Source organism: Lentzea californiensis (assembly GCF_024648825.1).
GTDB lineage: Bacteria > Actinomycetota > Actinomycetes > Mycobacteriales > Pseudonocardiaceae > Lentzea > Lentzea californiensis.
Genome location: NZ_JANBBE010000005.1, coordinates 229,284 through 285,614, shown reverse-complemented (window position 1 = coordinate 285,614; position 56,331 = coordinate 229,284). Strand labels below are relative to the sequence as shown.

Here is a 56,331-nt window from a genome sequence, read left to right as displayed (position 1 = left end):
CTACACGACCCGGTCCAGCATCTTCGCCCGTGGCGAGGGCGGGTTCGGCGGTGACCGGGGGCCGTCGGGCAAGGTGGAGGTGCCCGACCGCGAGCCGGACTTCGTGATCGAGACACCGACCCTGCCGCAGCAGGCCTACCTGTACCGGCTGTGCGGTGATCGCAATCCGCTGCACGCCGACCCCGAGTTCGCGCAACGGGCCGGGTTCGACGCCCCGATCCTGCACGGGCTGTGCACGTACGGCGTGGTGTGCCGGGCGGTGGTAGACGCCGTGCTGGACGGGCCGGAGCAGGTGGCGTCGTTCGGGGTGAAGTTCGCGGGCGTGGTGTTCCCCGGCGAGACGCTGACCACGCGGGTGTGGCGGGACGGTCCGCGGCTGGTGCTGACGACGTCCGCCGGGGACCGTCCCGTTCTCGCCGACGCGGTGTTAACCCTGGCCCAGGACTAGGCCGCTGGTCGGGACGCCGGTGCCGGCGGTGACCAGGACGTGCTCGACGCCGGCGACCTGGTTCACCGCGGTGCCGCGGATCTGGCGCACTCCCTCGGCGATGCCGTTCATGCCGTGCAGGTAGGCCTCGCCGAGCTGGCCGCCGTGCGGGTTGAGCGGGAGCGTTCCGTCCAGCTCGAGCGCACCGGACGCGACGAAGTCCTTGGCCTCACCCCGCCCGCAGAAGCCCAGCTCTTCGAGTTGGACCAGGACGAACGGCGTGAAGTGGTCGTAGAGCACGGCGACGTCCACATCGGACGGACCGATGCCCGACTTTTCCCACAGTCCCCTCGCCACCACGCCCATTTCGGGCAACCGGGTCAGGTCGTCGCGGTAGTAGCTGGTCATCGTGAACTGGTCCACCCCGCTGCCCTGCGTCGCCGCCCTGACGTGCGCGGGCCTGTTCGGCAGGTCGCGGGCTCGTTCCGCCGAAGTGACGACCAGCGCCACGCCGCCGTCGCTCTCCTGGCAGCAGTCCAGGAGCCGCAGCGGTTCGGCGATCCAGCGCGACGACTGGTGGTCGTCCAGGGTGATCGGCCGTTCGTGGAACCACGCGTGCGGGTTCGTGGCGGCGTGCTTGCGGTCGATCACCGCGATCCGGCCGAAGTCCTCGCTCGTGGCGCCGTACTCGTGCATGTACCGGCGGGCGAACATGGCGACCATGGCGGCCGGTGTGCCCAGGCCCATCGGGTACGACCAGCTGTTGTCGATGTTGGCCGCGGCCGCCGTCTGGACCTGCCCGAACCGGTGCCCGGAGCGTTCGTTGAACGCCCGGTAGCAGACGACGACCTTCGCCGCGCCGGTCTCGACGGCCATCGCGGCCTGCTGGACCGTCGCGCACGCCGCCCCGCCGCCATAATGCACGCGGCTGAAGAACGTCAGCTCCGGGATGCCCAGCTCGCGCGCGACGGCGATCTCGGCGTTGGTGTCCATGGTGAAGCTGACCAGGCCGTCCACATCGGACGGTTCGAGGCCGGCGTCGTCGAGGGCGGCCCTGACGGCCTCGACGGCGAGCTGGAGCTCGCTGCGGCCGGAGTCCTTGGAGAAGTCGGTCGCGCCGATGCCGACGATCGCGGCGTTCACGCGGGCACCTCGATCTTCACGGTTCCGGTGACGTGGTCGCCGTGCGCGGTCCGGCCGACGACCTCGATGGTCAGGTCCTGCTGCTCGCGTTCGACGATCTGGCCGAAGAACTTCAGCGTGTCGTAGGCGAAGCAGGGCGCGCCGAGCTTGATGTTCACCTGGCGCACCAACGCCTCCGGGCCCGCCCAGTCCGTGACGTAGCGCTGCACCAGACCGGTGGTGGTGAGGATGTTGATGAAGATGTCCTTCGACCCGCGCTGGACCGCCAGGTCGCGGTCGTGGTGCACGTCCTGGAAGTCGCGGGTGGCCAGCGCGGTGCTGATCACGAACGTCGGGGTGGCCTCGACGTGCCACTCGGGCAGGGAATCACCGATCCGCACGGGGCCTCCAGCTGGGCATCGTCAGCTCGTCGTCGACCTTGGTGAAGACGACCTCGACCGGGAGTCCGACGCTGGGCTCGCCGTCCAGTTCGCCCAGCATCCGCACGCCCTCGTCCAGTTCGACCAGGGCGATGACGAACGGGGTCTGCTTGCCCGGCACCTGCGGGTGGTGGTGCACGACGTAGCTGTAGACCACGCCGTAACCCTCCGACACGAGGTACTTCGGCTTGATGGCACCGCATTCCGGACACATCGGGCCTGGTGGGTGGCGCAGCAGGCCGCAGCCGCCACACCGTTGGATGCGCAGCTCGCCCAGCCGGGTGCCTTCCCAGAAGTACTCGGTGTCGCGGTTGACGGACGGCCGGATGGCCTGCGGCTTCGGAGTTTCCGGCTTCGGGTCGGGCTTCCGCGCGGGCTTGAACTTCAGCACCCGGAACCGCATCTCGGCGACGGCCTCGTCCCCGACCCACCAGGTGCTGCGGGTCGTCACGAACCAGCCTTCGCCCAGCCCGGTCCTCTTCGGCCCGGTCACATCTTCCAGGCTCGTCGTCACCGACAGGTGCTCGCCGACCTTGAGGTACCGATGATAGGTCTGGTCGCTGTTCGTGGCGACGACCGACGTGTAGCCGGCCTCGTCCAGGATGGTCATCATCGCGCCGAGCGGATCGTCGAGGGTGCGTTGGCCGTGCAGCCCGGCCATCGTCCACACCTGGACCATCGCGGGCGGCGCGACCTCGGTGTAGCCGGGGTGTTCGTCGCCGATGGCCTCCAGCCAGTTGTTGATCATCGGCAGGTTGACCGGGTCACGCGCCAGCCGCGGTGCGCTTTCGCCCTGTTCCGCGATGCGGGCCGCTTCCTTCTCGATGTCGATCATCGCACCACCCGCGGCAGACCGAGCCCGATGTTGGCGATCAGTTCGCGCTGGATCTCCTGCACTCCCCCGCCGAACGTCAGCACGAGGTTGCGCCGTGCCTGGACGTCCAGCCACTTCGTCAGTTCGGCTGGAGCGCCGTGCCGGCCGACCAGCTCGTCCAGCAACCGGCCGATGTGCTGGGTCCGGTCGGCGGCGAACACCTTCGTCGCCGAAGCGTCCGCGACCTCGACCTCACCGCTGGCGACCTGCCAGTTCAGCAGCTCGTTCACGCGGTGGACCGCCCGCGCCTCGGCCAGCGCCCGCCGCACGTCCGGTTCGTCGAGGAGCTGACGTTCCGACGCCCAGCCGTGGACCCGCTCGACCAGCGCGCCGAGCCGGCCGGACGGGCCGAGCATCACGCGTTCGTGGTTGAGCTGAGTGGTGATCAGCCGCCAGCCCTTGTTCTCCTCGCCGACCCGGCGGGACTCGGGCACGCGGACGTCGTTGTAGTAGGTGGCGTTGACGTGATGGGCACCGTCGCAGGTGATGATCGGCGTCCACGAGTAGCCGGGGTCGGTGGTGTCGACGATCAGGATCGTGATGCCCCTGTGCCGCGAGTCCGGAGCTCCGGTGCGGCAGGCCAGCCACACGTAGTCCGCGTCGTGGCCGCCGGTCGTGAACGTCTTCTGCCCGTTGACGACGTAGTGGTCGTCTTCGCGGACGGCCTTGGTGCGCAACGCGGCCAGGTCCGTGCCCGCGTCCGGCTCGGTGTAGCCGATGGCGAAGTGCAGGTCGCCGCTGAGGATCTTCGGGAGGAAGAAGTCCTTCTGCTCCTGGGTTCCGTACTTCTGCAGCGTCGGGCCGACGGTCTGCAGCGTCACGTACGGCAGCGGGACGTCCGCGCGGGCGGCCTCGTTGACGAAGATCTGCTGCTCGACCGGCCCGAACCCCAGGCCGCCGTACTCCTCCGGCCAGCCGACGCCGAGCCTGCCGTCACGGCCGAGTCTTCTGACCAGCTCGCGATAGGTCTCGCCGTGCCGTTCGGTGAGCATCGCCTCGCGTTCGGCGTCGGACATGACTGTCGCGAAGTACTCGCGGAGCTCGTCGCGCAGCTTGCGTTGCTCCGCGGTGAGGTCAATGAACATCGATGGCTCCCAAGCGGTGCTCCACTCCGCCGACGAACCGCGTCAGCTCCTTGGCCATGCCGTAGTAGCGGTGCATCGGGTAGGTGATGTCGAGCCCGAGACCGCCGTGCAGGTGGTGGCAGGTGTGCACGGCGGGCAGGGTTTCCGCCGCGAGCCAGTAGGCAGCCGTGTCGAGGTCGTGGTCGTCGAGGCTCCACGCGGCGGTCAGCGCGGCGAGGTGCAGGGTGCGCGAGGCGATGTAGACGTCCGCGACCAGCAACGCGGCGGCTTGGAAGGTGGCCAGTGGCTTGCCGAACTGGTGGCGGGTGCCGACGTGCTTCACCGTGAGGTCGAGGGCACCGGCCAGGACGCCGTCCGCCACCGCGCAGGCTCCGGCCAGCGCGAACCGGCGGATGCCGTCTGCCGCTCCCTCCAGCAGCTCACCGCGGGCGCCGTCGAGACGCACGGTTGCGTCCGATGTGGACACGCCGGGTTGTGCTGGATCGACGACGAAGACGCCGTTGTCCGTGCTGACCAGGATCCTGGAAGCCTCGGCCGCGTACGGCACGTTGATCTTGACGCCGAAGATGCCGTCCGGACCTGCTGTGGTGGCGGGTGCTGCCGGAAGGGGTCGCGACGGCTCGCTCAGTGCCGCCGTCAGCACGCCGTGCTGTTCGGTCACCAGCGGCAGCAACGCATCCTGCTGCGCCGGCGTTCCGTACCGCACGATCGGCAGCACGCCCAGTGCGAGCGTGGCCAGTGCCGGCACGTCGACCGCCCGGCGGCCGACCTCGGTGAGCAGCACGGCCGTCTCCAGCACGCCGAACCCGTCACCACCGAGCCGTTCCGGAACGGCCAGAGCCAGCAGTCCCGCCTCCCCCAGCGCCTTCCAGGGGGTGGCGCTCTCCCTGCCCAGCACGTCGGCCGCCAGTGCGGCGATCTCCCGCTGGGTCTCGTCGAGCTCGAAGTCCATCAAAGCTCCCTCGGTAGACCGAGAATGCGTTCACCAGCCAGGTTCATCAGCACTTGCGTCGTCCCGCCCGCGATGCTCAGGCACCGGGTCAGCAGGAACTCATGGATCAACTCGCTGTCCACGGCGGCGTCCGGGCCGAGCAGGTCGACCGCGAACTCGGCGACGTCCTGCCGCTGCCGCACCCCGGCGAGCTTGCGCACGCTGGACTCCGCGCCCGGCCCCTGCCCGCTCAACACCCGCAGGCTCGCCCGCAGGTCCAGCACCGACACCGCGAGTCCCTGCGCCACCAACGCTCCCAGCCGTTCCGCGTGGTCAGGAGCGGCCGGGGACTCGATAGCCCGTTCGAGAGGCTCACCGAGCGACGACCCCATCGCGACGCGTTCGTTCGCGAGGGTCGTGCGGGCGAGCCGCCAGCCGTCGTTCACCGCGCCGACCACGCAGTCGTCCGGCACGAACACGTCGTCGAGGAAGACCTCGTTGAACCGCGCGTCGCCGGTGATCTCCCGCAACGGCCGGACGTCGATGCCCTCAGACCGCATGTCGACCAGGAAGTACGTGATGCCCTTGTGCTTCGGCACGCTCGAATCCGTGCGGGCCAGGCAGATCGCCCAGTCGGCCTGGTGCGCGAGCGACGTCCAGACCTTCTGCCCGGTGAGCTTCCAGCCGCCGTCGGTCTTGAGAGCCTTGGTGCGCAACGACGCCAGGTCCGAGCCGGCCTCGGGTTCGCTGAACAGCTGGCACCAGGTCAGCTCGCCGCTCAGTGTGGGTGGCACGAACCGTTCCTGCTGCTCGGGCGTTCCGTGGCGGAGGATCGTCGGCCCCGCCCAGCCGCCGATGACCAGGTCCGGCCTGCGCACCCCGGCGCGGGCGAACTCGCTGTCGATCACCAGCTGCCGTGCCTGGCCGGCGTCCTGCCCGTACGGCCTCGGCCAGTGCGGCACCAGGAACCCGCTGCTCGCCAGCCGTTCCCGTTGAGCGGCGGGGTCCAGTCCGGCGATCTCCTCCGCGAACCCGCGCACGTCCGGATCGGACTCGACCTGGACGGCGAGCGACCGCCGTGCCCCGGCCAGCGCCAGTTCCGCGACACGCCGGCGCCACCGCGCGGCACCGCCCGCGAGCTGCTGCAGCGCCAAGGCCCGGCGCAGGTAGCGGTGCGCGTCGTGCTCCCAGGTGAACCCGATGCCGCCCAGCACCTGGATGCAGTCCTTGGCGTTGCGGACCGCCGCGTCGAACGCGACGGCACCCGCCACCGCGGCCGCCAGCGGGTGCTCGTCGTCACCGACCGACCGGGCGGCGTCCCAGGCGACCGACGACGCCTGCTCCGCGCGGCACAGCATCTCCACGCAGAGGTGCTTCACGGCCTGGAACGACCCGATGACACGCCCGAACTGCTGACGCTGCTTCGCGTACTCCACAGCGGTGTTCAGGCACCACGCGGCGACTCCGCTCGCCTCGGCGGCCATCAGCGTCACCGCGAGATCGGTCGGGTCGGCCACCGCCTCACCCGGCTCACCGACCACCACCGACCCGAGCGAACGTGAGTGGTCCACGGCTTCCAGCGGGGTGACGCTCACCTGGGCTGCGGGCACGAGCATCCAGTTGTCCGTTTTGAGCAACAGGTGCGTCGCTTCGGCGGCACCGACCACGTGGTGGGACGAGAACCCGAACCCGGCGACCCCCTCGAAGTCCGGGAACAGCACCGACACCAGCGCCGTGGGCAGCAACGGCCCCGGCACCAGGTTCTCGGCCGCCCGCTCCAGCATCACCGCGAGATCGGCGACCGTGCCGCCCTCCCGCGTCACCTCGAAGAACCCGACCTCGACGAGATCCGCCCACTCACCCTTGGCGGCGTCCACGCTGTCGCGCAGGGCGCGTTGTTCCCCGGTCGTGGCGATCGGCATGCGGCCTCCTCCAGTACGTGAAGAAGTTTATAGAACGTGTTCTATTTCCGGCAACAGATCATGGCCGCCAAACCGATCGAGTATGATGCGAACGCAGCTGCAACACGTTCCAGGAGGATCATCTCCGTGTCACCTTCGAAGTCGCGCACGGACGCGCTCATGGCGGGCGACGAGCTCAGCTCGGCGGCCCAGCGCGAGCGTCGCAAGCGGATCGTCGACGCGACCATCGCGCTGGCGTCCAAGGGCGGGTTCGACGCCGTCCAGATGCGCGCGGTGGCCGACCGGGCGGACGTCGCGCTGGGCACGTTGTACCGCTACTTCCCCTCGAAGGTCCACCTGCTCGTGTCGAGCCTCGCGGTGGAGCTCGAGCGCGCCCAGGAGAAGATGGACCGCACCACCGTTCCCGGCGATTCGCCGTACGAGCGCGTGCTGTTCGTGCTCGGCCGCATCACCAGGGGCCTGCAGCGCAACCCGCACCTCACCGAGGCGATGACGCGCGCGTTCACCTTCGCCGACGCCTCCGCGGGCGCCGAGATCGACCGGGTCTCGCTGCTCATGGAGAGCATGTTCACCAAGGCGATGAGCGACGACGCGCCGACCGAGGAGCAGAAGGCCATCGCCCGCGTGATCGGCGACGTGTGGCTGTCGAACCTGGTCGCCTGGGTCACGCGCCGCGCCACAGCCACGGACGTCGCGAACCGCCTCGAGCTCACGGTCCGCCTGCTGCTGAAGTGAGCGACCGTCTGTCCTATGAAGACGGTGTCCGCGACCGGGAAGCCCGGCGAGACGGTCAGCTGCGGTTCCGCAACCGGTACCTGATCACCGGTGGCACCACGATGATCGTGACAACCGCCATGACCACGTAGGTCCACGGCTTTTCGATCCCGAGCGAGGCCGTGGTGGCACCCACCACCAACCCGAGCACGATCAGACCGACCACGATCAGCGCCTGTTCCCCGCCTCGCGACACGAGAGCCGCCCCTTTCCCCAGCGCCGGCACCCCCAGGTACCGGCGATCCCCCTCCGGATCGGCCGGTCGCGGCCCTCGTCAAACCCAGGCTCAGTCGCGCGTTGTCGTCGTGGGCAGGGCGAAGTTGCCTGGGCAGGGTGACGTCAGGTGCGGCCAGCCGCGAAAAATAGTTGTCAGGTGTCCTGGACAGCGGCGGGCCCCGGGCAGGTGCGCACGGGACCCGCCGGTGGGTCAGACGTTGTCGGTGTGCGTGACGCCCGCGTTGCGGTAGTCCTGCACCGCGGTCTTCACCTGGGCCGGGCTCAGCACCTGGTCCTTGGCGAAGTACACGTAGTCGACCTCCTGCTGGTAGGCCCGCTCGGCACTGCCGCCCTGCAGGCCGCCCGAGATGAACCACAGGTTGAAGTTGATCGACATCGGCGTCTCCGGGTAGTACTTGTCGCCGTGGTCGGCGACCAGGTTGCCGTCGATGTAGTACTTCACCCGGCCGTTCGCGACCTGGAAGACGAGGTCGTGCCAGCCGTTGTAGCTCTGCCGCTGTACGTTGTGGATGTTGTCGGCGAGCCACGGTTCGTTCTGGTAGGTCTCCCAGGTGGTCTCGTACATCACGTTGGCCGACTCACCCCAGCCGCCGTTGGGCAGGTACTCGAAGTCGATCTCGCCGTAGTTCGGCGCCATCGGAGCGTCGAGCGGGGTGATGGTGAAGAACGTCTGCACGACGTGGTCGCCGTCCGGGCCGAAGACCGGCGCGTCGCTGAACTTCACCCTGGAGGCGTAGGTGCCCTCGAAGAACTTGCGCTGGTGGTACAGCTCGGTCTGCCTTGCGGCGGAGCCGTTGTTCCACGAGTCGAGCCGCATGACCTTCTGGCCGTCGACGGTCGGGAACGTGATGCGCGACGGGTCCCAGGTCGCGCCCGGCACACCGGGACCGCCACCGCCCGAGCGGACGGTCCAGCCGCGCTGGCCGATCCGCGAGTCGCTCGAGTTGTTGTAGGCGAAGTCGTCGAACAGCTTGGGGCCGTTGGGGTTAGGCGCCGTCGTGGTCGTCGTGGTGGTGGGCGGGCTGCCACCGGGCGGGGTGCCCCACAGCAGCGTGCTGCCGCGGTGGACCGTGACGTTGTTCCACGCCGAGTAGGAGCTCTGGTTGCGGAACGAGTAGTCGTCGGTCTGCGTGATGGGGCCCCAGTTGGTGCGGTAGAAGCGGAGTTGCAGGTCACCGGAGTCGCCGCCGGCGTTCAGCGTGCCCGCACCGGAGGTGAAACCGACCTCCAGGTAGCGGTCGGCCGGGCCGCCGGTCAGGGTGCCGAACTGGCCGGTCACGTTGCCGCAGCCGCGCACGGCCCACGAGCAGGCGAACCGGTAGCCGACGTCGGGGGTGTCGCTCTTGAAGTAGTAGCGGATCTTCAGGTCGGACAGCGGCACGCTCGTGCTGCCCGAGTTGACCAGCTTGAACCACGGTTCGGCCTGGTCGGTCGTCGCACCGGACGCGCTGGTCCGGTACTGGGCGGTGATCGCGTCGGCGGCGAACGCGTTCGGTGCGACGGCCAGCGCGGCCACCGCCAGCGCCGCGCAGGACGCGGCTAGGAGTGCTCGCAACGTTCTCTCCTCATTTCGGCAGGGACGGACAGGGCGGCGAGCCTGGACGAGTGGAGGCGCATCCGGGTGGTGAAGCCCTCCCACTCGGGGCGCTGGGACCAGAGGGTGTCGGCCAGCGCGGCAAGACGGGGAAATGCCAGGTATTCCAGGTGGTCACGGGAACGGACGTGCTCGGTCCACAGCTGGCACTGGGCGCCGAGCACGCCGTCGGGCAGCGGCACGTGGTAGACGTCGCGGTCCGTCACGACGAACCCGGGCTGGCCGGGCGGTTCGTGCGGGCCGTCCGACCGCGGGTAGTCGAGGTAGGTCGAGGTGTGCGGGGCCATCACGACGGGCTGGCCCTGGTCCAGTGCCTTGACGGCCTGGGTCTCGTCCTTCCACGGCATGAGGAGGGATCGGGGGTCCCCGGTCGGTTCCCACGCGGCCGGGACGCGGCCCCGGTCGAGCAGGTACCTGCTCGCCTGGCGGAGGAACTGGCCGTGCACGTCCTCCGGCAGCAGGCATTCGTCGCCGCCGACGTGGACGTGCTCGCCCGGGAACACCTCCAGCACCTCGGCCAGCACCTCCCGGACGAAGCCGATCGCGTGCATGCCGAACGCCGCGTCGCTGATGCCCCACCGGGTCCACACGGACAGCGGTTCCGGTGCGATGCCGAGGTCGGGATAGGCGGCGAGTGCGGCGCGGGCGTGGCCGGGCATCTCGATCTCCGGCATGATCCGGATGCCGCGTTCGGCGGCGTGCGCGACCAGCCCCTCGAGCTCGGCGCGGGTGTAGGTGCCGCCGTGCGGGACGCCGTCGCCGTTGGTCTCGGTGCGCCAGCCGCCGATCGAGGTCAGCAGCGGGTGCGCGGGCACCGGCATCCGCCAGCCCTGGTCGTCGGTCAGGTGCAGGTGCAGGAGGTTGAGCTTGTGGAACGCCATCAGGTCGATGAACCTGCGAACCACGTGCACCGGCTGGAAGTGCCTGGCCAAGTCGAGCATGAACCCGCGCCACGGCAACCTGGGCAGGTCGCGGATGTCGACGCCGGGCAGCGTCCACTCCACTTCGGACACCCTGCTCGACCGGAGTGCCTGTGCCGGCAGGAGCTGCCGGATGGACTGCACGCCGTGCGCCAGGCCGTTGGGCGTGCCCGCTCGCAGCAGGACGCCGTGCTCGGTGACCGTGAGCGCGTAGCCCTCCGCGCCGAGTCCGACGAGCTTGGCGTCCAGGGCGAGGAAGACCTGGCCCTGGTCGGCGATCGGCAACGGGAGTCCGGTCGCGGGTCTGAGGAGTGCGCGCAGGAGTCTCGCCGCGGGTTCGGCACCGGGTGTGACGCGCACGCTCGTGGCGTCGTCCAGCGTGAACCCCTTGCCGCGGCGCACGATCCTGGTCGGGAGTGGAACGATCACCCCTTCACCGCCCCTCCGACGATGCCGGTGGTGACCCGGCCCTGCAACACGATGAAGATCAGCAGCACGGGCAGCATGAACAACGTCGACGCGGCCATGGTGGCCCCCCAGTCGGTGCCGAAGGTGTTGTTGAACGAGGACAGCCAGACCGGCAGCGTGCGGTCGTCCTGGTCCTTGATGATCAGCACGTTGGCGAAGGCGAACTCGTTCCACGCGGTGATGAACCCGAACAGCGAGGTCGCCAGCAGACCGGGCGCGAGCAGCGGGAACACGACCTTGCGGAACGCCTGGCCGCGCGTGCAGCCGTCGACCTGCGCCGCCTCCTCCAGGTCGGCCGGAATGGCGGCGAGGAACCCGCGCAGCGTCACGATGGTGAACGGCAGCGTCATCATGAAGTAGACGAGCGTGAGGATCCAGAGCGTGTCGAGCATGCCGGTGTCCCTGGCGATCACGTAGATCGGGATGAGCAGCGCCTCCCACGGCGTCATCTGCGCGACGAACACCATCAGCACGAACGCCCTGCGGCCCTTCCACTGCAGCCGCGCGATCGCGAACGCCGCCAGCAGGGCGACCAGCAGGGCCAGGAGCACCGCCCCGCCCGCTACCAGGAGGCTGTTGCGCCAGAACGAGAAGAACCCCTTCGCGGCGATCGCCGTGCCGAAGTGGTCGAACGTGATCGGGAGGGGCAGGAACGTCGGTGTCGCGCTCTGGATGTCCTTGGTGGGCTTGAACGCGGTGAGCACCATCCAGTAGACGGGGAACACCGAGAGCACGAACACGACGAGCGCCGCCGTGGTGCGCGAGATCCGGCCGATCATGCTTCCCGCTCCTGCCGGTAGAGCTGGCGGAAGTACGCCAGCAGTGCGAGCACGAGCAGCACCACCATGAGCATCGACACGGCCGCGCCGAGGTCGTAGCGCTGCAACGACTGCGCGACCTGGAAGGCGTAGACCGGCAGCGTCGTCGTGGCCTGGCCGGGACCGCCCTGGCTGATCACCCAGATCTGCACGAACGCCTTGACGACCCAGATCACCTCCAGACACGTGATCAGCCCGAACATGGCGCGCAACATGGGGAAGGTGATGGTGGAGAACACCCGCCACGCGCCGGCGCCGTCCATGCGCGCGGCCTCGTACAGCTCCTGCGGCACGGTGATCATCGCCGCGTACAGCGACAGCGCGGCGAACGGGACGGACTGCCAGACGATCAGCGTCACGAGGATGCCGAACGTCGCCTCGCCGTCCGCGAACCACGTGTAGTCGCGGTACTCCTCGAAGCCCATCGCCACCAGCGCCCAGTTCACGACACCGAGCCGGGACTGGAAGAGCCACTGGAACACCGTGGTCGCCGCGATGATCGGCGTCGCCCAGGTGAGCACGAGCCCGCCCATCACGAGGAACCTGAGCCCCTTGCCGAGGCGGACGAGCAGCAGCGCGACCAGCGTGGACAGCACCATGATCAGCACGACGTTGATCGCGGTGAACCACAGCGTCCGCCTGACCACGGCCCAGAACTCGGGGTCGGACAGCACCTTCACGTAGTTCGCGAGACCGACGAACTTCGCGTCGCCGCGCACGAGCTGCGGCAGCCCGAACTCCTGCAGCGAGATGATCACATTGCGGACCAGCGGGTACAGCAGCAGGTACGCGGTGGTGAGCAGGGTGGGCGCGATCAGGAGGTACGGCAGGACGGGCCGTTTGCGGCGCTTCGGCGGGGCCGGCGCAGTCTCCTGCACCGGCCTCTCGGCGACGAGCGTCATTTGCCGGAGTTGAGGGCTTGGGTGATCACTTCGTCGGCCTTCGCCGCCGCTGTCCGGGGATCGGCGCCGGTGAGGACCGCGGTCTGGAACTCCTTGATCGGGTTGCGGGCCTCGACCGCGGCCCAGTTCGGCGAGTTCGGTGTGGCGAACCCGTTGGCCGCACCGGCCGCCATCGCCGCAGTGCCGGGATCACCGCCCACCGAGGACGCGAGCGACTTGCGGTTCGGCACGTAGTTCATCGCCTTCGCGAGCTCCACCTGCCACTTCTCGCCGGCGAGCGCCTTGACGACCTCGTACGCGCCGTCCTGGCGCGGGGACGCCAGCGGGACGATGAGGTCGGAGCCGCCGGTGAACACCGCGCCGGGATTGTCCGCCGCCTTGCCGGGGATCGGGAAGAAACCGATCTTGCCCTCCAGCGCCGGGTTGGCCTTCGTGACGAGCTTCGCCGCGCCGGGCACCGCGATGAACTGCGCGACCTTGCCGCCCGCCACGACGTCCGTCTGCTGGGGCTTGGCCTCGTCGGAGTCCTTCGGACCGTCGCCCAGCGCCTGGAGCTGCTTGTAGAAGTCCATGCCCGCCAACGCCTGCGGCGTGTTGAGCGAGCCCTTCCACCGGTCGCCGTCCTGCTGCGCCAGGTCGCCGCCCTCGTCCCAGACGAACCCGGACAGCGTGTACCAGTTCTGGCCGGGCAGGTAGATGCCCTGCTGGTCGCCCTGGTCGAGCTTCGCGGTGGCGGCGAGCCACTCCTCGCGCGTCTTCGGGGGCGTGACCTGGGCCGCCTCGAACAGGTCCTTGCGGTAGATCACGACTCGGTTGGCCGCGTAGAACGGGATCCCGAACTGCTTGCCGTCCACCGAACCGGGCTCGCTCAAGCCCGGGATCCAGTCGTCGCCCTGCAGTTCGGCCTTCTTGGCGGACAGGTCGGTGACACCCTTGCTGGCCACGTACTGGGCGACCTGGGTGTTGCCGACCTCGATCACGTCGGGCGGATCAGTGCTGGCCAGGGCACTGGTCACCTTCTGCGTGATGCCGTTCCACTCCTGGATCTGGATCTTCAGGTCGAGGTCGGCGTGATCGCGTTCGAACTCGCTCTCGAACTTCGACACGAACTCCTCGGTGGCCGTGTCCTTCATGAGCCACACGGTGATCTCCTGCTTCTCACCTCCGCCCGCGGACGAACCGCAGGCGGACAACGTGAGCGCCAGGACGAGTAAGGCAGCGGAGCGCGACACGACTCACCTCTCGCTGGGATGTGACCAATTGGTCAGGTCCGATGGGAGCGGTTAGAAAGTGGCATAGACCACTTCTCAGGTCAATCCCCTGGTTGGATGCGTGAGAGCGCTCTCGATCTTCAACAGCCTGGTTACTTACCAGTGGTATGCCATACTGGCTGCCGACCGAGCGGAGGGGCATGGCCGAAGCGATCCTCAAGCGCGAGCAGGTCCGCGACTACCTGCTCGAGCTCATCGAGACCCACCCCGCCGGCGCCCCGATCCCGGCAGAACGCGTGCTGTGCCAGCGGCTCTCGGTCTCGCGCCCCACCGTCCGCTCGGCGGTGGAGGAACTGGTCAACACCGGCCTGCTCGTCCGCCAGCACGGCCGGGGCACCTTCGTGGCACGCGCCAAGATCACCCAGGAGATGGTCTCCGACACGGGTTCCATGTCCCTGCCCCAGGCCGGCGGCACGTGGTCGTCGCGCGTGCTCGAACACGCCCGCATCCCCGCCGGCGCCAGAGTAGGCCGCCGCCTGCACCTCTCCCCCGCGGCCGACATCCACTACATCGCCCGCCTGCGCCTGGTCGACGGCGAGCCGATGGCGTTGGAGCACCTGCACGTGCCCGCACTGGTCGCGCCCGCGTTGACGTTGCACGACATGGAGTCCGGTGACTTCTACGACCGGCTGCGCGAGCACGGGGTCCACGTTTCCGAGGCCGTGCAGTCGATCGAGCCCACGGTGGTGAACGACTCCGAGGCCTCGCTGCTCGGAGTTCCCGTGCTGGCACCGGCTTTGCTGTTCGAGCGGCTGACCACGGACGCCGAGGGCCGGCAGGTCGAGTACGTGCACTCGATCTACCGCGGGGACCGGTACCGGATCGTCTCGCGGCTGACGCTCGGCGCCTCGCCTCGCAACAGCGTGGACGTGGAGGCGCGGGTCAGCGGCAACCCGTTCTGATCACTTGACTACTCCCCGCCCTGAAGGACGGGGATTCTCCCGGTCGCCCGGGAGGCTTCCTGCTTCAGCGACAGTCGCCTTCTCGTGCTTGCGCACGAGCTGGTCTGACACCATCTCCACAGGCGAGCACGGCCAGCCCGGCCGCTCGTATGTTGATCGCCGCGTTGACATCCCGGTCGTGAACGGTTCCGCAACGGCACGTCCACTCCCGGATACCGAGCGGCATTGTGCCCTGGAGCGCTCCGCACGCGGAGCACACCTTCGAACTCGGGTACCAGCGATCGATCACGACCAACTCGCGGCCGTACCACTGGCATTTGCAGGTCAGCATGGTCCGCAGTTCCGACCAGGCGGCGTCGCTGATCGCACGGGCAAGGCTGTGGTTGCGAACCATGTTGCGCACGCCGAGGTCCTCGATCACGACCGTTTGGTTCTCACGGACGAGACGCGTACTCAGCTTGTGCAGACCATCGCTGCGACGGTCTGCGATTCGGGCGTGCACCCGCGCCACCTTGACGCGCGCCTTCGCCCTGTTGCTGGAACCCTTCATCTTCCGGGCCAGTCGCCGCTGGGCCACGGCGAGCCGCTCCCGGTCCCGCCGCTCGTGGCGAGGGTTCGTCACCTTCTCCCCGGTGGAGAGGGTGACGAGGCTGGCGATGCCGGCGTCGAGCCCGACCACCTGATCGGACGTGGGCCCGTCGTGCACGGTGGTGTCGACGAGGACACTGACGTGCCAGCGGTTCGCCGCATCCCGGGACACCGTGACCATGCTCGGCTCAGCGCCTTCGGGCAGCGGCCGGGACCAACGGATGTCGAGAGGTTCGGCCATCTTCGCCAAGATGATCGTCCCGTCACGCCACCGGAACGCCGATCGGGTGTACTCCGCGGACGCACGGGACCTGCGCTTGGACTTGAACCTCGGGTACCTCGCCCGCTTGTCCCAGAACGCGACGAACGCGCCTTGCAGGTGCCGAAGGCTCTGTTGCAGCGGAACCGAGGACACCTCGGTCAGGAACGCCGACCCGGGATCTTGCTTCCACTCGGTCAACATGGCCGACGACTGCACGTAGGACACCCGGCGTTGCTCGCCGTACCAGGCGGCCGTACGGGCTTGCAGCGCCCGGTTGCAGACCAGTCGCACGCACCCGAACGTCCGGGACAGCTCGGCTGCCTGCTGCTCGGACGGGTAGAAGCGGTATTTGAACGCCCGCTTCACCACCCGCTCCGCCGTGCTCACATGTTAGCGGCCCACCGTGTGACGTCCCGTCCACCCCTACGGACAGAGCGGCTCCTCCACGGCGTGAACGCCGGGGTATCCGCCGGTGTGGAAGTCAGATGAACCGGGTGCTCTGACTGTCGACGAAGTTCTGGGCCTTCTCCAGGGTGTGCGAGGCGTACGTGCCGCTGGCGCGCGCGTCCAGCAGGGCGTTCTGCTGCGCGTCCGCCATCATCCGCTGCAGCTCGAAGCGTTGGTGCATCGACATGTCCGGGTTCTGCTCGGTGAGCTTCTTCTCGATGCCCTCGCTCATCGCGACGATCCGTTCGAGGGTCTGCTCCAGCAGGTGCTCGTCGAACGGCTCCCCGTTCTCGCGGCACAGCGTCGAGCTCTCCAGCAGCGTGCGGCTCGCCGTCACCAGTTCGCCCGCCAGCCGGGCGTACTCGCGGCGTTCGTGGTCCTCGTCGTTGCCGCGGATGCCCAGCCACCTGATCACCAGCGGCAACGTGCCTCCCTGCACGACGAGCGTGAGGATCGCGACGGTGAAGGCGATGAGGATCAGCTCGGAGCGGTACGGCAGGTCCTCGGGCAGCGTCTGCGCCGCCGCCACCGTCACCACGCCGCGCATGCCCGACCAGGCGAGCACCGCGCCGCCGCGCCAGCTGAGACCTTCGCTCGCGTAGAACGCCACGTCGGCCTGTTTGCGTTGCAGCATCCGGATTCCGCGGTCGTACCGCTTCTCCTCGCCGGGCTGGGGGCCGCGCGCGGTGAAGCGGTCCACGAAGGACTCCAGCTTGCCGGTGAACGCGTCCGCGCGGCGTTGCTGGCGGCGCAGCAGGGCGATCACCGGGATGGTGAACGCCACGCGCAGCACGACCAGCGCCACCGTGGCCAGCGCGCCGAGCACGAGCGCCCGCGCGACCTCGTCGTCCGCCACGGCACCGATGACCGACGTGAGCTCGAAGCCCATCAGCAGGAAGACGCCGTTCTCCAGCAGCAGCTGGATGGTGCGCCAGTTCGTGCGTTCGGAGATGCGGTCGTGCGCGGTGAACCTGCGCGCGCTCTGGTGGCCGGTGATCAGCCCGGCCACGACCACGGCGATCACGCCGGACGCGTGCACCTCCTCGGCCGGGATGAACGCCAGGAACGGCACCACGTACGAGATCGCGGTCGTGAGCACCGGCTGGCCCTGGATCCGCGCCCGCGCCCACACCGACACGGCGCCGACGGCGGCACCGATCGCGACGCCTGCCGAAACGGCGTAGGCGAAGTCGCCCAGCGCGCTGCCGAACGACACGCTGGCGGTGATCGCGACGATGGCCGTGCGCAGCAGCACGAGCGCGGTCGCGTCGTTGACCAGTCCTTCGCCTTCGAGGATCGTGACGAGGCGGGGCGGCAGGCCGAGCTTCTTGCCGATCGACGTGGCGGCGACCGCGTCCGGCGGGCTGATCACGGCGCCGAGTGCGAGCGCGGCGGCGAACCCGATCTCCGGCAGCAGCCACCAGATCAGCAGGCCGGTGCCGAACGCCGACACGACCACGAGCAGCACCGACAGCGCGCCGATGGTCGCGAAGTTGCGTCTGAAGTCGACCACCGGCACGTTCACCGCCGCCGAGTACAGGATCGGCGGCAGCACGACCACCAGGATCCACTCCGGTTCGACGAACAGGTGCGGTGCGCCCGGCAGCTGACTGCAGCCCATGCCGACGAGCACGAGCAGCACGGGTGCGGCCACGCCCAGTTTGGGCGCCACGTACGACACCACCACGATGATCAGCACGGCCGCGACGGCGAGCAAGGCCCATTCCTGCATGACGTGCAGTTTGTCTGATCGGAACGGACCTCGCCCGCGCAGCCACGCCGGTCAGGAGGCGGGAAGCACGTGGCGCCCCTCACGATCGGTGCTCAGGCACAGCGAGCAGATCTCACCGCCGAGCGCGCTGGCCGTCATGTCCGGCCGCTCGTACGACTCCCCGCACACCACGCAGTCGTACCGCGTCGCGCTCGGGTTGCCGTCCTCGTCGAGCATCGGCTCCGCGATGCCGTCGTCGGTGCGGCGCAGGTAGAACCGGCCGCGCGTGAGAACCGCGAGCAACGGCGTCAGCACGATCGGGATGCCGACCGCGACCAGCGGCGAGTACGGCTGGACCACCGCGCCGAACAGTCCGAAGTAGACCGAGATGGACAGGATCGACGAGGCGAGGAACGACCCGACGCCCACCGGGTTCACCGCGAACAGCATGCCGCGGCGGAACTCCGGCTGCTTGGGCGAGAGCTTCAGCAGGTATTTGTTGATCGCGATGTCGGCGGCGACCGTGACGACCCACGCCATCGCGCAGTTCGAGTAGAAGCTGAGCAGGTTGTTGAGGAAGCTGAACATGTCCGCTTCCATCAGCACCAGCGCGATCGCGAGGTTGACCAGCACGAACACCAGCCGCCCCGGGTAGTGCTTGGTGACGCGGGTGAAGGAGTTCGTCCACGCCAGCGAGCCCGAGTAGGCGTTCGTGACGTTGATCTTCACCTGGCTCAGCACCACGAGCACCAGCGCCAGCGGCACCACCAGCCACGGCGGCATGAACTGCTTGAACACCCCGGTGAACTGCTCGATCGGTTCCACCGCGGCGACCTTGCCGACCGCGTCGAGCACGTAGATCGCCATGAACGCGCCGATCGCCTGCTTGAGCGCTCCGAACACCACCCAGCCGGGGCCGGCCATGATCATCGACGTCCACCACGCCCTGCGGTTCTCGGCGGTGCGCGGCGGCATGAACCGCAGGTAGTCGATCTGCTCGCCGATCTGCCCCATCAACGACAGGCAGACGCCCGCGCCGAGCATGACCGACGCGGTGTTCACGCCGGTGTCGCCGTACGCGAGCCAGCGACCCACCGAGTCAGGGTCCGCGATCACCAGGTAGAGCAGCGGCGCCACCATCAGCAGCAGCCACAAGGGGTTCGTCCAGCTCTGCAGCTTCGCGAGCACCCTCATCCCGTAGATCACCAGCGGGATGATCACCAGTGTCGACGTGAGGTACCCCAGCCACAGCGGCAGGCCCAGCGCGTACCGCAGGCCCTGCGCCATGATCGAGCCCTCGAGCGCGAAGAAGATGAAGGTGAAGCTCGCGAAGATCACGCTGGTGATCACCGAACCGTAGTAGCCGAAGCCGGAACCACGGGTGATCAGGTCGAGGTCGATGTTGTACCGCGCCGCGTAGTAGGCCAGCGGGAACCCGGTCACGAAGATGACGATCGCCGCGAAGCCGATGGCCAGCAACGCGTTGCCCGTACCGTGCGCGAGGCCGATGCCCGCGCCGATCGAGAAGTCCGCCATGTAGGCGATGCCGCCCAGCGCGGACGCCCCGACGACGGCGGGCGTCCAGCGCCGGTACGTCCTGGGCGCGAACCGAAGGGTGTAGTCCTCGAGCGTCTCTTTGGACGCCACGGGAGCCGGAGCGCGCTCCGCAACCTCTTCAAGGGTCATGAACCTCGACGCTAGGAACCCCGCGTTTCCGGCGATCGCGCCGTCTGTGTCGGGACGATGACGCTATGTTCACCGATCATGGATGATCTCGTGACGTTCATGAAGCAACGCAAGCTCGACGACGAGGAAGCCGCCGAGACGTGGGCCACGAGGTCCGCGACCATCTCCGAATGGGCGCGCAAGGTCGTGCTCCTGCTGACGAACCACCAGATTCCTGCCGAGCACACGCTGCACGACACCGTCGGCGGCCAGCAGGTGCGGATCGCGTCCGGGTGGCTCGTGCTGGCCGCCAGGACCCCGAGCGCCACCCACCCCGGCGTGTTCAAGGAGGCAGGAATCTTCCTGACCCCGGCCGCGGAACTGTGGCAGTACGACAACGAGTGGCCGACGGCCGCCCGGCTCACCGCGACCATCCCCGCGTTCAGGACGCCGGACGGCGCGGTCATGCGGGCCCGCTGCGAGTGGATTCTCGACAACGTCATCGAGGCGTTCGCGGACACGCTGGAAAGTCACGGCATCGACGTGTTCGAGCTGGAAGGCCTGTAGACCGTGTTGCCGAGGAAAGCCGGTGAGCCGTGCGCGACCGACCTGAGATCGTCTGCATCTGCGGCTCCACCAGGTTCGGGGCCGAGATGCGTGCGGCGAACCGTGATCTGACCTTGGCAGGTGTCATCGTCATCGCGCCGGCCGAGACGGACGGGGTGATCACGGACGAGCAGAGGACCGCGCTGGGCGCCCTCCACCTGCGCAAGATCGACCTGGCCGACCGGGTTCTGGTCGTCAATCACGGCGGGTACGTCGGCGAGTCCACGAGCCGGGAGATCGCCCACGCCCGCGCCACCGGCAAGCCGGTCTCGTTCACCGATCCCGTCTGACCGCCTAGATCTGCCAGATCCGGACGGACTTGTCGTCGCCACCGGCCGCGATCCGCTTGCCGTCGGGCGAGAACGCCACCGTCTGGATCCGGCCGCCCGCTCCGATCACCGTGGCGCGGACCTTCTTGGACGCCACGTCCCACAGCTGGACGAAGTTGCCCTGCCCCCAGGTCGCGACCGTTCTGCCGTTGGGGTGGAACAGCGCGCTCGAGAGGGTGAGGTCGTCGTCGGCGCGCTGGAACACCGCCTTGCTCTGGCCGGACGCCACGTCCCAGAGCTGCATGCTGTTCTCGCCGTCGCCGTCGACGACCGCGAGGCTCTTGCCGTCGGGCGAGAACGAGCCGCCGTCGCCGGTCGAGTCGTTGATGGTCTTGACCGTCTTGCCCGTCGCGGGGTCGACGATCTTGATCTCCTGGTACTTGGTGCCCGCGTAGGCCAGCAGCTCACCGTCCGGGCTGAACGACAGGTCGCTGCTGCCCCGCGCCTCGGTCAGGCCGATCTTGACCTTGCGCGTCGCCACGTCCCAGACCAGCAGGCGGCCGGTGTGGGTGACGCCGACGAGCGTCTTGCCGTCCGGGTGGAAGCGGAGGGTCTTCATGATGGAACGGCTGTCGTCCAGGCCGCCGATCATCGAGCGGTCGGCGATGTTCCACAGGTACGTGGTGAAGTCGCCGGTGCGGTTGCCGCCCGCCGCGAGGACCTTGCCGTCCGGGCTGATCGCAACCGCGCACGCCGAGGCGCCGCCGGGGCCGTCCGGGTTCTGGACGGTGCCGATGAGCTTGTTCGTCGTGGCGTCCCAGATGCGGACGAGGGCACCTCCGTCGCCCAGGCCGTCCTCGGCGCTGGCGAGGATCCTGCCGTCCGGGCTCCACGCGACCGACGACACCGATGCCTTGTGGTCGACCAGCTGGACGTGCTCGGTGAACTCCTCCGGCCGGCCCGGCTCGGTCACCGGCGAAGTCGTCGACTGCTCGGAGCCGCCCTCCTTGTTCGAGGCCGCCTTGTTGTCGCCGGTGGACGGCAGCTGCGCCCCCTCACCGTCGTTGTTCCTGGTACCGAGCCACCACGCGGTGCCGCCGCCGACCGCCACGACCGCGCCGACGCCGGCCAGCAGCGCCGTGCGCCTGCTGACGCCGGGCTTCGCCTTGACGGGCAGCACGACGGGTACGCCGGCGAGCATCGCGAGTGCCTGGTCGACGGTGGCTCGGTCGGCGGGGTTCTTGCGCAGCAGCCCGCCGAGCAGCGACGTGAGGTGCCCTGCGCGCTGCGGGGGCGGCGGTTCTTGGGTGAGCAGCATCGAGAGGGTCGTCATGAAGTCCTGGCCCTGGTACGGGGGCCTGCCCTCGACGGCGGCGTAGAGGGTCGCGCCGAGCGACCACATGTCCGTCGCCGGGCTGATCGGCGCGCCGGTGCCCTGCTCGGGCGCCATGTACGCGGGCGTGCCGACGATGGAGCCGTCCGTGGTCAGCGGGACGTCGCCGGTGAGCCTGGCGATGCCGAAGTCGGTGATCACGACCCGGTCGCCGGACAGCAACACGTTGGCGGGCTTGAGATCGCGGTGCACGATCCCCGCCTGGTGCGCCACCCGCAGCGCGCTCAGCATCGACGTGGCGACGTAGGCGACCTGGTCCGGGGGCAGCGCGCCCCGCGACCGGATGGCGTCGGACAGCGACCCGCCGCGGACGAACTCCATCACGATCATCGGGGTGCCGTTGTACTCGACCACGTCGTGCACGGTGACGATGCCGGGGTGGTTGAGCTGACCGGCGAGCTGCGCCTCGCGCATGGCGCGCTGGCACAGCAACGCCCGCTGCTGCGCGTCGAGCCCGGCGGGCAGCAGCAGCTCCTTGATGGCCACCTCACGGCCGATGACCTCGTCACGGCCGAGCCACACCCGGCCCATACCGCCGGTGCCGATCACCTGAACGAGCCGGTAGCGCTGCGCCACCAGACTTCCCGTCGCATCTGTCACGGCGCGCAGCCTAGATGGGAGGACGCGCTCCCACGACGGTAACCGGCAAGTTCGCAATCGATTGAACTTGTTGGTAGCAAAGAAACATCGTGCGCAGTCAATCGGTCGGCGATGGACGTGTCCCTAGTGGACCTTCGCGACCTCGATCCCCACTGTGCCGAACATCCGCAGCTTCCGCATCCTGGTCGGCTCGGTGGTGAACCCGGCCGCCGCGATCCGCTTCGGCACGGCGTCGCCGACGTTGTCGCGCAGGTGGTCCTTCGCCGCCCCGTGGTCGTGGAACACGGCGTCGGCGAGCACCAGCACCCCGCCGGGCCGCAGCACGCGCCGGACCTCGGTGAGCATCTCGTCCTTCGACGGGGTGTCGAGGTGGTGCAGCATCAGGCTGGAGAACACGACGTCGAACGAGGCGTCCGGGAACGCAAGCTCCTGCGCGAACCCCTTGTCCAGCTTCGCCCGCAGCCCCGCACGGCGCAGTTTGCGCTCCGCCCGCGCCAGCATCTTCAGGTCGGGGTCGACGCCGAACAGTTCGACGTCCCGGTGGCGCCTTCCGCTGGCCCGCAACAGGTTTCCAGTGCCACAGCCGACGTCCAGCACGCGCTGCCCGCCACGCAGCCCGGCCGACGTGACCATCTCGTCGTGCACGCCGGCGAGCCCGGACACCAGGTGCACCACTTCGTAGAGGGGCAGGAGGAAGTGCTTGCCCATTCCTGGCAGGTAGTCCCGCTCCTGGGACGATACTTCGGTCATGCTGTGATTCTGACTGCTGCCAGGGCAGTATTTCTGTGCCGATCCACGGTTTGAATGGGACGATTTGACGGTGCGAACCCAGCGGACACCCCTCCAGGGCGACGAGCCCGCGCAGTACGCGTGGCGACCGGCTCCCGGCGAGCTGTCCGTGGCGGCTCTCGCGCTCGGCCACGGCGCGGACTTCGACGGCTCGCACGAGGCCCACTCCCACGACTTCCCAGGCCTGGCCTACTTCGAGACGGCGGGCGGCGTGGTCCGCCACGGCCGGCAGGTCAGGCAGGTCGAGGCCGGCGACCTGTTCGTCATCGCGCCCGGCGACGTGATGGGCCAGACCCGCAGCGACGACCTCCTCGGTGCCCGCGGCTGGGGCGTCTTCTTCACCGCCGACGCGCTCGGCCCCGAGACTCCCGGCGCACACCTGGCATGGCGCACGCACCCGCTGCTGTTCCCGTTCGTCCACGGCCGCGCGACCGGCGCGTTGCGGCTCAAGGTGCCCGAGGACCACCGCGCCGAGTGGACCGCTCGCATCGAGGCGCTGCACGAAGAGCTCCGGCACCGCCGCGACGGCTACCGGGAAGCCGTGTCCGCGCACCTGACGCTGCTGCTGGTCGCGGTGTCGAGGCTCGCCGCGGATGTCGTCGGCGACCTGCGCGAGAACGCCGAACCGCTGCTGGCCGAGGTGTTCGACGTGATCGAACGGCGCTACCCGGAGCCGTTGTCGCTGCGCGAGGTCGCCGCCGCGGTCAGCATCTCCCCCGGCCACCTGACCTCGACGGTGCGCAGGCGGACCGGCCGCACCGTGCAGGAGTGGATCACCGAGCGCCGGATGGTCCAGGCGCGGCGACTGCTGGCCGTCACGGAACTGCCGGTCGGCGACATCGGGCGGCAGGTGGGCTTCTCGGACGCGGGCTACTTCGCGCGGACGTTCGGCAAGCTGCACGGGATGAGCCCCACGCGCTGGCGGCGGTTCAACCACCTGAACGCCCGCTGAACTCCTGTGGACGGCCTGTCGATCATGGGCCGTTTCGTCGTATTCGTCCCTCCCGGTCGTGGCACTGTCGTGACCATGACCGGCGGGACGCCCACGATGAACGACCAAGACCTCGGCACGAGGTTCCACGACCTGATGGAAGTCGTGGTGAGGCGGCTGCCGTTCGGCCTGTCCCGCGTCGTGGCGCCGAGCCTGCTCGGGTTCGCCCTGATCAACGGGTTCACGTTCGGCGTCGACCTGCTGCTGCTCACCGCGTTCCGCAGCGGCCTCGGCCTGCCGGTGCCGCTCGCGTTCACGATCGCCTACGTGCTCGCGTTCGGCCTGAGCTTCGTGCTCAACCGGGCGCTGAACTTCCGCTCGCACGCGCCGGTCGGGCCGCAGGCGGGCCTGTACGCCGTCGCGATCACGATCAACTACCTGGCGTTCATCCTCGGCGTCGGCAGCGCGCTGACCGAGATCGGCCTGCAGTACCACCTGTCCCGGATCGTCGCCGGCGCGTGTGAGGCCGCGTTCATGTACAGCGTGATGCGCTGGGTCATCTTCCGCGACGGCAGGGACTGATTTACTGCAGGTAGCCCTCGACCTCGCCGACCGAGCGGGCGGGGACGTCCTCGGCGTTCTCGCCCTGCGAGCGGGCCGAACGGCGCCGCCGCAGCAGGTCCCAGCACTGGTCGAGAGCTTCTTCCAGGGAGCGCAGCCGAGCGTGCTCCTCGTCGGTGGAGATCTCCCCGGCCGCGAGCTGCTGGCGCAACTTGTGCTCCTCGTCGACCAGCTCGTTGATGCGGCCCAGCACGTTCTCGTCGCTCATCTGCGCCTGTCCCGTCTCGAAGCAGCTGATCTCCCGACTCTACGACGATCTGGCGGCGTCCGCCCGGACCTGCGGCAGCGCCGCCAGCGACAGGCTGTTGCCGTCCGGGTCCAGCACCTCGACGTGCCGCACGCCGTTGGAGTACGTCTCGACGGGCTCGTGCCGGACCCCGTGGGCGGCGAGTCGTTCCAGCGCCCCGTCGAACTCGGTCAGCACACCCCGAACGTGACCATCGAGCCGCCCACGCGGGACGACCGGACGTCACGGGCGTCGAGCACGACGTACGCGCTCTCTTCCACCTGAAGGTCGATTCGTCCGATCGGTCCAAGCGACTGGTTCAACCAATTGTTTACACTCGTGAACAGGGCCGCCGACCCGTCACGCGCACCACCTCCCTCGTGGAAGTGGTCGCCACCTCCGCCTGCCAGGAGGCGTTGTGAAGACACGTACCCGGCTAGCCCTAGCGAGTCTCTCCGCCACCACCGCGGTCGTCGTCGCGTTCATCGTCCCCACGACGCCCGCGATCGCCCACGGCACGATGTCCGACCCGGCCAGCCGCGTCTACACGTGCAAGAACGAGGGTCCTGAGACCCCGAAGTCCGACGCCTGCAAGGCGGCCGTGGCCGCAGGAGGAACGCAGGCGTACTACGACTGGAACGAGGTCTCGTTGCTCGAGGCCGGCGGGCGCCACCGCCAGCTCATCCCGGACGGCAAGCTCTGCAGCGCGGGCCGCGACAAGTACCGCGGTCTCGACCTGCAACGCGCCGACTGGCCCGCCAAACGGGTCTCGCCGGGACCGCTGACCGTGACGTACCACGCGTCGGCACCCCACTCGAACAGCAACTTCGAGTTCTACATCACCAGGGACGGCTGGAACCCGACGCAGCCGCTGCGCTGGTCGGACCTCGTGCACATCCAGACGTTCAACGGCCAGAACCCCAGCACGTTCACGAACTGGACGCTGACCATCCCGAACCGCTCGGGACGTCACGTCCTCTACTCGATCTGGCAGCGCGTGGTCGGCAGCAACGAGGCGTTCTACACGTGCTCGGACGTCGACTTCGGCGGCGGCACCACGAACCCGCCGACGACCACCACCACGACGACCCAGCCGCCGACGACCACGACCACCACGACCCAGCCGCCGGTGGGCGGGACGTGGGCCGCGGGCACGACCTACTCGGTCGGCAACCGCGTCACCTACAACGGTGTGAACTACGAGTGCCAGCTCGCGCACACCGCCATCTCCGGCTGGGAACCGCCGGCCACGCCCGCACTGTGGCGACGCCTCTGATGCGGTTCTTCTTGCTGGCGCTCGCCTTCGTGGTGTCCGGCTGCGCGGCCACGCAGCCGGACGCCGTGTTGCGCGGCGATCCGCTGGACGTGATGTTCCTGCAGATGATGCTGCCCCATCACCAGCAGGGAGTGGAGATGGTCGCCCTCGCGCGCGACCGGGCGCAGAACGAGGAACTGCGCGTGCTGGCGGCCGCGATCGCGCAGACCCAGGCGGCCGAGGCCGACACGATGAAGGGCTGGCTGACGTCGTGGGGTGAACCGCTGACGGCACCGCCGGACTCGCACACGGGTCACGGCGGCATGCGGCAGTCCGATCCCGAGGAGGTGGCGCGACTGACCGCGTTGCGCGGCGCGGAGTTCGACCAGCGCCTGCTCAACGTCATGATCGCCCACCAGGACGACGCCGTGCAGATGGCGCGGTGGGAGACCGGCAGTGGCGCCGACCCGGAGGTGAAGGACCTCGCGGACCGGATAGACAAGTCCCGCACCGCGCAGATCGGCATGATGAAGAAGTTCCTCGACCGGGTCTAGCGGGGTACCCCATGGCGGACCGAAGGAGGCCGACATGCAACCCGTCCCGTTCCTCCCGTGGGTGTGGCGCGACCCGTCGTGGGCCGGTGAACCGGACCACGACCAGAACCTCGCGGACCGTCCCGACACCGGCCTGATCGGCTACGAGGTCGAGGCCACCGACGGTGGTATCGGCAAGATCGACGAGGACAACGCCAAGGTGCCGCACGACTGCCTGATGGTCGACACCGGGCCGTGGATCTTCGGCCGCAAGGTCGTGCTCCCGGTCGGCACCGTGCGGCACGTGGACCACGCGGAACGCAAGGTCCACGTCGACCGCACGAAGGAGCAGATCAAGAACGCTCCGGAGTACGACGCGGACGACCACGACACGTACCGCAAGAGCACCGACGACTACTACGCCGAGAGTTATCGCACCGACCCGCGCTGACCTGTGAAAAAGCGACTCTTGCAGGTCAGCACGGGCCCGTTCGAGTTCGTTCAGGACCGTACTGGAACGTCCAACGCGTGGTTCTGCTCCCCGTTGCTTCCCGAGCGTGCTCCCAATAGCCGACAAACCCCTTCCAGCAACCGTCGAGAGGTCAGTCCTCCAAGGGAGCGTCCGAGGTGGGCGCCAGACGGCCAACCTGTACCAGCATCATTCCGGCTGCTGAGCGACGCGATCAGGGGCAAGAAGGCCAGCGGTGCCCGCAACGCGGCCAGCTTGATTGCGTTGCCCAGCACCACCTCAAGCTCGGTTTCGAACGCGGCGTCGCCGGTGAGCCGCGGCTCTGGCGTTGCTACCTCAAGTCGGAGTCCTCCAATCGGACGACCGCGCACACGGCTACCGAAACGACAGCCCGTCGAACAGCCCATCATCACGGAGGCGCCGGGGGCAGGTGCCGGCTGATCTACGTCTTGCCCGTCAACGAGGCCTCCGCCGCGGCGGGGGCCTCGTTGCGTTCGACGACTAGTCGACAGCTTTCGCGGAGGCCGCCGACGTCACGGTGATCGACCAGCAGCCGTCTCGCTGTGACGAGGCGCCTCATCTGTCACATGAGCGAGCTACTTGTCACCAGCGGCCGGCCAAGTGGCGACATTCGTTGATTCGGTGTCCTTCGGGGTCCGGGGCCGGCGAGTCGTCCTACCGATGCCTGCTGACCTGCACGGACGCGTTTCTCGGCACGTAGAACGCAAGGGCCTGGCGGAGGCGGGGGCCATGGTGGCAGCAGAACTTCGGGGCGTGGCCGACGAGAAGTCCTCGCCGGCCACGCCCCGATCGTGAACGACCGCGCTTTCTTCCCCGTGCCGGCCTGATGCGGTGGTCGACCTCGGTGAACGGGCCTCAACCAGTCAGCAAGGCGCAGAGCCGCTCCGTCGCCTCGTCGAGCGAACCGGAGCCGTCGATCACCAGGTCGGGGTGTTCCGGCGGCTCATAGTTCTGGCCGACACCAGTCAGATTCGGCAGGGTGCCGGCCTTCGCCTTGGCGTACAGGCCCTTCGTGTCCCGGCTCGTGCACACGTCGATCGGCGTGTTCACCCAGACCTCGGCGAAGTCGCCCGGTTGGAACAGCCCCTTGGCCACCGCCCGGTCCGTTCGGAACGGCGAGACCAGCGCGACGATCACGATCAGTCCGGCGTCCAGCAGGACGCGGCTCACCTCGGCCACCCGGCGCACGTTCTCCGCGCGGTCCTGAGGGGTGAACCCGAGGTCCTTGTTCAGCCTGCTTCGAACGTTGTCGCCGTCCAGGACGTAGGTGTGCAGACCCGAGGCGTGCAGCCGCCGCTCCAGGGCGTCGGCGATCGTCGACTTGCCGGAGCTCGGCAGACCGGTCAACCACACCACCTTGGCCTGTTGCCCCTTCAACCGCTGCCTGGCGTCGCGGTTGACGGTGTAGTCGTGCGGAACGACGTTGCGCCCCCGCCTCAGCGCGTGCCGGACCATGCCGGCCGCCACGGTCTCCTTGCTCACCCGGTCCACGAGCAGGAAGCTGCCCGTGTCCCGGCAGTCCCGGTAGCTCTCCAGGCAAACCGGGCTGTCGGTGGTCAGCTCGACCGTGCCGATGTCGTTGAGGTCGAGGGTGCGGGCTGCGTACTGCTTGCCGGACACCACGTCCAGCCTGCCGCGCACGCTGGTGATCACGGCGGGCACGATCCGCGACCCGACCAGCATCAGGTAGGAGCGGCCGTGCCGCAGTGGCTCCTCGGCGGTCCAGACCAGAGTGGCGGAGCACGCCGTCGCCGGGGCCAGCCCGTCGTCGAGGGCGTCCGACGTGGTCAGCAGGTCCCCGCGACGGACATCGACGTCGTCGGTCAGGGTAACCGTCACCGGGGTGCCGGGGTCTGCCCGGTCGAGAGCGGCGCCGCCGGGGCCCAGCAGCCGGTCGATCTTCGACGTCACACCGCTGGCTGCGACCGCGACGGTGCTGCCCGCCCGGACCGAGCCGCCGACCACCGTGCCCGCGAAACCGCGGAACTGGTCCGCCCGGATCACGTACTGGACGGGCAGCCGGTAGCCGCCGCCGTCCGATCGCGGCCGGGCGGCCGATTGCGCCTGGCCGTCCCCTCGAGGCCGGTTGTTCAGCTCCCAGGTCGCCAGCGCGTCGAGCAGCGTCTGCCCGTCGTACCAGGGCAGGTTCGGCGACGGTTCGACGACGTTGTCCCCGTCGAGCGCGCTGGCCGGTATCACGCTCGCCGCCACCTCGAGGCCGGCCGCCGCAGACCGCACCTCGCTCGCGAGCTTCTCGAACACCTTCTGGTCGTAGTTCACCCCGTCGAGCTTGTTGACCACCGCGATGACGGAACGCACGCCCATCAGCGCGCAGATCGCCAGGTGCCGGTGGGTCTGTTCACGCACCCCCTTCGTGGCGTCCACGAGCAGGACGGCGACGTCCGCGGTGGATGCCGCCACCGCCATGTTGCGGGTGTACTGCTCGTGTCCCGGCGCGTCGGCGATGATCACCCGGCGCCCGGACGGCAGGTCCAGGAAGCGGTAGGCGACGTCGATGGTGATGCCCTGCTCGTGCTCTGCCTCCAATCCGTCGGTCAGCAGCGAGTAGTCCACCATTCCGGCCGGGATCGTGGACCCGCCGCGCCTGGTTCGCCTCGCGTAGTCGAGCTCGTCCTCGTTGGCGCCGCCGCTAGTGGCGAGCAGCCGGCCGATGAGGGTGGACTTGCCGTCGTCGACCGAGCCGCACGCCACCACTCGAAGCACGGAAACCATCAGAAGTAACCCTCCGACTTCTTGCTCTCCATGGACGTGCCGCCCTCACCGTCGATGAGCCGGCCCGCACGCTCGGACCTCCGGTCGAGCCGCATCTCGTCGATGACTTCTTCGACGTTCTCGGCCTTCGACTCGACGGCTGCGGTCAGCGGGTAGCAGCCGAGCGTGCGGAACCGCACGTGGCGCGGCTGCGGTTGCTCGCCCGGTTCCAGCGGGAAGCGATCGTCGTCCACCATGATCAACGATCCCTCCCGTTCGACGACCGGGCGTGGTGCGGCGAAGTACAGCGGCACCACGGCGATGTTCTCCCGCTGGATGTACCGCCAGATGTCCAGCTCCGTCCAGTTCGACAGCGGGAACACCCGCATCGTCTGGCCCTCGGCCAGCTCGGTGTTCGCCCGCCTCCAGAACTCTGGGCGCTGCGAGCGCGGCTCCCAGCGGTGGCCGGGCTCGCGGAGCGAGAAGATCCTCTCCTTGGCCCGCGAGCGCTCCTCGTCGCGCCGCGCTCCGCCGATCGCCGCGTCGAACCCGCTCTCGTCGAGCGCCCGGCGCAGTGTGACGGTCTTCATGATCCGTGTGTACTCGTGCGCGCCGTGGGTGAACGGCGTCGCGCCCTCCGGGTTGGTGTGCACCCTGAGGTCGAGCCTCAGCCGCTTGGCTATGTCGTCCCGGAAGGCGATCATCTCGCGAAACTTCCAGCCCGTGTCGACGTGCAGCACGGGGAACGGCATCCGGCCGGGCGCGAACGCCTTGGTCGCCAGATGCAGCAGCACCGAGGAGTCCTTGCCGATCGAGTACAACAGCACCGGTCGGCGAAATGCCCCGGCGACCTCGCGCAGCACATGGATCGCCTCGGCCTCGAGCACGTCCAAGACGCCTTCTTCGGCCATATGTCGGCCCTCCGTCGTCAGTCACGCTGATAGACCTGATCAATTTGTGTCACGACGCACGCGCGGTCCGCGCTAGACCGCGAGGCGGTGACGAGAGAGCGCCTCGTAAAAGGGCGCGTGGTGCTCGGCGACGCGGCGCAGGTGCTCGTTGGTGTCGGGCGTCTCGCGCCGCTTGGGCGCCTTGACTTCCAGCCCGCTGCTCTCGGCCACGTCCGCGTGCCACCGGGCCGTGCGCTCCCAGTTCGCCCCCCGGCCGGGGTCCCAGCTCATCGCCTCGGGCATGAACTCCAGCCCGACCCGCTCGCAATACGCCCGGACCGTCGCCTCCGGGTTGGCCACCAGGTCGTCTCCGTCGATCACCAGCGGGAGCTCGCCGGTGGCCGACCGCACGGCTTCGAAGATGTCGCGCAGGTATTCGAACCCGTACTCGTCCAGAGTGGCCTCCGGGTTCATGGCGTAGTGCGACGAGATCGCACCCCGCGGCTCCCGGATCATGAAGGTGTTGATGACGTCGGTGAACAAGCGCTCGTCTTCGAGCAGCGCCGTGTACTTGTAGTCGGAGGTGTCCTTGACGAACACCCGCCGGTCGTTGGCGTTGACGTCGAGAACCACGTCGAGCAGTTCCGTCGCCGAGGTCGCTTCCCGGCCCGCGAACTCGAAGTGGCCGTCCAGTTGCAGGTACGAGAACGGCTCGTGGGCCACCTCGAGATCACCGCGCTCCAGCATGATCCGCAGGAACGCCGTGGACCGTGACCGGGGCACGGCCCACAGCACGATGGGCTTCGGCGCGGCGCTCATTGCGACCACTCCGTGGGTTCGCGGTCCCAGCGGTGTTCGCGCAAGCTCGCCATCAGCTCCTCGCTCAGCGGCTCGGCGTCGCTGGTGGTGACGTTGGCGTGCACGTGCCTGGGATTGCGCATGCCGGGGATGACGGTGGTGACGTCGGGGTTCTGGAGGATGAAGCGCAGAGCGAGTTCGGGCATGGTCATGCCCTCGGGCACGATCCGGGCCAGTCGTTCGGCGCGCTCCACGCTCGGGACGAGGTTCTCGGGAACGAAGTAGGTGTTGCGCCAGTCGCCTTCGCTCCAGCGGCTGTCGCGGGTGAGGGTGCCGGTGAGCGTGCCCTCGTCGAAGGGCACCCTGGCGATCACCGCGACGTCCAGCTCACGGCACGCCGGGAAGAGCTCGTCCTCGGGAGCCTGGTCGAAGATGTTGTAGATGACCTGCACCGAGTCGATCAGCCCGGTTTTCAGCGTCTCGAGCACGTTCCACGGTTCCCACCGGTTGACGCTGATACCGACGCCCTTGATCAGTCCACGTTCCTTCATCTTGATGATGGGGTCCTGCCACGCCGGGTCGTGCGCCCAGGCGTCCTCCCAGACGTGGAACTGGAACAGGTCCACGGACGGCACGCCGAGCCCTTCGAGGCTGCGGTGCAGGTAGTCCCAGAGGTGGTTCGGCGGGAACACCTCGGACAGCTGGGACTCGCGGGTGGACGGCCACTTGCAGTCCTTGGGCGGGACCTTGGTCGCGACGTGGAGCCGGCGGTCCGGGTGCCGCTTGATCAGCTGCCCGAGCATCTCCTCGCTGTGCCCGCGGCCGTAGATCCACGCGGTGTCGAAGAAGTTGCACCCGAGCCGCACGGCCTCGTCGAGCGCGGCGTTGCCGGTCTCGTCGTCGGCACCGGTCCATCCACCCTCGCCGCCGGCTACGCCCCACATGCCGTAGCCGACATCGCCGACCATCCAGCCCAGTCGGCCGAATCGACGCTCACGCATCGCTTCCCCCTCCTGTGGTCGAAAGGAGGGGTGCCTCGCTCCAGCGGTTGCCACCCGAGCCGAACCGGGTCTGCTGCACCACGCCGTCCGCGACCTTCGTCCCTTCGACATGGACGACGCCCCGGTGGACGGACAGGGTCACGCTGCCGCTGACCTCGCCGACGAGCCGGTCGATCGCGTCTCGCGCCGCCCGTGCGGCCGGCTCCAGCCACCGGGCCTCGTACATCGCGGAGCCCAGGACGGCGGCCATCCGGTCGTAGAGTTCGCGCCCGGCCGCGTCGAGGGCGGTCTGCAGGATGCGGGTCCACGCGTGGTCGAGCAGTTCCAGGCCGGGCGCCTCGTAGATGCCGCGGCACACCGTGCCGATGATGCGGCGCTCGACCACGTCACGCAGCCAGATACCGTGCCGCGCACCAATGTCGTTCGCCCGTGTCATCCACTCGACCGGGTCGGGTCCGCTGCCGTTGACGTCGGCGACCCGTCCGTCGCGGAAGGTGACCGTGACGGTCTCGGGCTCGGCCGCGGTCTGCCTGGGCCACTCGCTCCACCGCGGATCGAGCCGGGTGACCGGCGTCTCGAGGTCTTCCAGTTCGGCCGACTCGTGCGAGCTGCCGGCGAGGTTGGCGTCGGTTGACCGCTCGGCGCCGCTACCGCGGTCGAGGTGCAAATCGTGCTCCACCACCGCTTTGAGCATGGCCTCGCGATCGGGGAACCGGCCGAGCGCCTGTGGGATCGTCCACGGTTCGATGACGGACAGTTCCGGCGCTACCTGGGCTCCGTAGCGCGCGAAGCGGCGCTGGTCGTTACCCCCGCCGACGCAGCCGTGGGCGAACGCCTGGCATCCGTCCGCCCGCATCAGCGGCGCGAGCTCGCTGACGAGCACGAAACGCGCGGCGCCGGTGGTGTTCCAGTAGCCGCCGTCGTGGCGGGCTTGGTACCGCAAGAGATCCGACGCCACGGCGGCCATCGACGGCCTCAGGTCGACGAAGGTGACCTCAGCGCCGAACGCGCGCAGAGAAGAGGCGAGCGCGTTCACCTCGGCACGATCCGATTGACCGATGTCGGCGATGTAGTGCCTCGTCGGGGCGGACGATTCGTGGAGCCAGACCCCGACGGCCTGGGAGGAAACTCCACCCGATTGAAATAACCCTATACGTTCATTCCTATCAGCTCTTGACACGAACTCCCCTTACGCTGGCGGACGGACACGCTGGCGGGTGGGCGACTGTGGCGACCAATACGTCGGCCTCCGCCGAGCATAACTTGCGGATCGTGATCCGGCACATCGAGCAGAAGACGCGGCGCCGCCGCACCCGTGCTGTCGGCGCGGTGGACTCCGGTCGCCCCGCCGTCCTTTCGGGACAATTAGCCCCGAGCGAGCTGGGATAAGCGAGCGAGTGCGCGAACGTGAGTGAAGATCATCGTCCACAATGGAACTTGAATAATTGCACTATTTGAGTGACAACGGCTTGGCGGTCGCGTTTCCGGGTACCCGAGCGCCATGGGGTTACACGTTCGGACTGTCGAACAAAGATCAACTGTGCAGTTTCGTTCCTTGGGGGGCATCACCGGCACGACGCCGATAAGGCGTGATCCCGCCGGTGCGGCACAGGCTTCGGATTACCACACTCGTGCGCCATTCATATATCGAATACCTCTGCTCAAGAAGCACGTCGAGCAGGCGTTTCCCGAGCTAGGTGGCCTGCGGCCCCAGAAGCAGAGGGGCCAAGAGGACCACTCATGCCGCCACCGACTGGCGCACATCCGCTGATAACAATGGCGCCAATATGTGGCATCCACACGTTCAGCGGCAACTTTAGGACTTCTACTCGACACAGACTCGTCCGCACCGACAGCACCCGCGAAACCCGGCTACACTGTCCGCAGTCGCCGAACACTTCTTCAACATCCTCGCCACTCGCGTAGGGTCGGCCATGTCCATGCGAAACTCGCCGACCCGATCAGTTGCCGATCCGTCGGCACGAGGGATTCCCGTTCGGATCATGGGAGTGCGATGCAACATCATCAGCAGGAGCACCTGAGCGAACGCGCCTGGAAAGCAATTCACTTACACTTGGGGCCGCAGCGCGAATTCCCCTGGCAAAGCACCGTCCTCGACCTGTTCTGCGGGCAGGTGAAGAGGGCTCCCGACCGTCCCGCCATCCACTACCGGGACACCACGATGAGTTATGCCGATCTCGACGTCGCGGCCAACGTGACCGCCCACCGACTGATCGGCAACGGGGTGTCGAAACTGCAGTTGGTACCCGTATTGGTAGCGGACGGGCCCGAGTTTCCGTCAGCGCTCTTCGGGGTGATGAAGACGGGTTCGGCGTTTGTACCGCTGGATCCGGCCTGGCCGATCGACCGCCTCAAGGCGACCCTGGAGGAACTGTCGCCGCCCGCAGTCGTGGTGTCGCCGGGGACCGTGGGCACCCTCGCCGAGCTGGACTTGGCCCTGCCCGTGGTCATCGTCGACTGCGCGGAACCGCGGCACGCCCCGGCCGAGGCGGCACCCCCGCCAGCCGGCCGAGAACCCGGACCGGAGGACTTGATCTACGGGTTCTTCACCTCCGGCTCGACGGGCACGCCCAAGTGCGCGCTCAACCGCCATCGCGGCCTGGTCAACAGGTTGACCGCGATGTCGCGCCGGTTCGGTGACGGGGCCGATCACGTGACGCTGCAGAACAGCCGGTCGACGTTCGACTCCTCCATGTGGCAGGTGTTGTGGCCACTGGTGTCCGGCGGGCAGGTCGTGCTGCCGCACCGCGACGGGATCCTCGACCTCGAGAAGACCGCCATGACCATCGGGCGCCACGGGGTCACGGTCACCGATTTCGTGCCGTCCGTGCTCGCGGCGTTCGTGTCGCTGCTGGAGCTGCGCGAGGACCTGCGCGCCGCGATGTCGAGCCTGCGGCGCCTGCTGATCGGAGGGGAGACGGCCAACCCCGGCGTGGTGCATCGGCTGCGCGCGCTGCTGCCCGGGATCGAAGTCACCAACACCTTCGGGCCGACGGAGTGCTCGATCGGGTCGGTCTTCCACGACGTCGTGGACGCGGACGTCGACCGGATTCCGCTCGGGCGCCCCATCGACAACACCTCGGCGATCGTGCTTGACGACGGCCTCGAGCCCGTCCCGGTGAACACGTCCGGCGAGGTGTACCTCGGCGGTGAGTGCCTCGGCGCGGGCTACCTCAACGATCCCGAGCGCACCGCGAAAGCCTTCGTGGCCAACCCGTTTCCTGACATCCCGGGAGAGAAGCTGTACCGGACGGGCGACCTGGCACGGGTCGGTGAGGACGGGCTGCTGTACTTCATCGGCCGGCGCGACGAGCAGGTCAAGCTCGGTGGCGTGAGGGTGGAGCTCGGCGACGTCGAGTCGGCTCTGGCCGACCACCCGCTCGTGGGCGACGCGATGGCGGTCGTGGTCGGCGAGGCACCGGAATCCACCCTGGTCGGTTGCGTCACGCCGCGGGTGGAGGGCGAAGAACCCTCTGTGGAGGACATCCGCAAGCACGCGGCGGAGAAGCTGCCGGCGGAGCAGGTCCCGCGAATGATCGCCGTGATCGACGAGCTTCCGCTGAACCACAACGGCAAAGCGGACCGCAAGGCACTGGCCTCGATCATCACCACCGAGACGGCGCAGCACAACGGCTCGGTCGAGGACATCGAGCCGCCAGCCAGCCCGATGGAGGAGCTGCTCTGCTCGGCGTGGTGCGAGGTGCTCAGTCGGGAACAGGTCTCGGTGGTCACACCGTTCTCCGAGTACGGCGGCAACTCGCTGCTCGCGAACCGGCTCACGGTCGCGGTCGGCGCTCGACTGCACAAGCCGGTGCGCCCCAAGGACCTGATCGTCGCGTCGACCGTGCGCGCCCAAGCGGAGCGGCTGACCAAGGGCGTCGACGACGACAGTGCCGAACTGGCCTATGTCGAGCACGACCTGGGGTGGCGTCCACCGCAGACGCTGCTGCTCACCGGTGCGACCGGGTTCGTCGGCGTACACGTCTTCGCCGAGTTGCTGACGACCTCCGATGCCGGACTGATCTGCCTGGTGCGGTGTGCCGATCCGCCCGACGGGGTCCGGCGGCTGATCGAGGTACTGGAGCGGTACCGGCTGACGTCCGCCTGGCGGCTGCTGCCCACGGCGATCGAGACCGGACGGGTCGAGGTGGTCCCCGGCAACCTGGGCAGCGAGCTGCTCGGCCTGCCGCAGTCCCGGTTCGACACGATCGCGTCGACCGTGTCCGGCATCGTCAACGCCGCCGGGGTGGTGAACTTCCTGGCGGGCTACCTGGACCACCGCCCGACCAACGTGCTCAGCGTGCGGGAGCTCATCAAGATCGCCACGGGCGGCGCCCGCGTGCACAACCTGTCGACCCTGAGCATCTTCCCGCCCGGTGGGCCGGACGCCTCGCGCGTCACCGAGGACCAGCTCCCAGAGCCGGACCAAGTCGCCACCGACGGCTACAACCGGTCGAAGTACGTCGCCGAGCACCTGCTCGCCAACGCGCGGCGGCAGGGCGTCGGCTCGGTGGCCTACCGGCTCGGCGAGGTCTGGCCGCACCGCTCGACGGGCGTGGCCAACCCGGATTCCTTGGCGCACAACCTGTTGTACGCGTGCGTGCGCACCGGGTGCGTGTTCCCGACCGGAGCCGCGACCGACATGACCCCGGTGGACGTGGTCAGCCGGTTCGTGGCTCGCGCCGCCACCCGCGACATCGAGGTGCCCGACGGTGCGGTGCACGTGCTGTGGCCGGGGGTGCTGCGCTTCGCCGAAGCGTTCGACGTCCTCGCCGAGCGGTGCCGGCTCGACCGGGTCGGCTACGCGCGGTTCCGCGAGCGCCTGGAGGCCGTCGCCGAGTTCGACGAGAGGCTCGCCCGGCTGCACCTGCTGCTGCCGCCCCCGGTCGACGGCTGCGACCCGGCGCCTGCCGCGTTCGACCTGATGTTCACCGACAGCTCGCGGCAGTTCGACACCGAGCGGTTCAGCCACCACGCGGACTCGGAGGCGCCGGCCGCGGCGGACACGCTCAGGGCGCTCGACCGGTACCTCACCGAACTGGCCGACCTGCCCCCATTGGCGACACAGGAAAGGTAAGCGTTATGGAGGAGAAGTTCGTGGTGGTGACCAACCACGAGGAGCAGTACTCGATCTGGCCCGACGGCAGGGAGATCCCGGACGGCTGGCGTGAGGCCGGGTTCGAAGGCGGCAAGAGCGACTGCCTGGCGCACATCGCGCAGGTGTGGACCGACCTGCGTCCGTTGAGCGCGCGACGGTGAAGGAGGAGAGCGAGATCATGACCACCCCACCCAAAGGCGGCAACGTCGACGAGATCAAGCGCGCTTTGCTGGAGAAGAAGGTTCGCCAGCGCGTGGCCGAGAAGGCCGAGAAGGAACGGATCGTCGCCGTCCCCCGCACGGACAAGATGGCCATCGCCGAGCAGCAGCGGTTCCTGTGGTTCCTGCACCAGATGGTCGCGGGCGCCCCGGTCTACAACGTGCCGTTCGCGATGCGCCTGCGCGGAGAGCTGGACATGTCCGCCCTCTCCGAGGCGTTGCGCGGCATCGTCACGCGGCACGAGAGCCTGCGCACCCGGTTCGGCGACGAGCACGGTGTGCCGTTCCAGACCGTCGACCCGCCGCCCGAGACGTGGGAGCTTCCGGTCACCGAGGGCACCGAGGAGTCCATTCAGGACTGGATCGACGAGCACGTGCGCGAGGAGTTCGACTTGCGCAACCATCCGCCGTACCGGTTCGGCCTGCTGCGCCTGGGCCCAGAAGACCACGTGCTGTCCATCGTCTGGCACCACATCGTCATAGACGGGTGGTCGTCGCGCCAGTTCGCCGAGGAGTTGACGGCCCGCTACGAGGACCCGAAGGGTGCGGAGTTCCCCGAGCTGACGCTCCACCCCGCCGACTACGCGGCGTGGCAGCGGCTCTGGCTGCTCAGCGAGGAGCCGACCAAGCAGATCGACTACTGGCACTCCGCCGTGGACGGGATGGAACCGCTGGAGTGGCGCAGCGACCACCAGCGTCCGGCGGCGCCGACCGGGGCGGGGCGCATCTACGAGACCCGCCTGCCCGACGACCTCGCGCGCGGCATCCGCGATCTGGCCCGAGCCGAGAACGTCTCGCTGCTCGCACTGACGATGGCGGCCTACCAGGTCGTCCTGGGCCGCTACACCGGTCAGGATGACATCGCGCTCGGATCGGTCCTCTCCGGACGGACGCGCTCCGAGACCGAATCCATGATGGGGTTCTTCGCCAACACGGTGATCATCCGTGGCAACCTCGAGGGCAACCCCACGTTCCGCGACCTGGCGCGGGCCGCCAACAACGACGTCCTCGAGGCGATGGCGAACCAGGACGTGCCGTTCGGCCGCCTGGTGGAGGAGCTCAAGCCGGAGCGCGTGCCGGGACGCAACCCGGTGGTCGCGCACCTGTTCACCCTGCTGCCGGAGCCGATGATCGCGCGCTGGCGCTTTCCCGGCGTCGAGGTCGAGATGCTGACGCCGCAGCCGGAGACGACCCGGTTCGACCTCACCTTCCAGATCAACGACCTGCCGGACGGCGGGCTCGGGGTGTGGATCGAGTACTCCTCCGAGCTGTTCGAGCACGAGAGCGTCGAGAGGCTGATCCGGCACTTCACCACGGTCATGACCGATGCGCTGAGCAGGCCGGACGCTCGGTTGGACGCGCTGACCATCATGTCCGACGACGAACAGCGGCGCACTCTCGCCGAGTGGAACCCCGAGCCCGGCGAGCGCGACGAGCGCCTGCTGCACGAGCTGTTCGCGGCGCGCGTCGCCGAAGCGCCCGACGCGGTCGCGATGCGCTTCCAGGGCGAGGACCTGACCTACGCGCAACTGGACGAGCGGTCCAGCAGGCTGGCGCACGCGCTCGCCGACGAGTTCAAGGTGGGTTCTGGCAGCGTAGTCGGTGTGCTGCTGGAGCGCGGGTTCGACCTGCCGACCGCCGAGCTCGGCGTGCTCAAGGCAGGAGGGGCGTGGCTGGCGCTCGACCCGCAGTACCCGCCGGAGCGGCTGGCCTACCAGCTGGGTGACGCCGACGTGGCCGCCGTGGTGACGACGTCGGACCTGGCCGACAAGGTGCCCGCCGAGACGGGGCGGATCCTGTTGGACTCGGATGCGCTCGACGGGCGGGAAATCACGCCGCCTTCGGTGAGCGGGGCGCAGGAGGACGCGGCCTACGTCATCTACACGTCGGGCTCGACCGGCACCCCCAAGGGCGTCCTCGTCCCCCACCGGGCCGTGGTGAACTTCTGCACCACCTTCCAGCAGATGTTCTCGGTGACGCCGGACGACCGCATCCTGCAGTTCTCCAACCCCGCCTTCGACGTCAGCGTGTCGGACGTGTTCTCGACGCTGACGGCCGGCGGGACCATCGTCGGCGCGCCGCGCCCCGACCTGCTCGACCCGGAGAAGCTCCAGGCGCTGCTGGCCGAGGAGCGGGTGACGATGGTGGACATCCCGCCCGTGGTGCTCGGGATGCTCGACCCGGCGAAGCTGGACGACCTGCGGGTGTGCTTCATCGGCATGGAGCCGTTCGGCCCCGAGCTGGTCAACCGGTGGAGCAAGCCGGGGCGCGAGTTCCACAACGGGTACGGGCCCACCGAGGTCACCATCACGTGCGTCGACTACCTGTGCCCGCCGGAGCCGATCGACGGGATGCCGCCGATCGGCCGGGCGATGGCCAACCAGCGCGCCTACGTGCTGGACAGCGGACTGCGGCCGGTGCCGGTCGGCGTCCCCGGTGAGCTCTACATGGCGGGCGCCGGTCTGGCCATCGGCTACCTCGGCAGGCCTGACCAGACCGCCGAGAAGTTCCTGCCCGACCCGTTCGCCCCGACTCCGGGCGAGCGCATGTACGCCACCGGCGACCTGGTGCGCTGGAACACCGACGGCAACCTGCAGTTCCTGGGCCGGGTGGACCGCCAGGTGAAGCTGCGCGGCCTGCGGGTGGAGCTCGGCGAGATCGAGCACGCCATCGAGAGCTTCGAGGGCGTGCGGCAGTGCGTCGTGACCGTGCACGACTCGGGCACGCCCTCGGCCTGGCTGGCCGCCTACGTCGTCGGCGAGTTCGAGCCGGACGCGCTGCGCGAGCACCTCACCGGGCGACTGCCCCAGCACATGGTGCCCAACGACTACGTGCGGCTGGAACAGCTCCCGCTGACCTCGACCGGCAAGGTCGACCACGCCCAGTTGCCCGACCCGCGTCCCGACGGCGGCGTGGTGAAGGTCGAGCTGTCGACCGAGACGGAGCGCCGGATCGCCGACATCTGGCAGAGCCTGTTGAACCTCGAACCCGGCAGCGTCGGTGCGCAGGACAACTTCTTCGTCCTCGGCGGGAACTCGCTGCAGGTGACGCAGATGATGTCGCGGGTTCGCGACGCCTTCCAGGTGACGCTCGACCCGCGGCGGCTGTTCAGCTACCCGTTGCTCAGCCAGTTCGCCGAGAAGGTCGACGAAGCGCAGCGCGCACTGCTGGGTGACGACGAGGTGGCACAGCTGGAAGCCCAGATCGCCGACATGTCCGAGGAGGAGATCGACCGGCTGCTGAGCGAGCGGAGCTGATGAACGGCCCGCGGCCACGCACCCTGGAGGAGAAGCGTCGCGCGCTGCTGCGGCTGCGGTTGCGGCACAGGCAGGAGGAGGTCCTCGCACAGCGCGGAACCTCCCCTGCCGCGCCGGCGCCGGACTCCGATCAGCAGGGGGCGTCACCCCTCGTGCCGCTCAAGTCGACCGGCACTCGTCCGCCGCTGTTCCTCGTGCACGCGGTGGGCGGATCGGTGGCGCCCTACGTCGCGCTGGCCGCACTGCTGGGAGACGACCAGCCCGTCTACGCGCTGGAGGATCCCGCTCTGGGCGGCGGCCCGGCCGAAGCGCGGTCGCTGCCCGACATCGCGGCCGCCTACCTGGCAGCGGTCCGCGAGGTCTGCCCACGAGGACCGCTGCGCCTCGGTGGCTGGTCGGCGGGCGGAGCGGTGGCGCTCGACATGGCGCGCCAGGACGGTGACGTCGAGGTGGTGCTGGTGCTGGACACCGGCATCCCCGACGCACCGTCCACCCCCCGCGACGACGAACTGCACGCGTGGTTCGACGCCGACGTCGCAGAAATGGGCGCAGGACTGGACGAGGCCGAACTAACGGAGCGGTACCAGGTGTTCGCGGGCAACGTGCGCGCGTTCCTGAGGTACCAGCCGCCCCGCGTGGACGCGCGGGTGGTGCTGCTGCACACCGACGAGCACTCCGAGCCGGGGTACGTCGAGCGGTGGCGCGCCCTCGCTGATGTCGTCCGCGTGGTGCCGGGCGACCACTACACCATGCTCCGAAACCCCCACATCGAGGCGCTTGCGGAAGCGATGCGCGACGAACTGAGCGAGGTGGATGCACGATGATGCCGACCTTCACACCGGAACAGGAAGAATTCCGGGAAGAGGTCTGCGAGCTGCTGTGCGAGGACGCGGTGCGCGACGAGATCGCGCAGGCACGGCGGGCGCCGTTCGGGCAGGAGCCCGGGTTGCTCGACGTACACCGGCGGCTGGGCAAGCTCGGCAGGCTCGCGACCAACTGGCCCGAGCGCTACGGCGGAGCGGGTCGAACGATCGTGGACAAGGCGATCCTCACCGAGGAGATGATCCGCCACGGCGTGCCCGAGAACGTGCACTCGCTGGGCATCGACATCGTCGGGAACGCCATCCACCTGTTCGGCACGGAGGAGCAGAAGGAGCGGTTCCTGCCGGGCCTCGCGCGCGGCGAGATCACCGCCAACGTGCTGTTCAGCGAGCCGGATGTCGGATCGGACCTGGCGTCGCTGACGACGCGCGCGGAACCGGACGGCGAGAACTGGCGCCTGTACGGCCGGAAGATCTACAACATGAAGGCCCAGCACAGTGATTTCGCGCTGTGCGCGGCCCGCACGTCGACCGGCCCGGTCAACTTCTCCGGGATCACGCTGTTCCTGGTGCCGCTCAAGAGCATCGGCATGATCATCGAACCGGTGTGGAACCTGTCCGAGGAGCGGTTCGACCTGGTGACGCTCGACGGGATCCGGGTCGGCGCCGAGGACGTCCTCGGCGAGGTCGGCGACGGGTGGCAGGTGTTGAACGACGTGCTCCCCTTGGAGCGCACCGGACTGGATCACTCCGCGAAGGCGGAGCGCACGCTGACCGCGCTGCGCGAACACGCGCCGCCGGGGTGCGAGGAACGTCTGGCGGAGCTGGAGACGCGGGTGCGAGCGGCGCGGCTGCTGGCGTGGCGGTGCATCACCGACCTGCACGAGGGCCGGCCCGACAAAGTGCACTCCGCGACCGCCAAGTGGTACACGTCCGAGACCGCCAAGGCGTTGTCCGTGGCGGCGGTCGAACTGCTCGGACCGCGGGCACTGCTGGACGCACGCGATCCCGAGGCGATCGCCGAGGGCCTGTTCGACGCCTCGCTGCGGGAGGCGCCGGGGCTCACGCTCGCCCAGGGTTCTTCGGAAATCATGCTCTTCTTCGTCGCCGGAGCGAAATTGGGGTTGCCGTCATGAGCGGAATGGACACCGCGGCGATCGCGGACTTCTTCGACGATGAACTGGCGCCGATGGTGCGCCGGATGGCCGATCGGCCGCGCACGGGAGAGGACAGCGCGGAGAGTGAAGCCCGCGAGATCCGCAAGATGGTGTGGCAGGGTCTGATCGGCCTCGACGCGCTCGACGCCTCCGACACCGCGGAGCTGGCGGAGCTGCTCGGATCGGTGCTGTACCAAGGGCCGCTGCTCGACACGATCACCGCGCGGGAACTCCTGCCGGACAACGACATCGGCGAGGCCCCGGTAGCGCTGGCGGTCACGGACGAGCCGTGGTCCGTTCAGGACGACCGGATCACCGCGCGGCGCGCGTTCGTGGGGTTCGCGGCAGAGGTGGACCACTTCCTCGTGGGCGGTGTCGACGGAGGCGGACTGCGCTTGGCGCTCGTGTCCGCCGGCCACCCGTCCATCACGATGCGGCGGTACGAGGACACAGGCCGGGGCGAGGCGTATGGGGTCGAGTTCGCGGGCACGCCCGTGACCACCTGCGCCGGCTCCTCCGCCGAATGGGAGGGGGCGCTGGCCAAGGCGCGGGTGCGCCAGGCGGCGTACCTGGTGGGTCTTGCCCAGGCCGCGCTCGACCACGCCGTCGACCACGCCAAGACACGCCGCCAGTTCGGCCAGCCCATCGGCAAGTTCCAGGCGCTGGCGTTCCGGCTCAGCGAGCTGTCCATGCACATCGACGCGACGCGCCTGCTGGTGCGCGACCGCGACGCGGCCGCGCACGCGGCGGCCAATCTCGCGGCGGCGTCGGACCTGGCCCGCACCGTCACGACGCAGACCATGCAGATCCACGGCGCCGCGGGCATGCTGACCGACAACGACGCCCAGCTGTACTACCGGCGGGCGGCGGTTGAGGCGGTGCGGCTGGGCACGCCGTCCCAGCTGCGACGCGAGAGTTCACAGACGCGATGACGGGGGCCGTGGCGACAGGGGAAGCTCTTGCGGGGTAAGCCGATGAACCTGGTAGTACAGAAGTACGGCGGAACGTCGTTGTGTGACGCGAACAAGATCAGGCACGCGGCGCAGCGCATCGCCGCCGAGGACAGATACGTGGTCGCCGTTGTCTCCGCGATGGGCAGCACCACCGACACCATGCTCAACCTGGCACACGACATCACCGACAGCCCACACGCTCGCGAACTGGACGTCCTGCTCAGCACCGGTGAACGAGCCTCTGCCGCGGCGCTCGCCCTGGCGCTGCACGAGCTGGGCGTGCCCGCCCGCTCGTTCAGCGGCCGCGACGGCGGCATCCTCACCGACGGGGTGCACGGCAGCGCAAGCATCGTCAGCGTCGACGCCGTCAGGATCCGCGAATGCGTCCACTCCGGCATCGTCCCCGTGGTGACGGGTTTTCAGGGTGTCGCCACGGACACCGGCGAGCTCACGACCCTGAGCCGAGGCGGCTCCGACACCACAGCCGTGGCCCTGGCCGCAGCGTTGGGGGCCGAGGTGTGCGAGATCTTCACCGACGTCGAGGGGGTGTTCACCGCCGATCCGCGACACGTCGCCGAAGCCCGCAAGGTGGACCACCTCTCCTACGGGGACATGGCCGAGCTGGCCGCCCACGGCGCCGCGGTACTCGCCCATCCCAGCGTGGAGTACGCCAGGAACCACCGTGTTGCCCTCCACGTCCGCCCCAGTGCGACCCACGCCGCCGGGACGTGGGTGACCGGCTCCCACCCGATCCCGCCCGATGGCGAGCGGTTCACCGCGGTCGGCATCGCCCACCAGACCGGCCGGCTGTGCGGTCAACTCGACGGGGTCGACCCCGTCGCCCTGACCGCGATCACCGCCGCGCTGGCCGATCCGGTGCTGTCCGCGGAGATCGTCGACGACGCGACCGCCGGATCGGCCAGCGCCGCTCGTCCGCTGCGGTTCATCGCACCGGCCGCCAACCGGCACGAGGCCGAGCGGGTCCTCGCCGACCTGCACGCCGCCGGCGCCTTCACCAGGCGCCACTGGTCCGGGCCGATGGGGAAGGTGTCGTTGGTGGGCCGCGGGCTCCCCGCCCACCACAACGAGGTGCGAAACCTCGTGGTGGACACGCTCAAGACGCACCGCACCTCCGTGCAGGACATGACCGTCCATTCGCGACGGATCTCCATCACCTGCGCCGAACACGACGTGTTCAACGTGGCAACGCAACTCCACCGCACGTTCCTGCCCCCGGCGCCTGCGCAGACGACTGGTCCCGCACAGGAGACCGCACAACCGCGCCGAAGCCCCGATGGGGCCACGTGGAACGAGAACGCGGCTGCGCCGAGACCGGCCCTGGATGCGGAACTTCCCCGCCTGCGTGATCGACTCGCGACCCAGCGTGACAGTAGGTAACCTTAAATGGTGCTTTTAAAGGTTACCCATCGCCCCGTGGCGCTGTGCCCGTCGTGTGCGGGAATCATGCCGCGCTCCGGGATCGCCTCGGCCTGATCGAGTTCTCGCTCGAACTGACGGTCGACAGAAGCGAAAGGAATCTGGCATGGCGGAAGCGTCGTCCCGCACGGCTGAGAAGGGCGAGAACAAACTCGGATCCCGGCAGTTCTGGCAGCTCACCGTCATCTGCGGCACCCAGTTCTTGATCGCGCTCGACTACTCCATCATCAACGTCGCCGCCCCGAGCATCAGCGAAGGGCTGAACTTCGCCTCCGGGGGCGGCGTCGCATGGGTCCTGTCCGCCTATCCACTCGCTTTCTGCGGCTTCCTCCTCCTCGGGGGAAGGGTCGCCGACCTGTTCGGACGGAAGCGGGTGTTCATGTGGAGCCTCGTCGGCTTCGTCCTCGCTTCGCTGGTCGCTGGCCTCGCCTGGTCACCGGCGGTCCTCATCGCGGGCCGCGCCCTGCAGGGTGTCGCCGCCGCCTTCGTCGCCCCGGCGGGTCTCGGGCTCCTCCAATCGGCCATCCCGGAAGGACCGCAACGAGACCGCGCTCTCGGCATCTACGGATCGGCGCTGTCGGCGGGATTCGTCTCCGGCATGGTCCTCGGTGGTGTGCTCACCGAGTTCGCCGGCTGGAGGTCCGTCTTCCTGATCAACGTGCCGATCGTCCTGGTCGCCTGGCTCCTCGCCAGGGCCTACCTCGACGAGAGCCGGGACTCGCGCGCATCCCGCAACCTCGACTTCGCCGGCGCGGCCTTGGCGACCACAGGCATGGTCGCCTTCGTGTTCGCCCTCACCGAAGCGGGGAAGTACGGCTGGTTGTCGGCGCCGATCCTCGTGGCCGCCGCGATCGCGGTGCCCGCCGTCGCCCTCTTCCTCCGGGTTGAGTCCCGAAAGGACAACCCGCTCGTACCGCTCTCGATCTTCCGCGTGTCCGCCATCGGCCCGGCCAACCTGGTCAACATCCTGCTGATCTGCTCCTACGGCGGGATGCTGTTCATCCTCACCCTCTACCTCCAGCAGCACCTCGGCATGGGCGCGCTCCCGACGGGTCTGGTGTTCTCGGTCTCCGGAGCGATCGCGATCGTCACCGGTATCTACGCGAGCAAACTCACCGAGCGGTTCGGGCTGTACCGCGTTCTCCTGGTCGCGATCATCATCGAGACGCTCGGCATCCTGGTCATGGTGGGCCTCCCGGAGGGGCACGGGCTCACCCTCGTCCTCATCGGCACCTCCGTGAACGCCTTCGGCCACATCATCGCGCTGATCACGACGAGCATCGCCGGCACGAACGGCGTCGACGAGGGCAGGCAGGCCACGGCGGGCTCCCTGATCAACGTGTCCCAGCAGTTGGGGCTGGCCGTGGGCGTGGGCGTTCTGACCTCGGTGGCGGCGCACTTCACCACGATCTCCGGTGGGGCGGGGGCACCCGGCGCCGTCCTCGTGGGCTGGCGCTGGGCACTCTGGTTCGCGGTCGGGTTCGCGGTCGCGGCGATCATCGCGACCGTCCTCTTCCGGAAGCGCTTCCAGGGAGAGGTCCAGTAGATCGGGTGGGAGTGCCGTGTGGGCCCGGTCGCGCACCCGGCCCACACGGCCACGCCGAAGGCCGGCACCGGCCTTCGTGGCCTGAAACCGGGAAACCACATACGATTGGTTCAATGGTCACCGTCATCACCGCACGGGCCCGGTCACCCTGGCAGGCCGCCCACTTCATCGGCGGCCACCTGGTGCTGGACCTCACGAACACCGTCTTCGACCGGATGCACCCGGTCGAAGACGGTGAGTTGGTGAAGTCACCCTCGGACGTCCTGGCCTGGTGCGCCTCCGCAGGGCTGTTCGAGGAGGCGCCGACGTTGGCGGAGGCATCCGCGGCTGATCTCGTCCTGGAGTTCCGAGCCGTTCGCGAACAGGTGTGGGCCGTGTTCAACGCGGTGGCGCGCAACGAGGAAATGCCTGCCGAGCCTCTCGGCGCGCTGCTGGAACGGGCCGGAACGGGCGTGGGAGCCGCGCGAGTGCAGCAGATCGACGCCTCACTCGATCGCTTCGTCGCGGACTGGGCGGCACCGGGAGCGATCCCCTCGATCTTGTCCCTGCTGGCGGTTCAGGCGCTGTTCTCCCTTCCGCCCGAACGGATCAGGGCGTGCGGCAGGTGCGGCTGGCTGTTCCTCGACTCCTCGCGGGGCCGACGCCGCCGCTGGTGCAGCATGAGCACCTGCGGGAACCGCGAGAAGGCGAGTCGCCACCGCCAGGTCGAACGCGCCGCGGGCTGACCGGCCGTCCCCTCGCGTCAGGTGCCGGAACGGAGTTTCCGCCGCATGATCGGCCGATCGCCACGCGGGCGGGCGATCTCGGAGAACTTCGCGTCGAGGAAGGCACTGGCGATCCCGGTCATCGCCGTGTCCGCGCCTGCGCGCTTCCCCTTGGCGGGCTCGATCGGATAGCCCTCGGCGATCTTGTAGCCCGCGGATGCCGCGTAGTCGCAGACCGCCTCGAGGACGTCCGGCAGCAAGCCGGAACCGCGGTGCTTCTTGTGCACCAGGACGCACGCGATCGCGCAGACCGGCTCGTCGTCGATGTCCGAGAGCAGCGGCGAGCGCTCGAGCCGTGGAAACGAGTCCCGCGGTCCGAGCGAGCACCATGCCACCGGCTCGTCGTCGCGGTAGACGAGGACGCCGGGCGGCTGCTTGCGCTGGGAGAGGCGTCGCATCGCCTTCTTGTTCCCCTCCCCCTTGCCCTCCATCCACTCCGCGATGGAAAGCCGCCAGTGCATGCACCAGCATCCGCGGGCGCCGCCGTTGTCCCCGAGAACGGTCTCGAAGTCGCTCCAGGTCTTCTTGGACAGCTCTTTGACGGTCAGGGAGTCGGACGCCTTCTCACCCATCGGTGCACCTCGACCTGACGTTGGAGGGATTGACGACGCGAGCGCGAGCCCGGCCGCGCGATCTCGGCGGGTACCCCGCCCGCGACCGCGAGATGGTTCTTGATTTGCCCGTAGATCACCGGCCTAAACCGGCGGCGTCGGGAGAGCGGTCACGGTCGACGCGATGCGGGCTGCCTGCGCCCGGATCTCCGGCACGGCGGTGCTCTCGAACAGCTCGCCCCGGCGCAGCGCGCCCAGGGTGAAGATGCGGCTCGGTTCTCCCCGCCGGTCCAGCATGCGGCCGTCGCCACCGGTCCGCACGCCCAAGCCGACCAAGTCGGGGTGTGCCGTGCCGTCCGCCAGCAGCCGGTGCACCAGCGGATCGCCGACGTCCCGGCGAAATCCGGTGGTGTTGAGCAGCCACCCCACCCGCAGTGTCCGCGTGGCGGCGGGTCCTCCGGCCAACTCGACGTCGAAGCCGTCGCCGGTGGGCCGGACGGCCGTGACGCGGCCCCGATGCAGGCGCAGCCGTCCTGCGCCCAGCAGCGCGTGGACGCGCCGGTGGGTGGCGGGCGCGGCGCGGTGGCGGTGCACGTCCCAGTAGCGGTCGACCCGGTCCAGGAAGCGCTGCCGGTCGGCCACGTCGAGCTGTTGCCACAGGCGCGGCGCGTGCGGGCGCAGCCGGTCCACGAAGTCCCGCCAGCGGTCCGGGTCCGCGGCCACGCAGCGTCGTGCGAAGCCCAGCAGATCACCCAGCGAGCCGATACGCTGGGGCGGCTCCGGCGCGGACGGCGGGCCCGGCGGACCGGGACGATGCGGCCGCGGCAGCAGACCGTGCCGGGACACCGCGTGCACCACCGAGTCGGGGCTCTTCCGGGTGATCGACACGGCCAGGTCCATCATGGACAGTCCGGTGCCGAGAACCAGGACGGTTGAGCCGTCGGCGACCTCGAGCGGCCCGGCCCACGGATCCACCACGTACCGCAGTGAGTCGTCGGGCAGCATGTCCGCCAGCGGGTCGCCGCTGCCCACACCGGTTGCCAGGACAGCGAAATCCGCGCGCATCGACCCGTTCCTGGCGAGTTCGACGGTCACGCCGTTGCCGTCGGCGGCGAGACCGGTCGCGGTGTCGGTGACCCGCCGCACCACCGCGGAGCGGCCGGCGGTCCGCTCCTGCTCGGACAACGCCTCGGCCAGGTAGCGACCGTAGTCGCCACGCGGCAGGAACGTCCCGGCATCGACCGCACGGCCCTGTGCCCGGCTCCACCGCACGAAGTGGCCGGGGTCGTCGGCGAGGGCGCTCATCTTGCCGGCCGGGGTGTTCAGCAGGTGCGCGGGGTCGGCGGTCCGGTACGCCTTGCCCGGCCCGAACTCCCCGCTGCGGTCGACCAGGACCAGTTCCAGGCGGATCGCGGCGCGGAGCAGGTGCACCGCCGCCAGCGTGCCGCTCGCGCCCGTGCCGACGACCACGACCCGCGTCCGGTCACTCATCACCGTTTCCTTCGGTCACCGAGGACACCGTGTCGCCCGCAGTGCCGGCGGCGAGCGGCCACCGGGTGCACCATGACCTCGAACTCCTTGTCGGAGAACAACAGCGCGGGTTCGTCGAACCCGCGGCGACCTCGCGCAGGACCTGGCCGACCCCGGCCTCCGGCCGGGTGACGCCGGCGAAGGCCAAGTCCTTCGTCGGCGCGCTCATCGCAGCACTACCTCCCTGATGTCCGGCTCACGGCTCTCCTGCTCGCAGCGCTCCAGGGCGCGTTCGATCATCTCCAGGCTCTCCTCGATACCGGTGTCGGCGGTGTTCACGCGCACGTCTGGCGTGGCGGGCGCCTCGTAGACGTCGCTCACCCCGGTCATGCCATCGACTTCGCCGTTCTCGGCCTTGGCGTACAGGCCTTTCACGTCGCGTTCGGCGCACACCTCGACCGGCGCGTGGACATGCACCTCGACGAACGTCAGCCCGGCGTCCTCGTGTTCGGCGCGGACTTCCGCGCGGGCGGTGCGGAACGGCGCGATCACCGACACGACGGTGAGCACGTCGTGCGAGGCCAGCATCGTGGCCAGCCGGCCGACGCGGCGGATGTTCTCGATCCGGTCTTCCTTGCTGAACCCCAGTTCGGGGAAAAGATCCCTGCGGACGGCGCCGCCGTCGAGGTGTTGCACGGGGCGCCTGCCCCGGAACCGGTTGACCAGCTCCCGCCCCAGGGTCGACTTGCCGGAGCAGGGCAGCCCTGTCAACCACAGCGTCGTGGTCACGGGAGACTCCCCCTTGTCGTCGTCGGCCGTCTTCAGCACGCCGATCACTTGTTCGGTTACCCGGCTCGTCCTGCGCCGAGTCGTCCTTCCGGGTGACCGGCGGTGCTCCGATGGCGTTACGCCGATCCGGTGAAGCCGCGTCGGGCAGGTAATCGCGCGACCCACTCCTCCAGGCGTTTCGCGGATGTGCGGTCCCACGGCAGGCGATCAGGAGGTGGAGGAGTACTTAGGGGCGGATCAGGCCGTCAACCCTCGGTCAGGAACGGGAACACGAGTCCGTCACCACTGCTGTGAAGGGATGGCCATGCGATTGGACTGCGCCGTAGGAGGGCTGACCTGTGGATGACCACGCGCTCGCCCGCCAACTCGCCGCGAAGGCCCGCGACATGCTGCTCCGGCTGCGCTGGGAACGGGGCGACCTGAAAGGCCGCGGCCTCGGCCAAGAGGGCGACCGGCAGGCGCACGTCCTGCTGGTCGACGCACTGCGCAAGCTGAGGCCTGACGACGCGGTGCTGTCCGAGGAGGGCATGCCGGCGGACGGCCGGGTCCCGGACGACGCGCGCGTCGGCAGGCTGTGGATCGTGGACCCGCTCGACGGCACCCGCGAGTACTGCGACCGCGAACGCAGCGACTGGGCCGTGCACGTCGCCCTCGCCGACGGAGGGGTGCTCGTGGCGGGGGCCGTCGCGCTCTCCTCGGGCCGCACGCACGACACAGCGTCGCCCGAGCCGCTGCCCGCTGCTCCGCACCGCGCCCGGCCACGCGTCGTGGTGAGCCGCAGCCACCGCCCGCCGCTGGTCGACGCCCTGACCGAGGTGATGGACGTCGACCTGGTCCCCATGGGCTCGGCGGGCGTCAAGGCCGTCGAGGTGTGCACGGGTGCGGCGGACGCGTATGTGCACGACGGCGGCCAGTACGAGTGGGACAGCGCCGCGCCGGTCGCGGTGGCGCGGGTGGCCGGGGCGCACACCTCCCGGATCGACGGCGCCCCGTTGCTCTACGGGAACCCGGACGCGAGCATCCCGGACCTGCTGATCTGCCGGCCCGAGCTGGCGCCCGCGCTGCTCGAAGCGCTGTCGGCGGTCCGTCGCGCCGCGTGACCCGAAGATCGGACTTGCCGCGGCAGCGCCGGCACCGGCGACTGCCGAGCGGCGAATGCGCGCACCCTCCCTTACCGTGGATTCATGGACCTCAGCTGGGGAGCGCTGACGATCGACTCCGAAAACCCCTTGGCTCTGGCCCGCTGGTGGGCCGAGTCATTGGGCTGGGAGGTCGCCTCGAAGAACGAGGAAGGTGTGGAGATACATCCGCCCGAGGCTCGCTGGGCCCGCCTGTTCTTCTACGCCAACTCCGATCGGAAAGTGGTCAAGAACCGGCTGCACCTCGACCTCTACGCCGATGATCTCGACGAAGCCCTCGCGAATCTGCTGGCGCGCGGGGCCAAGCGCGTCGACATCGGCCAAGGATGTCGGGCCGATTCGATCGTCCTGTGCGATCCGGAGGGCAACGAGTTCTGCCTGCTCTTGAACTGATCGTCGCTCGTGGGACATCCGCCCCACCTAGCTTCGGGACGGACCGCTCCGATCGGTGGTGTGGCGCAACAGCGGTCGCTGCCCGAGCGGCGGCCTCTCGAACGTCTGGGACGGCGACCCGTCCAACGACGAGGACTGCGGCTGGTGGGGTGGCAACCTGTCCAAGGCCGGTCAGTTCCCGGTGCGGCTGTCCGTGCCGGGGCGGCTGGTCTACTCCCCGCACGAGTACGCCACCTCGGTCTACAACCAGCCATGGTTCAGCGCGCCCGACTACCCGGCGAACATGCCGGCGATCTGGGACAAGTACTGGGGTTACCCGTACAAGCAGAACATCGCACCGCTGATGATGGGCGAGTTCGGCACCACGCTGGCCAACCCGGTGGACAAGGTGTGGCTGGAATCGATCACACGATGCGCAGCCTCGACCTTGTACTCAGCCGTGTACGACCGGCGCTTACGAGGAGGCATATGGACATCCTTTTAGCAGAACCGGCGGTCCTGCTAACTCGGTGTCCACTGCCTGGGGTGAACCTCACTGGGACTATTGCGCGCATGACACAGAACGCGGCATCGGCAGCGCAGGAGTGCATCTTCTGTGCCATTGTGGCGCGGCAGGCCGAGGCCAGTGTGGTGTACGAGGACGAGACCGTCGTCGCCTTCATGGACCTGAACCCCGTTACACCTGGCCATCTTCTCGTCGTGCCACGCGAGCACGCGGTGGGCCTCGAAGACCTCGATGGAGCCACGAGCGCTCACGTCTGGTCGGTCGGTCACAACATGGCGCGAGCCTTGCGACGTTCAAGCATGGGCTGCGAGGGGATCAACGTCCTGCTCTGCGACGGCGAAGTCGCCTTCCAGACGGTCTTCCACTTCCACCTTCACGTCATCCCCCGCTACGCAGGAGACGGATGGACCCTCAAGGCCGAGTCGCCGGAACGCGAGAGGTCGCTCCTCGACAGCGACGCACAAGCCATCAAAGACGCCATCGCGTCGACGGACTGACTCGACGAGATGCGGACACCCTCGTAGTGCGCGTTCAGCGGTGCGCCAGCCGGTAGGCCGTCGCGGCCACGCCGACGACGGTCGCTCCCACCACGAGCCACACCCACCACGGTGTCGCGGCCCTGCCCTGGAGCGAGAACCGGTACTCCCCCTTCACCTGCACGCCGTCCGGAGGTGTGAGCTCGTAGCTGACGAGGTAGTCGCCTGCCGGCATCGCGGGACGCAACGGAACTGTCAGCACGGTGTCGTCGGCACCGATCATCGGCTCGGACCACTGCTCGCCCCCGCCTGTCACGGCGATTGAGTACGGACCGGCACCGGCGATAGTCCGGTCAAAGGTCAGCCGGACGTCCCGCGGCGCCACCGAGATCGTCGAATTCGTGCCTGGGTCGGCGGTCAGCAGAGAGGGTGACGCCGAGGCCGGCGGCGTGAGGCAGAGGAACAGCAAGAACACCACGAGCAGCACGCGCGTCATGAGATCTCCTTGCGGCGGATGAGGACGAACCCGCCGACGGCCAGCAGCAGTCCTACGGTGAGCAGGCCCACCACCGCACCCCAGGGCACGTCGGAGGTGATCGTGGCGTGGTGTCCGTGCCTGGACGGCTCGGCGAGCGTGACCACCGGCGCGGGACGGTCCGGCTGGTCGTTCCACCTCACCGTGCTGCCGTCGGAGAGGACCTGGGTGGCGGGCAGCAGGACGTGGTCGGCGTCGGCGGGCAGGGGCCCAAGAGTGACGCCGAAGTCCTCGTAGTGCTCGTTCCCGCCGGGGATACCGCTGTCGGGCCGGGCGGTCCAGATGACCGCGGTGACCACACCGCCGTCACCGCGCTGCACTGCGGCGTCCCAGCCGGGGACGGGGCGGGTGCGGGCGGTCGTGACGCCGAAGGAAGGTGAGAGCGTGACTTCGAAGCGTGTGGTGGGCTGCGTTTCCTCGTTCGGCACGCGCAGCACGACGGTGCCGTGCCCGCCCTTCTCCGGCGGACTGTCCGGTGCGTGCGCGGTCACGTGGGCGGCGGCTGTGCCCATGCCCAGTACGAACAGCAGGGTCAGGCACGCGAGCGATTTGATCAGCATGGTGGGCCTCGCGGGTCGAGGGGCCCCGGCCGGAAGAGTGCCGGGGCCCCGGTGGACGATGGGACTCAGCAGACCGCGTTGACTTCCTCGGCCCTGATATCCCACGCCTGGCCCTTGGTCTGGCCGTCGACGCTGCCGTTCACGTACCAGTAGTAGTGACCGTAGTAGCGCTGGCCGAAGTGGATCTCCCACGTGCCGTTCACGCGCGACTTCTGCTTCGAGGCGAAGATGTTCACCTTCTTGCGGGGGTTGATCTCTTGGCGGATCTCGTCCGTCTTCGTCTCCGAGAACGACCACTCACGGGAGTAGTTCGCCTTGATGGACGCCTCGAAGATCTTCCCGAGCTGGACGCCGCCGCTGATCTCCACACCGAACGTGTTCTTCGTGCCGGTGGTCGCGGAGTAGTTGATGACCCTGGTCATCAGGCTGCTCGTGCAGTTGGTCCCGCTGCCCGCCAGCTCACGGGAGCCGCTGAAGATCTCCATGGCGCCGTTGGGCTTGAACTGGCAGTAGTCCGCACCCACGCACCTGTACATCAGTTCCTGCGTGGTCGGCTGGCCCTCGTGCGTGGCGTTCGCGGCCGGCAGGGCCGTGAACATGGCCGCGACCGCCATCGCCAACGCCGCCAGGACCTTGCTCCTGCTGATCATGTCGTGCTCCTTCAGCTCAGGCCGATCTGGGAGGTGCGGTACCCGGCGAAGGTGAGGTCCGGGTGGTTGCCTTGGAACGGGCCGTCGCGGTTGCCGTCGTTGCGGTAGAGCCACACCCAGCAGGTTGAGAACGCCTGCGCGGAGTTGACCCGGTTGCGCCAGGCACTGTCGTTGAGCGCCATGAAGTGGTCGACCTTGTCGTTCTTCGGGCACGGCTGCGGTACCCAGATGGTGAGCATGTCGCCGGTGTAGTCGGTACCGGTGTAGATGCGGGCACCGATGACGTCCGTGCTCTTGCGCACGCTGCTGGAACCGTTGCACCCGAACTTGCCCGTGCTGAACGAGAAGTCGCACTGCTGGGCCGCACTGGCCGTCCCCGCCGGTACCAGACCGAAGATCGCGGCACTCACGGCCAGTACGGCCGCGGCCCTCCGCGAAAACATCGTTTTCATACGACTGAACCCTTCTGTCGAACAGTTGCAGGGTGTCCGGCGCGAATCACCTGCCCCGCGGAAGATCCGTGACCCGAACAGCAGGCCGCAGTTCGATTCGCCGATTCCCGCCGGATCGGATCTCCGGTCACTCCGTCGACCGGAGATCCGGGGCGAACACTAGGAAGCAGAGGACGAAGTCCTCAACGGAAGTGCCGTCCACCGAAACAAGAACTCGCAGTTCTCCGTCGAATGCCGGTCAGGCTGCGGAACAGTCCAACGCGATCGCCCTGCCCTGCAGCGCGTCTTGGACCCCGCTGTAGACCGTGCCGTCGAAGGGCATGCCGAGATGGACCACAACGCGGTACGGGCACTGCGACTGGACCAGGACGTTCGTGGCGCCGTCGTTCATCCGGGCGTTGTCGATCGGTCGCACGAGCGCGTCGAAGCGGGTGTAGAGGTTCGTGTACCGCACCGCCCCGACCGTGTCGTCCCCGGCGTTCAGGCTGCTCAGGAAGTCAGATCCCACCTTCATCTGCTGGCAGGCGGCGATTCTCAGGCAGTCGCCACCGCCGAAGAAGTCGGCGATGTCCGCGGCGACGGTGCCGTAGTGGGGCGTGGAGAGGTTGACCAGGTTCGCGACCTCTCCCGCGCCGCCCTCGTTCTTCAGGTACCGCCGGGCGACCAGCCCGCCTTGCGAGTGCGCGACGAGGTCGACCCGACTTGCGCCCGTTGCGGCGCGGAAGTCGTCGGCGAACCTGTTCAGATCGCGTGCGGAGACGCGGATGTCGGCCGTTCCCAGGCCGGTGAGCGGGAAGACCGCCACCGGACGTCCGTCCGCGCGAAGGCGATCGACGAGCGGCTTGTAGAAGAACGCGGGACCGAACGTGCCCGCAACGACGACGACCGGGCGCGGGACCGAGGCGGCGGCCGGAAGCGCCAGAACTGCGGATGTCATCAGGAGAAGGGAAATGCAGACGGCGGAGATTCGTCGAACCACAAGGCCTCCCTGCCCTGGAACGAGAAAACGCCGGAAATCCCGCGCTCGGGGAGCACGGGAGGAACGAGATCGGCGAATGTGTTCCG

General features: G+C 69.0%; 56 protein-coding genes (1 of these 56 cut by a window edge). 24 read left to right on the top strand and 32 right to left on the bottom strand.

The features are described from left to right. Nucleotides 1–448 carry the 3' portion of an enoyl-CoA hydratase ChsH3 gene (chsH3, locus tag LX88_RS20860; protein ID WP_258949459.1) on the top strand. Its footprint begins 386 nt before the window's first position, so the window shows 448 of its 834 coding nt (coding positions 387–834); the start codon falls outside the window, past its left edge; it ends in the stop codon at nt 446–448. Here chsH3 and LX88_RS20855 read toward each other — a convergent pair. The 6 genes from LX88_RS20855 to LX88_RS20830 are packed head-to-tail and all read right to left on the bottom strand — an operon-like array spanning nt 428 to nt 6,801. Next, nucleotides 428–1,570 carry a lipid-transfer protein gene (locus tag LX88_RS20855; RefSeq protein ID WP_258949458.1) on the bottom strand — a complete coding sequence of 381 codons (1,143 nt, stop codon included), beginning with the start codon at nt 1,568–1,570 and terminating at the stop codon, nt 428–430. The genes chsH3 and LX88_RS20855 overlap by 21 nt on opposite strands. Continuing rightward, on the bottom strand, nt 1,567–1,950 hold the full coding sequence (locus tag LX88_RS20850) for a MaoC family dehydratase (RefSeq protein ID WP_258949457.1): 384 nt from the start codon (nt 1,948–1,950) through the stop codon (nt 1,567–1,569). The genes LX88_RS20855 and LX88_RS20850 overlap by 4 nt, the downstream gene beginning before the upstream one ends. Continuing rightward, on the bottom strand, nt 1,937–2,821 hold the full coding sequence (locus LX88_RS20845; protein WP_308203454.1) for a bifunctional MaoC family dehydratase N-terminal/OB-fold nucleic acid binding domain-containing protein: 885 nt from the start codon (nt 2,819–2,821) through the stop codon (nt 1,937–1,939). Before LX88_RS20845 ends, LX88_RS20850 begins: the two co-directional genes overlap by 14 nt. Then, nucleotides 2,821–3,948 (bottom strand): acyl-CoA dehydrogenase family protein, encoded by a 1,128-nt coding sequence (locus LX88_RS20840; RefSeq protein WP_258949455.1) that lies wholly within the window; start codon nt 3,946–3,948, stop codon nt 2,821–2,823. Before LX88_RS20840 ends, LX88_RS20845 begins: the two co-directional genes overlap by 1 nt. After that, complete coding sequence (locus LX88_RS20835; protein ID WP_258949454.1) at nt 3,938–4,900, bottom strand: acyl-CoA dehydrogenase family protein; 963 nt, start codon at nt 4,898–4,900, stop codon at nt 3,938–3,940. Before LX88_RS20835 ends, LX88_RS20840 begins: the two co-directional genes overlap by 11 nt. Next, nucleotides 4,900–6,801 (bottom strand): acyl-CoA dehydrogenase family protein, encoded by a 1,902-nt coding sequence (locus tag LX88_RS20830; protein WP_258949453.1) that lies wholly within the window; start codon nt 6,799–6,801, stop codon nt 4,900–4,902. The genes LX88_RS20835 and LX88_RS20830 overlap by 1 nt, the downstream gene beginning before the upstream one ends. A gap of 159 nt (nt 6,802–6,960) precedes the next feature. Between LX88_RS20830 and kstR the strand changes: the two genes are divergently transcribed. Beyond that, the gene (gene kstR, locus LX88_RS20825; RefSeq protein ID WP_245983567.1) at nt 6,961–7,536 is read left to right on the top strand and encodes a cholesterol catabolism transcriptional regulator KstR; all 576 of its coding nucleotides are present in this window, start codon (nt 6,961–6,963) and stop codon (nt 7,534–7,536) included. Between the two features lie 55 nt (nt 7,537–7,591). Here kstR and LX88_RS20820 read toward each other — a convergent pair whose 3' ends face one another. The 6 genes from LX88_RS20820 to LX88_RS20795 form a co-directional block, all read right to left on the bottom strand. After that, nucleotides 7,592–7,771, bottom strand: a complete 180-nt coding sequence (locus LX88_RS20820; protein ID WP_258949452.1) for a hypothetical protein — start codon at nt 7,769–7,771, stop codon at nt 7,592–7,594. Nucleotides 7,772–8,002: 231 nt separating this feature from the next. Continuing rightward, nucleotides 8,003–9,367 carry a cellulose binding domain-containing protein gene (locus tag LX88_RS20815; RefSeq protein ID WP_258949451.1) on the bottom strand — a complete coding sequence of 455 codons (1,365 nt, stop codon included), beginning with the start codon at nt 9,365–9,367 and terminating at the stop codon, nt 8,003–8,005. Beyond that, nucleotides 9,352–10,755 carry a beta-N-acetylhexosaminidase gene (locus LX88_RS20810; protein WP_258949450.1) on the bottom strand — a complete coding sequence of 468 codons (1,404 nt, stop codon included), beginning with the start codon at nt 10,753–10,755 and terminating at the stop codon, nt 9,352–9,354. Before LX88_RS20810 ends, LX88_RS20815 begins: the two co-directional genes overlap by 16 nt. Beyond that, nucleotides 10,752–11,573, bottom strand: coding sequence for a carbohydrate ABC transporter permease (locus LX88_RS20805; RefSeq protein WP_090063352.1), 822 nt, complete (start codon nt 11,571–11,573; stop codon nt 10,752–10,754). Before LX88_RS20805 ends, LX88_RS20810 begins: the two co-directional genes overlap by 4 nt. Continuing rightward, the gene (locus LX88_RS20800; protein ID WP_258949449.1) at nt 11,570–12,514 is read right to left on the bottom strand and encodes a carbohydrate ABC transporter permease; all 945 of its coding nucleotides are present in this window, start codon (nt 12,512–12,514) and stop codon (nt 11,570–11,572) included. Before LX88_RS20800 ends, LX88_RS20805 begins: the two co-directional genes overlap by 4 nt. Further along, nucleotides 12,511–13,746: an extracellular solute-binding protein gene (locus LX88_RS20795; protein ID WP_258949448.1), complete on the bottom strand. Its 1,236-nt coding sequence runs from the start codon at nt 13,744–13,746 to the stop codon at nt 12,511–12,513. Before LX88_RS20795 ends, LX88_RS20800 begins: the two co-directional genes overlap by 4 nt. A gap of 179 nt (nt 13,747–13,925) precedes the next feature. Between LX88_RS20795 and LX88_RS20790 the strand changes: the two genes are divergently transcribed. Continuing rightward, nucleotides 13,926–14,687, top strand: coding sequence for a GntR family transcriptional regulator (locus tag LX88_RS20790; protein ID WP_258949447.1), 762 nt, complete (start codon nt 13,926–13,928; stop codon nt 14,685–14,687). A gap of 64 nt (nt 14,688–14,751) precedes the next feature. Here LX88_RS20790 and LX88_RS20785 read toward each other — a convergent pair whose 3' ends face one another. The 3 genes from LX88_RS20785 to LX88_RS20775 all read right to left on the bottom strand — a co-directional run bounded on the left by LX88_RS20785 (nt 14,752) and on the right by LX88_RS20775 (nt 19,381). Then, nucleotides 14,752–15,924 (bottom strand): RNA-guided endonuclease InsQ/TnpB family protein, encoded by a 1,173-nt coding sequence (locus tag LX88_RS20785; RefSeq protein WP_258949446.1) that lies wholly within the window; start codon nt 15,922–15,924, stop codon nt 14,752–14,754. A gap of 94 nt (nt 15,925–16,018) precedes the next feature. Continuing rightward, entirely contained in the window at nt 16,019–17,716 is a 1,698-nt protein-coding gene (locus LX88_RS20780) for a cation:proton antiporter (RefSeq protein WP_258949445.1), read from the bottom strand. Between the two features lie 51 nt (nt 17,717–17,767). Continuing rightward, nucleotides 17,768–19,381 (bottom strand): purine-cytosine permease family protein, encoded by a 1,614-nt coding sequence (locus LX88_RS20775; RefSeq protein WP_258949444.1) that lies wholly within the window; start codon nt 19,379–19,381, stop codon nt 17,768–17,770. A 78-nt stretch (nt 19,382–19,459) separates the two neighbouring features. Here LX88_RS20775 and LX88_RS20770 point away from each other — a divergent pair, with 78 nt between their 5' ends. Together LX88_RS20770 and LX88_RS20765 are read left to right on the top strand one after the other, a co-directional pair. Beyond that, nucleotides 19,460–19,927, top strand: coding sequence for a hypothetical protein (locus LX88_RS20770; protein ID WP_258949443.1), 468 nt, complete (start codon nt 19,460–19,462; stop codon nt 19,925–19,927). A gap of 29 nt (nt 19,928–19,956) precedes the next feature. Next, nucleotides 19,957–20,256 (top strand): hypothetical protein, encoded by a 300-nt coding sequence (locus tag LX88_RS20765; protein WP_258949442.1) that lies wholly within the window; start codon nt 19,957–19,959, stop codon nt 20,254–20,256. Between the two features lie 4 nt (nt 20,257–20,260). On the opposite strand, the gene LX88_RS20760 is transcribed toward LX88_RS20765, so the two are convergent. Both LX88_RS20760 and LX88_RS20755 read right to left on the bottom strand, forming a co-directional pair. Beyond that, on the bottom strand, nt 20,261–22,228 hold the full coding sequence (locus tag LX88_RS20760) for a WD40 repeat domain-containing serine/threonine protein kinase (RefSeq protein WP_258949441.1): 1,968 nt from the start codon (nt 22,226–22,228) through the stop codon (nt 20,261–20,263). A 123-nt stretch (nt 22,229–22,351) separates the two neighbouring features. Further along, a complete protein-coding gene (locus LX88_RS20755) occupies nt 22,352–22,978 on the bottom strand; it encodes a class I SAM-dependent methyltransferase (RefSeq protein WP_258949440.1) in 627 nt (208 codons plus the stop codon). A gap of 70 nt (nt 22,979–23,048) precedes the next feature. On the opposite strand from LX88_RS20755, the gene LX88_RS20750 reads away from it, so the two are divergent. Next, complete coding sequence (locus tag LX88_RS20750; RefSeq protein WP_258949439.1) at nt 23,049–23,969, top strand: AraC family transcriptional regulator; 921 nt, start codon at nt 23,049–23,051, stop codon at nt 23,967–23,969. Nucleotides 23,970–24,065: 96 nt separating this feature from the next. Then, nucleotides 24,066–24,530, top strand: a complete 465-nt coding sequence (locus LX88_RS20745) for a GtrA family protein (protein WP_258949438.1) — start codon at nt 24,066–24,068, stop codon at nt 24,528–24,530. A gap of 1 nt (nt 24,531) precedes the next feature. On the opposite strand, the gene LX88_RS20740 is transcribed toward LX88_RS20745, so the two are convergent. Both LX88_RS20740 and LX88_RS20735 read right to left on the bottom strand, forming a co-directional pair. Beyond that, entirely contained in the window at nt 24,532–24,777 is a 246-nt protein-coding gene (locus LX88_RS20740; protein WP_258949437.1) for a DUF2630 family protein, read from the bottom strand. 39 nt (nt 24,778–24,816) lie between these two features. Further along, nucleotides 24,817–24,993 (bottom strand): VOC family protein, encoded by a 177-nt coding sequence (locus tag LX88_RS20735; RefSeq protein ID WP_258949436.1) that lies wholly within the window; start codon nt 24,991–24,993, stop codon nt 24,817–24,819. A gap of 220 nt (nt 24,994–25,213) precedes the next feature. On the opposite strand from LX88_RS20735, the gene LX88_RS20730 reads away from it, so the two are divergent. Genes LX88_RS20730 through LX88_RS20720 form a run of 3 tightly spaced genes read left to right on the top strand, consistent with a single transcriptional unit; the run spans nt 25,214 to nt 27,034 of the window. After that, on the top strand, nt 25,214–26,071 hold the full coding sequence (locus LX88_RS20730; RefSeq protein ID WP_258949435.1) for a lytic polysaccharide monooxygenase: 858 nt from the start codon (nt 25,214–25,216) through the stop codon (nt 26,069–26,071). Then, nucleotides 26,071–26,604, top strand: a complete 534-nt coding sequence (locus LX88_RS20725) for a DUF305 domain-containing protein (protein WP_258949434.1) — start codon at nt 26,071–26,073, stop codon at nt 26,602–26,604. Before LX88_RS20730 ends, LX88_RS20725 begins: the two co-directional genes overlap by 1 nt. 34 nt (nt 26,605–26,638) lie before the next feature. Beyond that, the gene (locus tag LX88_RS20720; protein WP_258949433.1) at nt 26,639–27,034 is read left to right on the top strand and encodes a PRC-barrel domain containing protein; all 396 of its coding nucleotides are present in this window, start codon (nt 26,639–26,641) and stop codon (nt 27,032–27,034) included. An 894-nt stretch (nt 27,035–27,928) separates the two neighbouring features. Here LX88_RS20720 and cysC (LX88_RS20715) read toward each other — a convergent pair. From cysC (LX88_RS20715) to LX88_RS20695, 5 genes are all read right to left on the bottom strand, one after another. Further along, on the bottom strand, nt 27,929–29,806 hold the full coding sequence (gene cysC, locus LX88_RS20715) for an adenylyl-sulfate kinase (protein WP_258949432.1): 1,878 nt from the start codon (nt 29,804–29,806) through the stop codon (nt 27,929–27,931). Next, entirely contained in the window at nt 29,806–30,696 is an 891-nt protein-coding gene (cysD, locus tag LX88_RS20710) for a sulfate adenylyltransferase subunit CysD (protein WP_258949431.1), read from the bottom strand. Before cysD ends, cysC (LX88_RS20715) begins: the two co-directional genes overlap by 1 nt. A gap of 72 nt (nt 30,697–30,768) precedes the next feature. Then, on the bottom strand, nt 30,769–31,494 hold the full coding sequence (locus tag LX88_RS20705; protein WP_258949430.1) for a sulfotransferase-like domain-containing protein: 726 nt from the start codon (nt 31,492–31,494) through the stop codon (nt 30,769–30,771). Beyond that, on the bottom strand, nt 31,491–32,474 hold the full coding sequence (locus LX88_RS20700; RefSeq protein WP_258949429.1) for an aldo/keto reductase: 984 nt from the start codon (nt 32,472–32,474) through the stop codon (nt 31,491–31,493). Before LX88_RS20700 ends, LX88_RS20705 begins: the two co-directional genes overlap by 4 nt. Next, nucleotides 32,467–33,654: an argininosuccinate synthase domain-containing protein gene (locus LX88_RS20695; RefSeq protein WP_258949428.1), complete on the bottom strand. Its 1,188-nt coding sequence runs from the start codon at nt 33,652–33,654 to the stop codon at nt 32,467–32,469. Before LX88_RS20695 ends, LX88_RS20700 begins: the two co-directional genes overlap by 8 nt. A gap of 954 nt (nt 33,655–34,608) precedes the next feature. Here LX88_RS20695 and LX88_RS20690 point away from each other — a divergent pair. From LX88_RS20690 to LX88_RS20650, 9 genes are all read left to right on the top strand, one after another. Then, nucleotides 34,609–37,572, top strand: a complete 2,964-nt coding sequence (locus tag LX88_RS20690; protein ID WP_258949427.1) for a non-ribosomal peptide synthetase — start codon at nt 34,609–34,611, stop codon at nt 37,570–37,572. 5 nt (nt 37,573–37,577) lie between these two features. After that, a complete protein-coding gene (locus tag LX88_RS20685; protein ID WP_258949426.1) occupies nt 37,578–37,754 on the top strand; it encodes an MbtH family protein in 177 nt (58 codons plus the stop codon). A 17-nt stretch (nt 37,755–37,771) separates the two neighbouring features. After that, on the top strand, nt 37,772–41,068 hold the full coding sequence (locus LX88_RS20680; protein WP_258949425.1) for a non-ribosomal peptide synthetase: 3,297 nt from the start codon (nt 37,772–37,774) through the stop codon (nt 41,066–41,068). After that, entirely contained in the window at nt 41,068–41,892 is an 825-nt protein-coding gene (locus tag LX88_RS20675; protein ID WP_258949424.1) for a thioesterase domain-containing protein, read from the top strand. The genes LX88_RS20680 and LX88_RS20675 overlap by 1 nt, the downstream gene beginning before the upstream one ends. After that, a complete protein-coding gene (locus tag LX88_RS20670; RefSeq protein ID WP_258949423.1) occupies nt 41,889–43,025 on the top strand; it encodes an acyl-CoA dehydrogenase family protein in 1,137 nt (378 codons plus the stop codon). The genes LX88_RS20675 and LX88_RS20670 overlap by 4 nt, the downstream gene beginning before the upstream one ends. Continuing rightward, on the top strand, nt 43,022–43,978 hold the full coding sequence (locus LX88_RS20665) for an acyl-CoA dehydrogenase family protein (protein ID WP_258949422.1): 957 nt from the start codon (nt 43,022–43,024) through the stop codon (nt 43,976–43,978). The genes LX88_RS20670 and LX88_RS20665 overlap by 4 nt, the downstream gene beginning before the upstream one ends. Nucleotides 43,979–44,020: 42 nt before the next feature. Then, nucleotides 44,021–45,397, top strand: coding sequence for an aspartate kinase (locus LX88_RS20660; protein ID WP_258949421.1), 1,377 nt, complete (start codon nt 44,021–44,023; stop codon nt 45,395–45,397). A gap of 145 nt (nt 45,398–45,542) precedes the next feature. Then, complete coding sequence (locus LX88_RS20655) at nt 45,543–46,982, top strand: MFS transporter (protein ID WP_258949420.1); 1,440 nt, start codon at nt 45,543–45,545, stop codon at nt 46,980–46,982. A gap of 113 nt (nt 46,983–47,095) precedes the next feature. Beyond that, nucleotides 47,096–47,707 (top strand): CGNR zinc finger domain-containing protein, encoded by a 612-nt coding sequence (locus LX88_RS20650; RefSeq protein ID WP_258949419.1) that lies wholly within the window; start codon nt 47,096–47,098, stop codon nt 47,705–47,707. Nucleotides 47,708–47,724: 17 nt separating this feature from the next. Here LX88_RS20650 and LX88_RS20645 read toward each other — a convergent pair whose 3' ends face one another. Then, nucleotides 47,725–48,318: a GNAT family N-acetyltransferase gene (locus LX88_RS20645; protein ID WP_258949418.1), complete on the bottom strand. Its 594-nt coding sequence runs from the start codon at nt 48,316–48,318 to the stop codon at nt 47,725–47,727. A 123-nt stretch (nt 48,319–48,441) separates the two neighbouring features. Next, nucleotides 48,442–49,788, bottom strand: coding sequence for an FAD/NAD(P)-binding protein (locus tag LX88_RS20640; RefSeq protein ID WP_258949417.1), 1,347 nt, complete (start codon nt 49,786–49,788; stop codon nt 48,442–48,444). 29 nt (nt 49,789–49,817) lie between these two features. Between LX88_RS20640 and LX88_RS20635 the strand changes: the two genes are divergently transcribed. Then, nucleotides 49,818–50,015, top strand: coding sequence for a hypothetical protein (locus LX88_RS20635; RefSeq protein ID WP_258949416.1), 198 nt, complete (start codon nt 49,818–49,820; stop codon nt 50,013–50,015). Here the strand turns inward: LX88_RS20635 and cysC (LX88_RS20630) are convergent. Further along, on the bottom strand, nt 49,993–50,595 hold the full coding sequence (gene cysC, locus LX88_RS20630) for an adenylyl-sulfate kinase (protein ID WP_258949415.1): 603 nt from the start codon (nt 50,593–50,595) through the stop codon (nt 49,993–49,995). The genes LX88_RS20635 and cysC (LX88_RS20630) overlap by 23 nt on opposite strands. Before the next feature lie 299 nt (nt 50,596–50,894). On the opposite strand from cysC (LX88_RS20630), the gene LX88_RS20625 reads away from it, so the two are divergent. From LX88_RS20625 to LX88_RS20610, 4 genes are all read left to right on the top strand, one after another. After that, complete coding sequence (locus LX88_RS20625) at nt 50,895–51,656, top strand: inositol monophosphatase family protein (RefSeq protein ID WP_258949414.1); 762 nt, start codon at nt 50,895–50,897, stop codon at nt 51,654–51,656. Between the two features lie 84 nt (nt 51,657–51,740). Beyond that, nucleotides 51,741–52,088 (top strand): VOC family protein, encoded by a 348-nt coding sequence (locus LX88_RS20620; RefSeq protein ID WP_258949413.1) that lies wholly within the window; start codon nt 51,741–51,743, stop codon nt 52,086–52,088. A gap of 55 nt (nt 52,089–52,143) precedes the next feature. Next, nucleotides 52,144–52,572 carry a cellulase family glycosylhydrolase gene (locus LX88_RS20615; RefSeq protein WP_258949412.1) on the top strand — a complete coding sequence of 143 codons (429 nt, stop codon included), beginning with the start codon at nt 52,144–52,146 and terminating at the stop codon, nt 52,570–52,572. Nucleotides 52,573–52,640: 68 nt separating this feature from the next. Continuing rightward, nucleotides 52,641–53,090 carry an HIT family protein gene (locus LX88_RS20610; RefSeq protein ID WP_258949411.1) on the top strand — a complete coding sequence of 150 codons (450 nt, stop codon included), beginning with the start codon at nt 52,641–52,643 and terminating at the stop codon, nt 53,088–53,090. 34 nt (nt 53,091–53,124) lie between these two features. Here LX88_RS20610 and LX88_RS20605 read toward each other — a convergent pair whose 3' ends face one another. The 5 genes from LX88_RS20605 to LX88_RS20585 all read right to left on the bottom strand — a co-directional run bounded on the left by LX88_RS20605 (nt 53,125) and on the right by LX88_RS20585 (nt 56,203). Then, a complete protein-coding gene (locus LX88_RS20605) occupies nt 53,125–53,565 on the bottom strand; it encodes a copper resistance CopC family protein (RefSeq protein ID WP_258949410.1) in 441 nt (146 codons plus the stop codon). Next, nucleotides 53,562–54,164: a DUF1775 domain-containing protein gene (locus tag LX88_RS20600; RefSeq protein WP_258949409.1), complete on the bottom strand. Its 603-nt coding sequence runs from the start codon at nt 54,162–54,164 to the stop codon at nt 53,562–53,564. The genes LX88_RS20605 and LX88_RS20600 overlap by 4 nt, the downstream gene beginning before the upstream one ends. A gap of 65 nt (nt 54,165–54,229) precedes the next feature. Continuing rightward, on the bottom strand, nt 54,230–54,814 hold the full coding sequence (locus tag LX88_RS20595; RefSeq protein WP_258949408.1) for a hypothetical protein: 585 nt from the start codon (nt 54,812–54,814) through the stop codon (nt 54,230–54,232). Nucleotides 54,815–54,825: 11 nt separating this feature from the next. Then, complete coding sequence (locus LX88_RS20590; RefSeq protein ID WP_258949407.1) at nt 54,826–55,257, bottom strand: hypothetical protein; 432 nt, start codon at nt 55,255–55,257, stop codon at nt 54,826–54,828. A 247-nt stretch (nt 55,258–55,504) separates the two neighbouring features. After that, entirely contained in the window at nt 55,505–56,203 is a 699-nt protein-coding gene (locus LX88_RS20585) for an esterase/lipase family protein (protein WP_258949406.1), read from the bottom strand. Between the last annotated feature and the right edge of the window lie 128 nt (nt 56,204–56,331).

Coding starts and splice junctions, on each gene's coding strand:
- LX88_RS20840 (WP_258949455.1), bottom strand. CDS start 3,948: ATGTTCATTGACCTCACCGCGGAGCAACGCAAGCTGCGCGACGAGCTC.
- LX88_RS20835 (WP_258949454.1), bottom strand. CDS start 4,900: ATGGACTTCGAGCTCGACGAGACCCAGCGGGAGATCGCCGCACTGGCG.
- LX88_RS20830 (WP_258949453.1), bottom strand. CDS start 6,801: ATGCCGATCGCCACGACCGGGGAACAACGCGCCCTGCGCGACAGCGTG.
- kstR (WP_245983567.1), top strand. CDS start 6,961: ATGGCGGGCGACGAGCTCAGCTCGGCGGCCCAGCGCGAGCGTCGCAAG.
- LX88_RS20805 (WP_090063352.1), bottom strand. CDS start 11,573: ATGATCGGCCGGATCTCGCGCACCACGGCGGCGCTCGTCGTGTTCGTG.
- LX88_RS20800 (WP_258949449.1), bottom strand. CDS start 12,514: ATGACGCTCGTCGCCGAGAGGCCGGTGCAGGAGACTGCGCCGGCCCCG.
- LX88_RS20790 (WP_258949447.1), top strand. CDS start 13,926: ATGGCCGAAGCGATCCTCAAGCGCGAGCAGGTCCGCGACTACCTGCTC.
- LX88_RS20780 (WP_258949445.1), bottom strand. CDS start 17,716: ATGCAGGAATGGGCCTTGCTCGCCGTCGCGGCCGTGCTGATCATCGTG.
- LX88_RS20775 (WP_258949444.1), bottom strand. CDS start 19,381: ATGACCCTTGAAGAGGTTGCGGAGCGCGCTCCGGCTCCCGTGGCGTCC.
- LX88_RS20770 (WP_258949443.1), top strand. CDS start 19,460: ATGGATGATCTCGTGACGTTCATGAAGCAACGCAAGCTCGACGACGAG.
- LX88_RS20755 (WP_258949440.1), bottom strand. CDS start 22,978: ATGACCGAAGTATCGTCCCAGGAGCGGGACTACCTGCCAGGAATGGGC.
- LX88_RS20745 (WP_258949438.1), top strand. CDS start 24,066: ATGAACGACCAAGACCTCGGCACGAGGTTCCACGACCTGATGGAAGTC.
- LX88_RS20740 (WP_258949437.1), bottom strand. CDS start 24,777: ATGAGCGACGAGAACGTGCTGGGCCGCATCAACGAGCTGGTCGACGAG.
- LX88_RS20725 (WP_258949434.1), top strand. CDS start 26,071: ATGCGGTTCTTCTTGCTGGCGCTCGCCTTCGTGGTGTCCGGCTGCGCG.
- LX88_RS20720 (WP_258949433.1), top strand. CDS start 26,639: ATGCAACCCGTCCCGTTCCTCCCGTGGGTGTGGCGCGACCCGTCGTGG.
- cysC (WP_258949432.1), bottom strand. CDS start 29,806: ATGGTTTCCGTGCTTCGAGTGGTGGCGTGCGGCTCGGTCGACGACGGC.
- cysD (WP_258949431.1), bottom strand. CDS start 30,696: ATGGCCGAAGAAGGCGTCTTGGACGTGCTCGAGGCCGAGGCGATCCAT.
- LX88_RS20705 (WP_258949430.1), bottom strand. CDS start 31,494: ATGAGCGCCGCGCCGAAGCCCATCGTGCTGTGGGCCGTGCCCCGGTCA.
- LX88_RS20700 (WP_258949429.1), bottom strand. CDS start 32,474: ATGCGTGAGCGTCGATTCGGCCGACTGGGCTGGATGGTCGGCGATGTC.
- LX88_RS20685 (WP_258949426.1), top strand. CDS start 37,578: ATGGAGGAGAAGTTCGTGGTGGTGACCAACCACGAGGAGCAGTACTCG.
- LX88_RS20680 (WP_258949425.1), top strand. CDS start 37,772: ATGACCACCCCACCCAAAGGCGGCAACGTCGACGAGATCAAGCGCGCT.
- LX88_RS20675 (WP_258949424.1), top strand. CDS start 41,068: ATGAACGGCCCGCGGCCACGCACCCTGGAGGAGAAGCGTCGCGCGCTG.
- LX88_RS20670 (WP_258949423.1), top strand. CDS start 41,889: ATGATGCCGACCTTCACACCGGAACAGGAAGAATTCCGGGAAGAGGTC.
- LX88_RS20665 (WP_258949422.1), top strand. CDS start 43,022: ATGAGCGGAATGGACACCGCGGCGATCGCGGACTTCTTCGACGATGAA.
- LX88_RS20660 (WP_258949421.1), top strand. CDS start 44,021: ATGAACCTGGTAGTACAGAAGTACGGCGGAACGTCGTTGTGTGACGCG.
- LX88_RS20655 (WP_258949420.1), top strand. CDS start 45,543: ATGGCGGAAGCGTCGTCCCGCACGGCTGAGAAGGGCGAGAACAAACTC.
- LX88_RS20650 (WP_258949419.1), top strand. CDS start 47,096: ATGGTCACCGTCATCACCGCACGGGCCCGGTCACCCTGGCAGGCCGCC.
- LX88_RS20645 (WP_258949418.1), bottom strand. CDS start 48,318: ATGGGTGAGAAGGCGTCCGACTCCCTGACCGTCAAAGAGCTGTCCAAG.
- LX88_RS20640 (WP_258949417.1), bottom strand. CDS start 49,788: ATGAGTGACCGGACGCGGGTCGTGGTCGTCGGCACGGGCGCGAGCGGC.
- LX88_RS20620 (WP_258949413.1), top strand. CDS start 51,741: ATGGACCTCAGCTGGGGAGCGCTGACGATCGACTCCGAAAACCCCTTG.
- LX88_RS20610 (WP_258949411.1), top strand. CDS start 52,641: ATGACACAGAACGCGGCATCGGCAGCGCAGGAGTGCATCTTCTGTGCC.
- LX88_RS20605 (WP_258949410.1), bottom strand. CDS start 53,565: ATGACGCGCGTGCTGCTCGTGGTGTTCTTGCTGTTCCTCTGCCTCACG.
- LX88_RS20600 (WP_258949409.1), bottom strand. CDS start 54,164: ATGCTGATCAAATCGCTCGCGTGCCTGACCCTGCTGTTCGTACTGGGC.
- LX88_RS20595 (WP_258949408.1), bottom strand. CDS start 54,814: ATGATCAGCAGGAGCAAGGTCCTGGCGGCGTTGGCGATGGCGGTCGCG.
- LX88_RS20590 (WP_258949407.1), bottom strand. CDS start 55,257: ATGTTTTCGCGGAGGGCCGCGGCCGTACTGGCCGTGAGTGCCGCGATC.
- LX88_RS20585 (WP_258949406.1), bottom strand. CDS start 56,203: ATGACATCCGCAGTTCTGGCGCTTCCGGCCGCCGCCTCGGTCCCGCGC.